Source organism: Adhaeribacter swui, from assembly GCF_014217805.1.
In the GTDB taxonomy this organism is placed as follows: Bacteria; Bacteroidota; Bacteroidia; order Cytophagales; family Hymenobacteraceae; genus Adhaeribacter; species Adhaeribacter swui.
The window spans coordinates 2,133,841-2,191,511 of sequence record NZ_CP055156.1 but is presented as its reverse complement, the minus strand read 5'-3'; the positions used below and the strand labels follow the sequence as shown (position 1 = coordinate 2,191,511).

At 43.8% G+C, this 57,671-nt stretch carries 45 protein-coding genes and 1 riboswitch (1 of these 46 running past the window's edge); of the genes, 28 read left to right on the top strand and 17 right to left on the bottom strand.

The genetic code is table 11. The features are described from left to right. The 7 genes from metF to HUW51_RS09645 form a co-directional block, all read left to right on the top strand. Positions 1–629, top strand: the 3' portion of a protein-coding gene (gene metF, locus HUW51_RS09675; RefSeq protein ID WP_185273777.1) for a methylenetetrahydrofolate reductase [NAD(P)H]. 325 nt of this gene lie to the left of the window's left edge; only the last 629 of its 954 coding nucleotides appear in the window; its start codon lies off the left edge, out of view; it ends in the stop codon at positions 627–629. Positions 630–1,082: 453 nt separating this feature from the next. Continuing rightward, positions 1,083–1,811 carry a diacylglycerol/polyprenol kinase family protein gene (locus HUW51_RS09670; protein WP_185273776.1) on the top strand — a complete coding sequence of 243 codons (729 nt, stop codon included), beginning with the start codon at positions 1,083–1,085 and terminating at the stop codon, positions 1,809–1,811. Between the two features lie 207 nt (positions 1,812–2,018). Then, a complete protein-coding gene (locus HUW51_RS09665; protein WP_185273774.1) occupies positions 2,019–2,828 on the top strand; it encodes an NIPSNAP family protein in 810 nt (269 codons plus the stop codon). Positions 2,829–3,485: 657 nt separating this feature from the next. Further along, positions 3,486–4,373 carry an EboA domain-containing protein gene (locus HUW51_RS09660; protein WP_185273773.1) on the top strand — a complete coding sequence of 296 codons (888 nt, stop codon included), beginning with the start codon at positions 3,486–3,488 and terminating at the stop codon, positions 4,371–4,373. 175 nt (positions 4,374–4,548) lie between these two features. After that, positions 4,549–5,484 (top strand): TatD family hydrolase, encoded by a 936-nt coding sequence (locus HUW51_RS09655; protein WP_185273772.1) that lies wholly within the window; start codon positions 4,549–4,551, stop codon positions 5,482–5,484. A 171-nt stretch (positions 5,485–5,655) separates the two neighbouring features. Next, entirely contained in the window at positions 5,656–6,576 is a 921-nt protein-coding gene (gene eboC / locus HUW51_RS09650; RefSeq protein WP_185273770.1) for a UbiA-like protein EboC, read from the top strand. A gap of 145 nt (positions 6,577–6,721) precedes the next feature. Beyond that, positions 6,722–7,891 (top strand): 3-dehydroquinate synthase, encoded by a 1,170-nt coding sequence (locus HUW51_RS09645; protein ID WP_228467041.1) that lies wholly within the window; start codon positions 6,722–6,724, stop codon positions 7,889–7,891. Between the two features lie 224 nt (positions 7,892–8,115). On the opposite strand, the gene HUW51_RS09640 is transcribed toward HUW51_RS09645, so the two are convergent. From HUW51_RS09640 to HUW51_RS09615, 6 genes are all read right to left on the bottom strand, one after another. Further along, complete coding sequence (locus HUW51_RS09640; protein WP_185273767.1) at positions 8,116–8,415, bottom strand: type II toxin-antitoxin system RelE/ParE family toxin; 300 nt, start codon at positions 8,413–8,415, stop codon at positions 8,116–8,118. Next, positions 8,400–8,636 (bottom strand): hypothetical protein, encoded by a 237-nt coding sequence (locus HUW51_RS09635; protein ID WP_185273765.1) that lies wholly within the window; start codon positions 8,634–8,636, stop codon positions 8,400–8,402. Before HUW51_RS09635 ends, HUW51_RS09640 begins: the two co-directional genes overlap by 16 nt. 104 nt (positions 8,637–8,740) lie before the next feature. Further along, entirely contained in the window at positions 8,741–9,094 is a 354-nt protein-coding gene (locus HUW51_RS09630; RefSeq protein WP_185273763.1) for an L-rhamnose mutarotase, read from the bottom strand. 26 nt (positions 9,095–9,120) lie between these two features. Next, positions 9,121–9,939 carry a sugar phosphate isomerase/epimerase family protein gene (locus HUW51_RS09625; RefSeq protein WP_185273762.1) on the bottom strand — a complete coding sequence of 273 codons (819 nt, stop codon included), beginning with the start codon at positions 9,937–9,939 and terminating at the stop codon, positions 9,121–9,123. Between the two features lie 146 nt (positions 9,940–10,085). Then, positions 10,086–11,105: a zinc-binding alcohol dehydrogenase family protein gene (locus HUW51_RS09620; RefSeq protein ID WP_185273761.1), complete on the bottom strand. Its 1,020-nt coding sequence runs from the start codon at positions 11,103–11,105 to the stop codon at positions 10,086–10,088. A gap of 100 nt (positions 11,106–11,205) precedes the next feature. Next, on the bottom strand, positions 11,206–12,159 hold the full coding sequence (locus tag HUW51_RS09615) for an aldo/keto reductase (protein WP_185273760.1): 954 nt from the start codon (positions 12,157–12,159) through the stop codon (positions 11,206–11,208). Positions 12,160–12,449: 290 nt separating this feature from the next. Here HUW51_RS09615 and HUW51_RS09610 point away from each other — a divergent pair, with 290 nt between their 5' ends. The 3 genes from HUW51_RS09610 to HUW51_RS09600 all read left to right on the top strand — a co-directional run bounded on the left by HUW51_RS09610 (position 12,450) and on the right by HUW51_RS09600 (position 16,365). Beyond that, positions 12,450–13,466 carry a zinc-binding alcohol dehydrogenase family protein gene (locus HUW51_RS09610; protein WP_185273759.1) on the top strand — a complete coding sequence of 339 codons (1,017 nt, stop codon included), beginning with the start codon at positions 12,450–12,452 and terminating at the stop codon, positions 13,464–13,466. 50 nt (positions 13,467–13,516) lie between these two features. Next, positions 13,517–15,940, top strand: coding sequence for a glycoside hydrolase family 95 protein (locus HUW51_RS09605; RefSeq protein WP_185273758.1), 2,424 nt, complete (start codon positions 13,517–13,519; stop codon positions 15,938–15,940). Positions 15,941–16,029: 89 nt separating this feature from the next. After that, positions 16,030–16,365, top strand: coding sequence for an L-rhamnose mutarotase (locus HUW51_RS09600; protein WP_185273756.1), 336 nt, complete (start codon positions 16,030–16,032; stop codon positions 16,363–16,365). Between the two features lie 666 nt (positions 16,366–17,031). Here HUW51_RS09600 and HUW51_RS09595 read toward each other — a convergent pair. From HUW51_RS09595 to HUW51_RS09570, 6 genes are all read right to left on the bottom strand, one after another. Further along, the gene (locus tag HUW51_RS09595) at positions 17,032–17,886 is read right to left on the bottom strand and encodes a sugar phosphate isomerase/epimerase family protein (protein ID WP_185273755.1); all 855 of its coding nucleotides are present in this window, start codon (positions 17,884–17,886) and stop codon (positions 17,032–17,034) included. Between the two features lie 70 nt (positions 17,887–17,956). Beyond that, positions 17,957–18,847, bottom strand: coding sequence for a ThuA domain-containing protein (locus HUW51_RS09590; RefSeq protein ID WP_185273753.1), 891 nt, complete (start codon positions 18,845–18,847; stop codon positions 17,957–17,959). A 337-nt stretch (positions 18,848–19,184) separates the two neighbouring features. Next, entirely contained in the window at positions 19,185–22,367 is a 3,183-nt protein-coding gene (locus HUW51_RS09585; protein ID WP_185273751.1) for a PVC-type heme-binding CxxCH protein, read from the bottom strand. A gap of 374 nt (positions 22,368–22,741) precedes the next feature. Beyond that, entirely contained in the window at positions 22,742–24,253 is a 1,512-nt protein-coding gene (locus HUW51_RS09580) for a RagB/SusD family nutrient uptake outer membrane protein (RefSeq protein ID WP_185273749.1), read from the bottom strand. 24 nt (positions 24,254–24,277) lie between these two features. Next, complete coding sequence (locus tag HUW51_RS09575; RefSeq protein ID WP_185273747.1) at positions 24,278–27,367, bottom strand: SusC/RagA family TonB-linked outer membrane protein; 3,090 nt, start codon at positions 27,365–27,367, stop codon at positions 24,278–24,280. 529 nt (positions 27,368–27,896) lie between these two features. Beyond that, complete coding sequence (locus HUW51_RS09570; RefSeq protein ID WP_185273745.1) at positions 27,897–30,536, bottom strand: DUF7133 domain-containing protein; 2,640 nt, start codon at positions 30,534–30,536, stop codon at positions 27,897–27,899. A gap of 229 nt (positions 30,537–30,765) precedes the next feature. Between HUW51_RS09570 and HUW51_RS09565 the strand changes: the two genes are divergently transcribed. From HUW51_RS09565 to HUW51_RS09545, 5 genes are all read left to right on the top strand, one after another. Next, complete coding sequence (locus HUW51_RS09565) at positions 30,766–31,296, top strand: GbsR/MarR family transcriptional regulator (RefSeq protein ID WP_317175622.1); 531 nt, start codon at positions 30,766–30,768, stop codon at positions 31,294–31,296. Between the two features lie 71 nt (positions 31,297–31,367). Next, positions 31,368–31,733, top strand: a complete 366-nt coding sequence (locus tag HUW51_RS09560; RefSeq protein WP_185273743.1) for a hypothetical protein — start codon at positions 31,368–31,370, stop codon at positions 31,731–31,733. A 193-nt stretch (positions 31,734–31,926) separates the two neighbouring features. Continuing rightward, on the top strand, positions 31,927–32,835 hold the full coding sequence (locus HUW51_RS09555; RefSeq protein ID WP_185273742.1) for a TIGR01777 family oxidoreductase: 909 nt from the start codon (positions 31,927–31,929) through the stop codon (positions 32,833–32,835). An 11-nt stretch (positions 32,836–32,846) separates the two neighbouring features. Further along, positions 32,847–33,152, top strand: coding sequence for a hypothetical protein (locus HUW51_RS09550; RefSeq protein ID WP_185273741.1), 306 nt, complete (start codon positions 32,847–32,849; stop codon positions 33,150–33,152). 1,038 nt (positions 33,153–34,190) lie between these two features. Then, positions 34,191–34,655 carry an Lrp/AsnC ligand binding domain-containing protein gene (locus HUW51_RS09545; RefSeq protein WP_106932747.1) on the top strand — a complete coding sequence of 155 codons (465 nt, stop codon included), beginning with the start codon at positions 34,191–34,193 and terminating at the stop codon, positions 34,653–34,655. A gap of 114 nt (positions 34,656–34,769) precedes the next feature. Here HUW51_RS09545 and aspS read toward each other — a convergent pair whose 3' ends face one another. After that, positions 34,770–36,515: an aspartate--tRNA ligase gene (gene aspS / locus HUW51_RS09540; protein ID WP_185273740.1), complete on the bottom strand. Its 1,746-nt coding sequence runs from the start codon at positions 36,513–36,515 to the stop codon at positions 34,770–34,772. A gap of 360 nt (positions 36,516–36,875) precedes the next feature. After that, a complete protein-coding gene (locus HUW51_RS09535) occupies positions 36,876–37,082 on the bottom strand; it encodes a hypothetical protein (RefSeq protein WP_185273739.1) in 207 nt (68 codons plus the stop codon). Between the two features lie 486 nt (positions 37,083–37,568). Here HUW51_RS09535 and HUW51_RS09530 point away from each other — a divergent pair, with 486 nt between their 5' ends. The 8 genes from HUW51_RS09530 to HUW51_RS09495 all read left to right on the top strand — a co-directional run bounded on the left by HUW51_RS09530 (position 37,569) and on the right by HUW51_RS09495 (position 46,364). Continuing rightward, positions 37,569–38,120 carry a hypothetical protein gene (locus HUW51_RS09530; protein WP_185273738.1) on the top strand — a complete coding sequence of 184 codons (552 nt, stop codon included), beginning with the start codon at positions 37,569–37,571 and terminating at the stop codon, positions 38,118–38,120. A gap of 74 nt (positions 38,121–38,194) precedes the next feature. Beyond that, complete coding sequence (locus HUW51_RS09525) at positions 38,195–38,641, top strand: nucleoside deaminase (protein WP_262891327.1); 447 nt, start codon at positions 38,195–38,197, stop codon at positions 38,639–38,641. Between the two features lie 78 nt (positions 38,642–38,719). Then, positions 38,720–39,331 (top strand): superoxide dismutase, encoded by a 612-nt coding sequence (locus tag HUW51_RS09520; RefSeq protein ID WP_185273737.1) that lies wholly within the window; start codon positions 38,720–38,722, stop codon positions 39,329–39,331. A gap of 230 nt (positions 39,332–39,561) precedes the next feature. Then, a complete protein-coding gene (locus HUW51_RS09515; RefSeq protein ID WP_185273736.1) occupies positions 39,562–40,800 on the top strand; it encodes a NupC/NupG family nucleoside CNT transporter in 1,239 nt (412 codons plus the stop codon). Positions 40,801–40,956: 156 nt separating this feature from the next. Beyond that, positions 40,957–41,058, top strand: a riboswitch (SAM riboswitch). A 234-nt stretch (positions 41,059–41,292) separates the two neighbouring features. After that, complete coding sequence (locus HUW51_RS09510) at positions 41,293–42,681, top strand: O-acetylhomoserine aminocarboxypropyltransferase/cysteine synthase family protein (protein ID WP_185273735.1); 1,389 nt, start codon at positions 41,293–41,295, stop codon at positions 42,679–42,681. A gap of 211 nt (positions 42,682–42,892) precedes the next feature. Next, on the top strand, positions 42,893–43,921 hold the full coding sequence (gene metX / locus HUW51_RS09505) for a homoserine O-acetyltransferase MetX (protein WP_185273734.1): 1,029 nt from the start codon (positions 42,893–42,895) through the stop codon (positions 43,919–43,921). Positions 43,922–44,116: 195 nt separating this feature from the next. After that, complete coding sequence (locus HUW51_RS09500; protein WP_185273733.1) at positions 44,117–45,370, top strand: homoserine dehydrogenase; 1,254 nt, start codon at positions 44,117–44,119, stop codon at positions 45,368–45,370. Between the two features lie 88 nt (positions 45,371–45,458). Further along, positions 45,459–46,364: a S66 peptidase family protein gene (locus HUW51_RS09495; RefSeq protein ID WP_185273732.1), complete on the top strand. Its 906-nt coding sequence runs from the start codon at positions 45,459–45,461 to the stop codon at positions 46,362–46,364. Between the two features lie 344 nt (positions 46,365–46,708). On the opposite strand, the gene cysS is transcribed toward HUW51_RS09495, so the two are convergent. Continuing rightward, positions 46,709–48,190: a cysteine--tRNA ligase gene (cysS, locus tag HUW51_RS09490; RefSeq protein ID WP_185273731.1), complete on the bottom strand. Its 1,482-nt coding sequence runs from the start codon at positions 48,188–48,190 to the stop codon at positions 46,709–46,711. Positions 48,191–48,385: 195 nt separating this feature from the next. Next, a complete protein-coding gene (locus HUW51_RS09485; RefSeq protein WP_185273730.1) occupies positions 48,386–49,420 on the bottom strand; it encodes an endonuclease/exonuclease/phosphatase family protein in 1,035 nt (344 codons plus the stop codon). A 405-nt stretch (positions 49,421–49,825) separates the two neighbouring features. Between HUW51_RS09485 and HUW51_RS09480 the strand changes: the two genes are divergently transcribed. From HUW51_RS09480 to HUW51_RS09460, 5 genes are all read left to right on the top strand, one after another. Next, entirely contained in the window at positions 49,826–50,269 is a 444-nt protein-coding gene (locus HUW51_RS09480; protein WP_185273729.1) for a ribosome maturation factor RimP, read from the top strand. 8 nt (positions 50,270–50,277) lie between these two features. Further along, positions 50,278–51,528, top strand: a complete 1,251-nt coding sequence (gene nusA, locus HUW51_RS09475) for a transcription termination factor NusA (protein WP_185273728.1) — start codon at positions 50,278–50,280, stop codon at positions 51,526–51,528. Between the two features lie 192 nt (positions 51,529–51,720). Continuing rightward, positions 51,721–54,861: a translation initiation factor IF-2 gene (infB, locus tag HUW51_RS09470; RefSeq protein ID WP_185273727.1), complete on the top strand. Its 3,141-nt coding sequence runs from the start codon at positions 51,721–51,723 to the stop codon at positions 54,859–54,861. Between the two features lie 202 nt (positions 54,862–55,063). After that, positions 55,064–55,831 carry a segregation and condensation protein A gene (locus HUW51_RS09465; RefSeq protein WP_185273726.1) on the top strand — a complete coding sequence of 256 codons (768 nt, stop codon included), beginning with the start codon at positions 55,064–55,066 and terminating at the stop codon, positions 55,829–55,831. After that, positions 55,818–56,894: a lysylphosphatidylglycerol synthase transmembrane domain-containing protein gene (locus tag HUW51_RS09460; RefSeq protein WP_185273725.1), complete on the top strand. Its 1,077-nt coding sequence runs from the start codon at positions 55,818–55,820 to the stop codon at positions 56,892–56,894. Before HUW51_RS09465 ends, HUW51_RS09460 begins: the two co-directional genes overlap by 14 nt. A gap of 252 nt (positions 56,895–57,146) precedes the next feature. Here the strand turns inward: HUW51_RS09460 and HUW51_RS09455 are convergent, their stop codons facing one another. Further along, positions 57,147–57,566, bottom strand: a complete 420-nt coding sequence (locus HUW51_RS09455) for a nucleoside-diphosphate kinase (RefSeq protein ID WP_185273724.1) — start codon at positions 57,564–57,566, stop codon at positions 57,147–57,149. Positions 57,567–57,671: the final 105 nt, after the last annotated feature.

Genomic DNA, 57,671 nt, shown 5'->3' with positions numbered 1-57,671 from the left:
TTATGGACCTTAACTTTTTGGGCATTGATAACGTGCTGGTACTTCGGGGCGACTCTATTAAAACAGAAGCCCAGTTCCGGCCGCACCCCGATGGTCATGCGTACGCTTCTGAATTACTAAAACAAGTATGCAACTTAAACCAGGGCATTTACCTCGACGAGGATATCGCCAATCCGGTGCCTACTAATTTTTGTGCCGGAGTAGCCGGTTACCCCGAAAAACACAGCGAAGCACCCAACCTGGAAATTGACTTGAAGTATTTGAAGATGAAAGTAGACATGGGCGCGCAGTACATTATTACGCAAATGTTTTTCGATAACCAGAAGTATTTCAACTTTGTAAAAGCTTGTCGTGAGTACGGCATCAACGTACCCATTATTCCGGGCATAAAACCGCTTACGGTGAAAAACCAGCTACGCATGCTGCCCAACTTATTCCATATCGATATTCCCAACGATTTAGTACAGGCTATTGATAGCGCTCAAACACCGCAAGCAGTACGCCAAGTTGGGATTGAGTGGGCTACGCAGCAGTGTAAAGAATTAGTACAGTTTGGCGTACCCTGCCTGCATTTTTATACCATGAGTAAATCGGAAGCTACCGCTGCCATCGCCAAAGAGATTTTTTAACAATTTTCTTGGGAGCACAGTAGGTTGGTGAAGACACCAACCAAGGCGTTGGCTTTTTTAAATTTATTTCGAAATAACACTACAAAAGGCAGGTATCCATCAGAATACCTGCCTTTTCGTTTTAAAGGCAAACTCTATTACTTCCAATTTGGCCAAATACAGTAGCTACGAGCAATTGACACCAGTTTGGCTGTTGAGGGCCTTCTAAGGTTTCGGTTCTGCGCAGCAGAATTCCGACGTCAGGAGGAAAGGAAGCTTAGACCAGCCCGAAAGAGCCAAACGAGGCCCGCCGGGCAGGAGGCAAACTCAGCCGTATCAAGTTAGATAGCACCCGAGCATGGAGACTTGAAAAGGCTCCAAAGACAAGCAGCGCCAAATAGATATTTCTTCTTATAACTTCTCACTTAAATAATAAGTACTCGATAAATACACCCTTACGCGAGCAAATTAATCATGCTGCAAAACTTTATCAACCGCGCAATACCATCTGTAGAATTAATCAGGCAACTGGGGCCATTTATATTGGGCTACGTATTGGTAGTTGCGCTTTTGGTTTCTTATTTAAAAAAACAGCACCAGGTTCGTACGGCTTACACCCGCAAAATATTCCATTTTTTAATTTTTTCTACCGCCAGTATTTTTCAGGTAAAGTATGGTTTACCGGCCGTTATTTTGTTTGGCAGCATTGTAAGTTTGTTTGTACTGTTTGCGGTTGTGCAAGGCGAGGACTTCTCTTTTTACGAAGTAATGGCCCGGGAATCGGACCGGCCGCATCGCACTTTATTTATTCTTATTCCTTTACTAACTACTGCTTTAGGGGGCGTGCTAGCTAACCTCTTTTTTTTAAAATTTGCTTTTGTTGGGTATTTAGTAGGGGGCTGGGGCGATGCCGTAGGGGAGCCCGTAGGCTCGCGGTGGGGCAAACACCGCTACCAGGTACCCTCGTTGCTCGGCGTAAAAGCTACCCGCAGTGTAGAAGGTTCGGCAGCCGTGGCCGGTGTGAGCATTGTAGTGGCTTTTCTGGGCCTTTATTTTATTGGCTATCCGTGGCCGGATTCTTTAAAAACTGCGCTCGTTTGCGGATTAGGCGGAGCCGCCGTTGAATCGGTCAGCAACCACGGACTCGATAATTTAACCATGCAGCTCACAGCGGCTGGTCTGGCTTACTGGCTCCTGGCCTAGAATTACCTGTTTACAAAAGACGCAGGTTGCTTCTATTCAAAAATTTTAAAAAATCAGTATAAACCGCAGTTACGCGCTTAAGCTTTCTAACAGAATAATTACTATACTTGTACCCGTTCATTGTTTTTTGACCAAATCTTAGTAAGCAATTGATTTGCTCACACTTAAAAACTTGCTCATTTTTTAAATTTCTACACTTTTAATCGTATGCGTACATTGCACTCTTTTTTACTACTGGCTTTTGCTGGTATTTTAATTGTTTCTGGTTGTAAATCTGGTTCTGGGGCTCAATCCTCTGCGGGTAATTCGGCTACTCCGGCGGCTCGCGATACCCGGATTTTTGAAATGCGGGTTTATTACGCGCACCCCGGTAAATTAGCCGACCTCGAAAACCGCTTCCGGACCAATACTACCCGGATTTTTGAAAAACACGGCATGACCAATATTGGCTATTGGTTACCGCTGGAGAATCCGGATAACAAATTAATTTATATTTTGGCTTACCCCAACCGCGAAGCGCGCGATGCTTCCTGGCAAGCTTTCGGCTCTGATCCGGAGTGGAAAGCAGTAGCTTCTAAATCCGAAGAAAACGGTAAACTGGTAGCCAAAGTAGACCAGTTATTTATGGAAACGACCGATTATTCGCCGGCTATTACATTAAAGCAAGCTAGCCCGGAGCGTACTTTTGAGCTGCGTACCTATACCACTACTCCTAATAACTTAGTGAATCTAGATGCTCGCTTCCGGGATCACACTATGGGTTTATTTAGTAAATACGGCATGGAAAACATTGTTTACTTTCATCCGGTAGCCGGTCAGCCGGGCGCTGATAACACCTTGGTTTACATTTTAGCGCATAAAAGCCAGGAAGCTGGTTTGGCTTCATTTGAAGCCTTCCGGAACGATCCGGAATGGATAAAAGTAAAAGCAGCTTCCGAAGTAAAAGGCGGCGGCTCTTTAACCACCAAAGTAGAATCGGTTTACATGAAACCTACCGATTACTCTCCTATCAAATAATTAAAAAATTACCATCTGGTATAGACATTTCTCTAGTCAGATTTAAATTTTCAGCACTTACTCTCCTCGGGTAAGTGCTTTTTATTTTATCCACCCAACATTTATTTAAATTTTGAATTTTTAAAATTTTGTCAATTTACTATGCAACAAATAGCTTCAGCCAGGTGCAAGTATTGACGCTAAACTGTTTGAGCGTTCAGCGAGTTTTTAGCGTCTTGACTTTTTTGGTTCTGGGGGTAGGGGCCCTCTTACTTTGTGTCAAGACAAAAAGAACAGAACCTCAACAATGAAACAACTTCAATTGGCAATCAAAGCTAGGACAGTGGCTATGCGAACGAGAATTTGAAAGTCACGGAAGTAACTTCCGCGCCATAGTAGGCGCCATAGTAGGTAACCATAAAACTAATTCCGCTGCTTACTAGCCAGAAGCCTCCAAAAATAAAAAAAATTAAAAATTAAATGGTTTAGCAATCCAGTTCCAAAGACAATGATAAAAATCATTTCTAATATAAAAGAAACCTAATATTTTACCATTCAGAAGTAAATATTATTACATTTGAAGTGCTATAGTAAATAAGCAGTACCTTTTAGGTAGCAAAATGCGTATGCCATTACCATTGAAAAGCTGCTTTCACTTATAAACTGTTCTTTTCTGATATGCCAATAGCTGACCAAGAATCTGTAAAAAACTTTTTAACGGAACTTCTTACCCGCGCCACTACGCCTCAAGGAATAACCTGGCTCGAAAAACAATTAGCCGAAGCGCAAACCGAAAGCAAATTTTTTCAGGCTTTTAGTATGGCACCCCGTTTTGTCGGGAAAAAGAAATTAGAAATTACCGAGGCCGATCTGGCCGCTGCCGAGGCTTTACGTCCGGGTTTTAACCCCCAAGGTTGGACCGCCGACCAAGCCGCTCGTACTTTATTAGCGTTGTCGTTGCCGCACCAATCGCCGGAAGAATACGTAAGAACGCTGGATAAACTGTTTGCCACTGCCGACGTAAACGAATTGGTAGCTCTATACGCCGCTTTGCCCATTTTACCGTACCCGGAAAAACATATTCCAAGAATAGCGGAAGGCGTGCGCACCAACATGACTTTGGTTTTTGAAGCCGTAGCGCTGCAGAACCCGTATCCGCACGATTATTTGCCCGAAGAAGCCTGGAACCAGTTGGTATTAAAATCGATATTTACCAGCCGGCCTTTGTACCGCATTTATGGTTTAGAAAATCGTCGGAATTTAAAATTAGCGCAAACGCTGTCGGATTTTGCTCATGAACGCTGGGCGGCTGGTCGTACGCTAAGCCCGGAAGTTTGGCGCAACGTAGGACCGTTTGTAGATGAATCTATTTGGCCCGATATTCAGAAATTGTTCACCCAACCCAACGAACTGGAACAACAAGCCGCTGCCCTGGTATGCGCCGAAAGCAATTACCCGGAAGCGAAAACCATGCTCGACACGGTGCCCGATTTAAAAGCCAAAATTGCCAGCGATGAACTTACCTGGGATACCATTGGCGAAGCCGTAGCTGCGCAAACTGTATAAGTTTTGTTCGTTGCTCGTTATTGGTTGTTCGTTTTTAGGTTTATAAATCCAAACATTCATTGAAAATAAACGACTAATTTATCTTCGTCTAAGTACTTAATTTTAAATTTTGAGATAAAATACTGGTTATTTTATCCTATATGTATCTATAAATCATCTTTATAATCTAAATAAAATGAATACTACTAGTCCTTTCCCGCTGATTGACCCCCACGTACACATGACCTCACGGACTACCGATGATTACGAAGCCATGCGCCGGGCCGGAATTGTAGCGATTATTGAACCGGCTTTCTGGATGGGGCAACCACGTACCGAAGCAGGAACTTTTAAAGATTATTACAGCCACCTGATTGGATTTGAGCGTTTCCGGTCGAGCCAGTTTGGCATTAAACATTACTGCACCATTGGTTTAAATTCCAAAGAAGCCAATAACGAGCCTTTGGCCGAACAGGTAATGGAATTGCTGCCCCTTTACGTAGCGAAAGAAGGAGTAGTAGGCGTGGGCGAAATTGGTTACGACGACCAAACTGCCGCCGAAGATAAATACTACCGCCTGCAGCTCGAAATTGCCAAAGAAGTAAACCTGCCGGTACAAATTCATACGCCGCACCGCGACAAGAAAAAAGGCACCCTGCGCAGCATGGAAGTAGCCCTGGAGCACGGCATTGATCCCGGCATGGTAATCGTGGATCACAACAACGAAGAAACCGTGAAAGATGTGCTGGACCGGGGTTTCTGGGCGGCCTTTACTATTTACCCGCACACCAAAATGGGTAACGAGCGCATGGTAGAAATTGTAAAACAATACGGCCCCGAAAGAATCATGATTAACTCGGCAGCCGACTGGGGTATTAGTGATCCGTTGGCGGTACCTAAAACGGTAGCCTTAATGTTAGAGCGCGGCATACCCGAAGACCAGGTACGTTTGGTAAGTTACGGCAATGCCTTAGCGGCATTCGGCCAAAGCGGACAAATGCCGGAAAGTGACTGGCTCGAAGCCCAACCCATTGACCAAAGCCAGAAGTTTTCGGGAAGCTCAATTTTACGCGGAGGCCAAACGCCGCGTATTGATGAAGCTAACACCCCTACTTCTAACATCATCCGCTAAGCCAGGTAATAAGTTTTATGTTGTAAGTATTCAATTTTTTTAAATAAACTTCATACTTACATAAAGCTTATTATGAATTTACGCTAGCCGGAATAGGGTAAACGTAAAACTTATTACTTAGAACTTAGAACCTATTACTTAGAACGTACTACCTTCTTACTCTTTTCGCTTATGAACCGCATTTTTGCGCATTTGGTGCTTATGCGCCCGGCTAATATTGTTACCGCTGTGGCAGATATTCTGGCGGGTTTTGCCGCGGCCGGCGCCGTACGCCTGATTCAGCAAGAAGTTGGTTCGGCTTACGGTTCTTTGTACCACCCGCTGGCTTCGGATTTAGGCTGGTTGGTTTTATCTACCATTGGTTTATACGGCGGCGGGGTAGTTTTTAACGATGTTTTTGATGCAGATTTAGATAAAGTAGAGCGCCCGGAGCGACCCATTCCCAGTGGGGCAGCCTCAAAAGCCAGCGCTACTACGCTGGGTGCTTTATTACTTATTCTTGGCATTGGGGCAGCTTTTATCGTGTCTGCTACCAGCGGTATTATTGCGGTAGTGGTGGCGGCTCTGGCTTTATTGTACGATGCCTGGGGCAAACACCAGGGTTTTCTTGGGCCGATTAACATGGGCGCTTGCCGGGGCGGCAATTTACTGTTGGGCATGAGCGCTATTACGGCCAGCCTGGAGCATTATTGGTACCTGGCCTTTATTCCGATTGTGTACATTGCCAACATTACCGTCATTAGTCGGGGCGAAGTGCACGGCGGTAGCCGGCCTATTTTGCAGGCTGCGGTGGCTTTATACGTGCTGGTGTTTTTAAGTATTGGCGCCCTTACGTTTTTACCCCACTTTTCTATAGTAACGGCCTTGCCTTTTGCCTTGCTTTTTGCTTACTTGATCATGCTGCCCTTGTTAAAAGCGGTAAAAACCTTGCAGCCCAAAGAAATACGTTTAGCGGTAAAAGCGGGCGTATTATCTTTAATTATCCTGGATGCTACGTTAGCGGCAGGTTTTGCGGGTTGGTTATACGGACTGGCAGTATTATTGCTTTTTCCGGTATCGCGGTTTATGGCTAAACAATTTGCGGTTACTTAACTGTAAACCTGTAGCGGTTGTTAGCAGATTAAAATTTAATTAAAAAACGTTTCCTATAAAACCACTTTTTTATTTTTAAATTTGTTATCTGTACAATAACAAGCCGTTAAGCAAACGGCATTTTTTAGAATTTTTATTCATGCAGATATACCCCATTCAGCAAACATTTCAGGTAACGTATAATTATACCGTCCATTTTACCGAAAACCTATTTTCACTCCGGAACCCCTTATTGCGCGATGTAATTGCCGCCGGTGGGGGCGATGGCCGGAAGGTTTTATTTGTCCTGGATCACCACGTAGCCGAAGCACTGCCTACGCTAATTTCCGATATTAAAAATTATACGTCGCAATACGCCGACGTTTTACAGCTTGCTGCCGAGCCCATGGTTATTCCGGGAGGTGAGCAATGTAAAAACGATCCGATTTACACCGAACAGGTAATTGATGCCATTAACGAAAAAGGCATTGACCGGCATTCGTACGTACTGGCCATTGGTGGTGGCGCTTTGTTAGATATGGTGGGTTATGCTTGCGGAATTGCGCACCGGGGTATCCGTCACATTCGCATTCCTACTACGGTATTATCGCAAAACGACTCGGGAGTGGGGGTAAAAAATAGCATTAATGCCTACGGTAAAAAGAACTTCCTAGGCACCTTTACCCCGCCTTTCGCCGTAATCAACGACTTTCATTTTCTACGGACTTTAACGCACCGCGAGTGGCGGGCCGGTATTGCCGAAGCTATAAAAGTATCGCTCATTAAAGACGCGGAATTTTTTAAATTTATTCAGGAAAATACGCACAAACTGGCCGAGCGCGACATGCCCGCCATGCAGTATCTGATTCATCGGTGCGCCGAAATGCACGTGCAGCACATTGCCAGCGGCGACCCCTTCGAGAAAGGTTCTTCCCGCCCCTTGGATTTTGGTCATTGGTCGGCGCATAAAATGGAGCAGTTAAGTAATTACCGCATTCGCCACGGCGAAGCCGTAGCCATGGGCATTGCCCTGGACTCGACGTATTCGTATTTAAAAGGCATGCTTACGGAGGAGGAATTAAAGCAAATTCTGGAAGTAATTACCGGTGTTGGCTTTGAGTTATTTGCGCCCGAAATGCTTTCGCACCTCGAAGACGATACCCATCCTAAAAGTTTACTACGGGGTTTACAGGAGTTCCGCGAACACTTAGGCGGTCAGTTAACGATTATGCTGCTGGCTAAAATCGGTAAAGGCGTGGAAGTACACGAGATCGATAACGAATTAATGATTGCGGCCATCGAGCAACTACGCCACCACGCCGAGGCTACTGTTTAGATAAATTTTTTAACTTTTATAAAGCTGGTTAAGCATTGTCCGAAGCTTGGAGATGTTTAACCAGCTTTTTTATTTGTTTTCTTTGTGATTACAGATATTTAAACAAGCAAATAAAACCAAGCAATTTACTTAAAGGAAGATTGACTTTATAGTTGCTAATGATTTTTGATATCTGCAAAACCCATAATACTGTAAGGATTTTGCAGATACAGTATTAGGCACATTTATTTTATTATTTTTAGTTCTTCCGGATTCCTTCTGCTATCAAAGACAGTAATCACTTCAACCAATTCGTCTGATAATTTGTAAAATATGAGGTAATTTCCGGATACTGTAACCCGTACATTTTCAGTATCTGTAGCACGACCTAAGTAGTTATGAGTAGCAATATATTTTACAGTTTCTCTAAATTGATACGCAAGTTTTTGGCTATACTTTTTATTGCCGGTTCTTTCAAACCAATAGGTTAAAATTTCTCTGCGATCATCTTTGGCTTGAATGGTCCAAACTATTTTCTTAACCATTCATCTTCTTCTTTCTCTAAATCTTCATTACTAATTATTTGTCCGTTATCGAGCTGAGTTAAGCCAATTTTTACTTTTTGTTTTTGTTCTTCTGTTAGCTTATAAATGCCAGCAGTTGCTTTATTAGTATCAAGAATAGTTTTTATCGCCTGAAGAAAGTTTTCATCTTCAATTTCCGATATTTTGTCAATAACTAAATTTTTAAGTTGTTCCGTACTCATAACATCTTTCTTTTTACTAAAATAACGATTTCGTCTTAATCTTGTTATTGTATTCTTAAACTTGTGGTTAACGACTGCTAAAACGAAAAAACAAAATTTTAAAATTACTTAGCCTTTTTTGCGCCGGACTGAAATATTTGATCCATTAAAACCCATTTTTCGCCTTCTTTGGCCCAAGGCAAAGGCACCTGGTATTTCCACATGAGTTTTTCCCATTCCTGAACTTTCGGGATCATAGCATCCAAAGCAGCTTTTTTCTCAAAGGTAAAATCATCGTCCGTGTCCATGATCATGAACATGCGGTTACCGGTGCGGTAAATCTGCAGATTGATAATGCCGGCATCTATATCGTTTTTCGTTACTTCGGGCCAGTCGTTACTGGGGCTGTGGTGATTTTCGTATTCCCGAATTAATTCCGGATCATCTACTAAGTCGAGGGCAAAGCAAAATCGCTGCATATTCTTGAAGGGGGGTTAAATTCTGATTAATTTTTAAAAAATTGGTTAAACGCCTTAATGGTTTGTTGGGCGGCTTCGTCCGGATTAGGCCAGGGAAAAGCTTCGGCGGATAAATAACCTTCGTAGTTGATATCTTTTAAAGCTGCTGCAATTTCCAGTACGGCGGTATGGCCAAAACCCATTGGGTGCCGGTTACTATCGGCCAAGTGAATGTGCCCAATAGCGACTCCGTTCTTCCGGATGCTTTCGGGCAAAGAGCTTTCCTCAATGTTCATGTGAAACAAATCGGCTAATAATTTTACGTTCCGAGTTTTTAAAGAATTTAAAAATTCGGTGCCATCGTTTAAATTATTAATCAAATTGGTTTCGTACCGGTTGAGCGGTTCGTAAATTAAGTTTACTTCATTGCTTTCGGCTATTTTTCCTAAAGAAGTCAAGCCTTCTGCCAGCCATTCCAACGTTTGGGACCGATCTCCGCCTGGCGCTACATTGCCCTGCATGGAACCAATAATAGCAGGCGCTTTAAACTTTGCCCCAAACAAAATCATATCCGAGATAAAAGCAACGGCTTGTTTTCGGATTTCCGGATTGGGATCGGTTAAGGTAAGCCCCTGAATAACCTTGCCGGCACCGGTTCCTACCGCCGCTAAATTTAAGTTAGAACGTTCCAGTAATTGAGTTAAAGCTGTTGAATCTACAGCATCGGCCGAAGCGGTGAAAAACTCTATCGCATCAAACCCTAACTGAGCTGCTTTTGTAACGCTAGCCTCTAAATTTTCCCAATATATCCAGGGTCCGGTTTTTATTTGCGGAACAAGGGCAATGGTAACGGCAGATTTTATCATGAAGTAGTAAGTTCTATGTTATAAGGGATAGATTTATGAAATACAAAGTATCAGGACAAAATAAAAGTAGGCTATTTATTATAACATTCTATTAACAGTTAATGATAGAATAACTTATTACTTATGGCCTAAAACTTACCACTTAATTACCGGTCAAAGTCTACCATTATTTTAGTAATAGGTCCCGGATTTTCCGACCAAGCTGCTAAGGCCGCGCCAGCTTCATCAATGGAAACTGTTTTTGAAATAACGGCATCTACCGGGAATTTACCGGATTCCAGGTAACTGATTACTTCCGGGAACTCGCCCAGGCAATTACGGGAACCCAGAATTTCGATTTCTTTTCGTACGAAAACGCCCGTATTAAATTCGGCTGGCTTTTTGGCGTAACCAATGCAAACTACCCGGCCCGTATAGGCTACCTCTTCCACCGCTGCCCGATACGTTTGCGGACTTCCCACCGCTTCTATAATAACATCGGGGCCGTCGCCATCGGTAATCTCATTTAAAGCTTCGTGTAAATCTACCTTGGTGGTGTTGATGGTATGCGCTACGCCAATCATTTTGGCAATTTCCATTTTAGAGTCGTCGATATCGATGGCAATTACTTTGGCACCCCGGTTAACGGAAGCGGCAAGAGCGCCCATGCCCACAATGCCGCAGCCAATAACGGCTACGGTATCTTTTTCGGAAACCCTTCCGCGAACCGCTGCGTGAAACCCAACGGTAAGCGGTTCCACTAAAGCCAGTTCCCGAAGCGATAATTTATCGGAAGTAAACAGGTTTTTCCAGTGAATAGCGATGTAGTCCGTCATGGCACCCGGTCGGCGAACACCCATGGTTTTATTATCCTGGCAGGCATTAGGACGGCCTTTCCGGCACGACACGCAGGTACCGCAATTTAGGTAAGGATAAACCGTAACGCGCATGCCAGGCTTAAACTCTGTCGGCACCTGGCTGCCTACCTGCTCAATCGTGGCTCCTACTTCGTGCCCCAGAATATTCGGGTACTCCTGCAATTCAAATAAGCCCCGAAAACCATTCAAATCGCCGCCGCAGAAACCAACCATACCAATCCGCAACAAAACTTCTTCGGGTGCCGGGGTTACGGGTTCAGTGGTTCTAACTTCGGTTTTACCGGGTTCTACTAAATATAAAGCCTTCATGTAAGCAAGTAGTAAGTTGTAAGTATAAGGTTATAAGTTTGTTAAAGCGTATTTCCGCGCAAAGCAGAGTAGCTATTACTTAACCTGATTTTTAAATTTTTTAAATTCCCGAAGATGGTTTTGGAATATTATTTTCCGGTTTACCTTCAAACCACATCTGATTTTTAAGGGGAGTTACTATTTTTAAAATTTCCGTCATTAAGTCAGCCGGAATCTCTAAATCCAAAGCCTTTATGTTCTGTTCTACGTGCTTCGCCTCCCACATGCCCACAATGGTCGTGGCGATATCCGGATGATCTACGGCGTATTTAATCGCCACATCGCTTAATCTCACGCCATAACTTTCGCACAATTGTAGTAACTGGGGCTGTACGTCTTTCACAGCTTGCGGCGAGCGGTGCCAATCGGGCAAAGGCGCATCCGATAAAATTCGTTGCATAAGCGGGGCGGCATTCATTAAGCCAAAGTTTTTTTCTTTGGAAAGCGGCACTAACTCGTCGTTAATTTCATCTTCTAGCAAATTATAGTGTGCCCACGAAAGCACCGTATCCAGTTCCACTTGCCGGGCAATTTCGGCGAGGTAGCGCACCGGTAAACCGGTTATGCCAATAAAACGGGCTTTGCCCGATTCTTTAATTTTCTGAATGGCCGGGAAAGCTTCGTTTAATATCTGACTTTTATCCACAAACTCAATATCGTGGAGTTGCAAAATATCCACGTAATCGGTTTTAAGCCTTGTCAATGATTCGTCGATGCTTTTAATAATTCGGTTGTAGGAAAAATCGAAATCCTGTAAACCATAACGCCCGCATTTGGTAGCTAAAATTATCTCCTGGCGTTTCCCTTCCAATGCTTTGCCTAATCGTTCTTCGGCCAGGGTTAAACCATAAAAAGGAGAAACATCAAAAAAATTAATACCCTGATCAATGGCGTAATGCACGGCTCTTGCGCCTTCTTTTTCGTCGGCTACATCAAACACGTTACCTAAAGGCGAGGCGCCAAAGCCCAGAACCGATACATTTAAGTTTGTTTTACCAAGTTTGCGATAATTCATAGTTTTCTGGTACAGCGTTGCTGGTTTTCCTAGTATCAATTTTGCCGGCCACTAAGATTTTAAAAAATTTCTTTTTCCGGAGGCCAGTAAAGGCTTCCGAACAGCCGGTAGTGTAGCAAAGAATAATTTTAAAGATAGTTAACTTTTTCCCGACCGAACAAAATTATTTAGCTCTTCTTTTTAGCGAACATATTTCCGGGCTGGTAAAAATATTAGTAGCACACCGACCAATCTTGCTGAGTTTTCTTTAATATTAAGATTTCTTAAAAATAGCTCGTAAATAAACACGAATGAAGACTCTGGTTTGTACCGCTCCCGGCTTTTTAGAATATACAACCGGCCAAAAGCCCGTTTTAACTCCCGGCAACGCCATTATCAAAATTAAACGGATTGGTGTTTGTGGTACCGATTTGCATGCTTTTGAAGGCACTCAACCGTACTTTGAATACCCGCGCATTTTGGGCCACGAGCTGGCGGGCGAGCTGGTAGAGATTGAGGAAGAAACTGATTTTAGAATCGGCGAAGCGGTTACCTTTATTCCGTACTTTAACTGCGGTACCTGCATTGCTTGCCGCCAAGGCAAACCCAATTGCTGCACCACGCTTAAAGTTTGCGGCGTACACGCCCACGGCGGCATGGTAGAGTACTTATCAGTGCCAAAGTCGCATTTGGTACACGGCGAAGGCTTAAGCTTTGACGAGTTAGCTTTAATAGAACCTTTGGCCATTGGTGCGCATGGCATCCGGAGGGCCGCGGTGCAATCCGGCGAATTTGTGTTAATAATAGGCGCTGGCCCCATTGGCCTAGGCACCATGGAATTTGCCCGCATTGCCGGGGCCCAGGTAATTGCCATGGACGTGAACGAAAACCGCCTGCAATTTTGTAAAAACCAGCTGCAAATATCTTACACGATAAATGCCCAAAACCAGGATGTTACGGCGCAATTGTCAGAAATTACCAACGGCGATATGCCCACAGTAGTAATAGATGCCACCGGCAACTTAAAAGCAATAAACAATGCCTTTCAATACCTGGCGCACGGCGGCCGGTACGTACTTATTGGTTTGCAAAAAGGCGACATTAGCTTTAGCCACCCGGAGTTTCATAAACGCGAAACTACCTTAATGAGCAGCCGCAACGCTACCCGGCAAGATTTTGAACACGTTATCTCCAGCTTAAAACAAGGCTTGGTAAACCCGGCGACGTACATTACCCACCGGGTATTATTTAGCGAGGTAAAGACTGAATTTCAAAACTGGCTGAATCCGGCCAATGGCGTTATAAAAGCAATTATTGAGTTGGATTAACCTGCCTTAAAACGCAAAAAATTTAAAAAAATTAACCTTAAACATGCCCGATGCAATTCGTTAAAATTACTTTGTTTGCTTTTCTGGTGGCGCTACTCCCGCTTACGTCCATTTACGCCCAGCAGGATTTAAAACTATGGTACCAGCAACCCGCCACAATCTGGACCGATGCTTTGCCGGTGGGTAATGGCCGGTTAGGCGCCATGGTATACGGCCGGGCGCAGGAAGAACTGATTCATTTAAACGAAGAAACGTTGTGGTCGGGTGGTCCGGCGAATCTCAACCCTAATCCGGAAGCGCCGAAATACTTGCCCCAGATCCGGGAAGCGCTTTTTAAAGAAGATTACAAAACGGCCGCCGAGCTTTGCAAAAAAATGCAGGGCTTGTACACCGAATCGTACCTGCCGCTGGGTGATTTAATTATCAAACATAATTTTACCGCCGAACCCACCGATTATTACCGCGATTTAGATATTGCCAATGCCACGGCTCTAACCCGCTTTAAAATAAATGGTACGCAATACACCCGCGAAATTCTGGCCTCAGCCTCCGATCAGGTAATTCTAATCCGCTTGCGCGCCGATAAAAAGGGCCAGTTGAATTTTGATGCCACTACCAAAAGCTTAATAAATTTTAAAAATGCAGCCGGAGGCCCGAACGAGTTGGTGATGAAAGGCAAAGCGCCCAGCCACGTAGACCCCAATTACGTGAACTACAACCCCGAACCGGTTATCTACAACGCCCAAGACAACTGCCGCGGCATGCGTTACGAACTGCGGCTAAAAGCCAAAAACAAAGATGGTAAAGTTACCGCCGATGCCACCGGCCTGCACGTAACCAACGCCACCGAAGTAGTCCTGTATATCTCGGCCGCCACCAGTTTTAACGGTTTCGATAAATGCCCTGATAAAGACGGCAAAGATGAATCGGCGCTGGCGCAAGGTTACCTCAACAAGGCTTACACCAAAGATTTTGATAGTATCCGCAAAGCGCACGTGAAAGACTACCAAGGTTATTTTAACCGGGTAAGTTTATCGCTCAACAACAACCCGCCGGTAAATACGCCTACCCTGGAGCAGCTCATGCGCTACACCGACGGTGCCTCGGACCCAGCCCTGGAAGCTTTGTATTTTCAATACGGCCGCTATTTACTCATTTCCAGTTCCCGGCCGGGCGGTATTCCGGCTAACTTACAGGGCATCTGGAACCCGATCTTGCGGGCGCCCTGGAGCAGTAATTTTACCACCAACATTAACGTGCAAATGAATTACTGGCCCGCCGAAATGGTAAACCTTTCGGAGCTGCACACGCCGCTGGTCGATTTTATTAAAAACGCAGCGGTTACGGGGAAGCAAACTGCGCAAAACTTTTACCAGGCCAAAGGCTGGGCCGTGCATCACAACTCCGATATCTGGGCCACTTCTAATCCGGTGGGCGATTTAGGAAAAGGCGATCCGTCGTGGGCCAACTGGGCTTTGGGCAGTCCCTGGCTGAGCCAGCATTTGTGGGAGCACTACAGCTACACCAACGACCAGAATTATTTAAAAAATACCGCTTACCCGCTCATGAAAGAGGCCGCGCTTTTTTGCCTGGATTGGCTCGTGGAAGATAAAAATGGCCGCCTGGTAACCGCCCCCGCTTCTTCGCCAGAAAATATTTTCATCGACGATAAAGGCCAGAAAGGCAGCATTTCAATAGCCACCACCATGGACATGGAAATTATCTGGGATTTGTTTACCAACGTAATCGAAGCTTCGGAAAAACTGGGTACCGATGCCGACTTCCGGAAATTAATTATTGATAAACGGGCTAAACTGTTCCCGTTGCAGATTGGCAAAAAAGGCAACTTGCAGGAATGGTACCGCGACTGGGAAGACGAAGATCCGCATCACCGCCACGTGTCGCATTTATTTGGTTTGCACCCCGGTCGCCAGATTTCGCCGATCAACACCCCGGAGTTTGCCAATGCCGCGCGTAAAACTTTAGAAATGCGCGGCGACGAAGGTACCGGCTGGAGCATTGCCTGGAAAATAAACTTCTGGGCCCGCCTGCACGACGGCAATCACGCTTACAAACTCATCCGGAATTTGCTGCGCCTCACCGGGGTAGAAGGCACCAATTACGCCAAAGGCGGCGGTTCTTATTCCAACTTATTCTGCGCCCACCCGCCTTTCCAAATTGATGGTAATTTTGGCGGCGTTTCCGGTATGGGCGAAATGTTGGTACAGAGCCAAGCTGGTTTTATTCATTTATTACCCGCCATTCCAGACGTTTGGAAAGAGGGTAAAGTAACCGGCATGCGCGCCCGCGGTGGTTTTGAAGTAGACATGGAATGGAAAAACAACAAACTGGTAGCTACCACCATCCGCAGCATTAACGGCACCAGCACCCAAGTTCGTTACGGCGATAAAGTAATTGACTTAAACTTAAAACCCGGCCAATCGAAAAAGTTAAACGGCAACCTGGAAGGTTAATAGCAACTTGAAGTAATAAGAATTTGCCTAAAATTTTAAAATTTGAAACTTGTTTTGCTTTTAGAACTACCAAAAACTAAAACTATATTTTGAAAAGATATTGCTTAGCCCTCGACCTGCATGATAACCCGGAGCTGATTGCGCAATACGAGCATTGGCACAAACCCGAAAACTTCCGTCCGGAAATAAAACAAAGCATCCTGGAGGCCGGTATTACCAACATGGAGCTTTACCGCTTCGGCACCCGCTTGTTCATGATTATGGAAACCGACGACACCTTCACCTTCGAACGCAAAGCCGCCTTGGACGCCGCTAACTCCCAGGTTCAGGATTGGGAAAACTTTGTCTGGCAATTTCAAAAACCCGTACCCGGCGCTAAACCTGGCGAGAAATGGGTTTTGATGGACAATATTTTTAAGTTATGATGCTTTGGGAAGCCGCTGGGAAAGTAAATTTTTAAAAACTTATTTTTAGAAATCCACTTTCAAGCAAAGTGGATTCTTTTTTTGTGAATTCTTCGTGCAAAATCTTACGCCCATTCCCCCTTTCCAAATGGAAACTTTTATCTTCTAATTCTATCGCGAGCGTCTACGCTCGTGATGACCATCGTTCGGCCTCTGGCCAGTAGAAATTTAACTGAATTGCTTTTAGGAAATGTCAAATAGTATGCCCGGCCAGAGGCCTACCAAATAGTTAGACACGAGCGGGACGCTCGCGCCAGCGCAAGATATGATAGCAGGCTATTACTTGATAAAGCATCCCTACTGTGTAGCAAAATAGTTTCCTGCTGAATGACACCGTGGGTAGAATTTTAAAAAATTTAAATTTTCCCAACTCACTATGCAACAGATAGCTTTAGCCAGGTGCAAAGTACGACGCTAAACTGTTCGAGCGTTCAGCGAGTTTTTAGCGTCTTGATTTTTTTGGTTCTTTTTGTATCAAGACAAAAAGAACAGAACTTGAGCAATGAAACAACTTCACTTTGAAATCACAGCTATAAAGTGGCTATGCGAACGAGAATCTTTTTGGAATAGCAAGGCACGGAAGTAACTTCCGCGCCATAGTAGAGCCGCTGTTATGCAAACAAGAATCTACTGCAACCCGTGCTTCTGACACATTTGCTGAATAAACGTTAAGCCTTTTTCGGCAATATCCCAAGGTGGGGAAAACTCGCGCCAGACACCGATGGAATTGGCAAAATCCGGATCGTTGCGGGAAAAAGCTTCGATGGTGAGCATGCCCTGGTAATTGATTCCGGCTAAAGCCGAAAAAGCATCATCGAAGTGGATATGGCCATCGCCGGGCGTGCCGCGGTCGTTCTCGCTGATATGCACGTGCACCAGGTAAGGCGCAATGGTTTGAATAGCCTGGGCAAACTTTTTTTCTTCGATGTTGGCGTGGTGGGTATCAAACATAGCCCGTACGTTGGGGTGATCGATTTGCTGCAACAACCGGGAAAGCTGCTCCATAGTATTGCACAAATAACTCTCGAACCGGTTTAGCGCTTCTAAGCCAAAAGTTATTCCGGCTTGCCCGGCGTGTTCCCCGGCGGCGTGCAGTACTTCGGCGGCCCAGCCGTATTCCTGATCTTCGGGCGCATGCAGGGCAAATACCGAGTGCGCCGAGTGTAAAGGGCCACACAAAATTTTGGCACCTAAATCGTGGCTCCGGTCAATCACCCATTTCAAGCGGTCTACTGCTTTTGCCCGCACTTCGGCCGAGTCGCTAATGGGGTTTTCGGCTTTGCCTACCGTAGATACCGTACTTACTGCTAACCCTAAACTCCGGCAATGTTCGCCTACGCGTTGGTAAGCAGCGGCATCCGGGGAGCCTACGTAAAATTCTACGCTATCGTATCCAACTTCTTTTAACCGGTCTACGGTAGGCAAAATCTCATCCGATACTACCGCCGACCAGGCCAACACATTAAATCCAATTTTATTCATAGTTTAAGCTATATAACTGCTAGTAATAACCGGAATAAAGCTTCCGGAAAATGTAAAATTTAAAAAATTATTACTTACTGGCTTGTATACCGTGGTAAGGCGCGTTAATCGCGATTTTACCCGCCCACTTTTTAGGCACTGGCTTACCGGCAGCCCAATGAATGCTATTAATCACTAATCGTTGAACCGGTTCTAAATCAAAATCTTCGGGGTGGCCTAAGGTAGTCATGAAAAATTTACTACCGAACGAATTGGTGCCGGTCCAGGCCACGGGATTCTCAACCGCCTCCTTATCCGGGTTAACGGCGTGGCCCATTAACAGCCAGGTAGAGCCTTTTTTGGGGTAATCGGGCAACACCCGGTACAGCCAGGAACGGGCATGAAAATTAGCCTGCACACCGGTAAGGATGGGGTTCTTCGCTTCCTTGGGAATAATATTGACATCGGTACTGGATTCGTGGCCGTAATGGGTATGTTTGGCAGCCCCGCCCCAACCCGGAGGTGCGTTAAACACCATTTCGCCGAAAGCATTCCATTTTTCCAGTTCGTGCCCTTTGGGGTAGTTAAAGGCGTGGGTAGTAGTCCGGAAGCCAATTACCGGTTTACCGGTTTTTAAATAATTTTCGATATGCTGAAGTTGATCAGCGGGCAAGCGCCGCCAGCGTAAAAAAAACACAGCCACATCGGCGTCTTTTAAAGCTTCTAAGCCCGGAATATTTTCTTCGGAGTTATGGTCCGGTGATGCTTTTAAAACTTTGGTCCGGAAACCGTAATTTTTCTCCAGTTCGGCGGCAATGGCCGGCATGGTTAATTCGCCGCTATACTCGTGGTCTCCGGTTACAAATACAATTAAAGGCTTTTTAGCGCTGCTTTTGGTTTGAGCACAAGCGTAAAAAGTACTTTGAAGCACTACTAACCCAAGAAATAAAACCAGAAATTTTAAAATTTTAAAATTTTTCATAAACCGCTATTAAGTGGTAAATATATTTTGAACTGAGTTATTTAACGCAAGTTGTTTGCAGTATACTTCAAATAACTTGCGTTTTCACTTATTTTTAAACTAAGTTTCCTGAGCTAGCCGGGGCCATTCAGTAAAGCATAATGCGTACTATCCCTTAAGATAGAGTTTGTAACTTCTGGAAGTCAGAGACTTTCGTTTGTCTTTAAAGCACCAGTGACACTTCGCTGCACACTGGTGCTAGTGAAAGTGCTGTTCTTTACTTATCTCCAACTCAGTTAATTTATTACCCGAGTCCTTTCTATCGAACAACGAACAACAAATAACCAACAACGAACACCTACTGCACCCCATTCTCCAGCGGATGTTGCTTGAGTAGCTCGTCCGGCGAATAAAAGCCGGTTTTATCTTTAATGCTGGCTCGTACCATTTTTACTTTGTCGGGGGTTACGGCGGGCGCTTTGTTACCAAAAGAGTTACGTACGTAAGTAATAACCGCGGCTACTTCGTCGTCTTTCAGCATACCGCCAAAAGGTGTCATAGGAACCTGACCGGGGTATTTTTTGCCTTGTACCTCAATAGGGCCGTGCAATCCTTTTAAAACAATTTTAATGATGCGGTCTTCATTACCCAAAACCCAGTTGGTACCGGTTAGCGGCGGAAAGCCAGATGAGGCTAAACCTTTGCCATCGGGTTGGTGGCAGGTGCCGCAAAACCCTTCGCGGGCGTAAATTTCTTTGCCTTTAATTAACAAATCCCGCTCGGCGCCTTTTAAATCCGTTTTAACTACTTCTTCTTTTTTCTGTTCCACTTCGCGGCCATTCAGGTGCGCTACGGCGGTTTCGTGGGCATGGATCATCCAGTTATCCAGGGGCTTTTTAGCGGCTTCGGCCAGAATAGGTAAACCTTTTTCTTTCGTTAACCACGAGGCAGCCACAATGGCTTCTAAACGTACCCGGCCGTGTTCGTCGCGGGCAGCTTGCATTAATAAGTCGGCCTGGTTGGGTACCTGGTGGCCGGTGTAACGCACTACGCGAACCGCCGCGGCCCGGGCGTGGTAATCTTTGGCTTGCAACATTTGCCGTAATAAACCCTGATCTACTTTGTTCATGCCCCAACTTACCCATAAGGCTTCGAGTAAGTGGTGTTCGTATTTCGGATCGTTTTTATCTAGTTTGGCCGTCCAGGTTTTTAAATGCGAAAGCACTTCTTCTACAGGTCGGCCGCGCAACTCCCGGCGGGTACGATAGCGGGTGCGGTATTCAGGTAATTTTAAATTTTCGAGTAATTCGTCGATGCTGGCACCCGCTACTTTAGCCGGTTTCACCAATGGCCGACCCGGATACGTAATGCGGTAAATACGGCCGTGTACGTGGTCGCGCAATGGGTCGCGGGCGTTATGCTGCATGTGCCCAATTAATACATTGTGCCAATCAGCTATGTACAAAGAACCATCCGGGGCAATTTCCATATCTACGGGCCGGAAGTTACGATCTTCGGAAATTAACAAGTCTTGCTTGTGCTTGCTAATATAACCGGTGCCATCGTCTTTTAACGTATGTTGTTTGGTACCTAAAAAGCCAATGGTATTGTTAATAATTAAATCGCCTTGCACATCGTCCGGGAAATGGCGGCTCGAAATAAATTCTAAACCGGAAGTAGGCCGTACGCGGTGCTTGTCTTCAATTAACTGTTCGGATTTGTGGGTAGCTACGCCGTAACGCGATTTTACGCTGCCGGGCATCATCCAGCGTACATCGGGGCTGGAGGTTTCGGCGAAGAAGTTCTGTCCCCAATCATCAAAGGCAATGCCCCAGGGGTTTGGGATAGAAAGCTGGGCGGTACGCTCTAATTGGCGGCGCTGCGGATTATAGCGGTAAAAACCGCCATTGGTCGCCCGCACCGGACCATACGAGGTTTCCACGTTGGTATGCAGGAAAACGCCTTCGCCCATGTAAATAGCACCCGATGGATCTAAAGTGTAAGCATGATGCGCGTGGTGGGTATCGTGGTCGTCGAAACCACTCAGAAGGATTTCCCGAACATCGGCTTTATCGTCGCCGTTAGTATCACGGAATAGCATCAGATTAGTGCCCTGCGAAATATACACGCCTTCCGGTGCTAACTCAAAACCTACCGGTAAATGCAAGCCATCGGCAAAAGTAGTTTGTTTATCGGCTTTGCCATCGTTATTGGTATCTTCCAGGATAATGATTTTATCGTTTGGTTTTTTATCGCCAGGCTTGTAATGGGGGTAAGTAGGCATGGTGGCTACCCACAGACGGCCTTTATTATCGAAAGTGATCTGACAGGGGTTAGCTAAATCGGTGAATTCTTTTTCGGAAGCGAACATTTCGATTTTATAACCGGGCGCTACTTTTAACTTATTTACCGCATCTTGCCCGTACAAATATTCTGTGCTGCCGTTTTTCTCTGGGTTATAGTTGGTAGGTACCGGTGGCAACTCCGAAGTTTTCTGGTCGGCAGCGGCTACATCCATTTTTTGTCCTTTTACCGCTTGCCAAACTGCCTGATCGCGGATATCGGTCATTTCCCGGATTTTCTTTAATTCGGCCGGATAGTTCTGCGGCCCAAAAGGATCGTAGCGTCGGCCATACACGTGCACGCCATTCGGAATTTTTAAATCATTGTGCCACATCCAGTTTTTCTCCATTACAGCGGCGTGTACCAAAGCCCGGTTTTTCTCGTTTTTCACGGCTGTTTTGCCAAAAACCTGATCGGCCAATAGTTTACCGAAGCGGGCGTATCCTTTATCGCTTAACTGCGAACCATCAATGGTTAAAAATTCTTCGGTAGAATCGTACCAACCTTTGGTGGGCGTAAACGCATTTACAAAAAGTACCTTGTTTTTAGCAGCTACTTCTTTCATGGCTTCGGTGTACAAAGCCAGGTTTACGTTTTCTTGTTTGCCGTTGGGCAGATCGTACTTAGCGGAAAGATCTTCGAAAGCAATCGGCGACACTAAAGCTAGTTGCGGCGCGGTTTTACCGTTGTACTTTTGTTTTAAAGTATGTTTCACAAAGGCATCCAGTTCGGCTTTGTAATTTTCCAGTCCTGCTTTGCCTTCAAACGATTCGTTGTAGCCAAAAAAAGCAATGATAATGTCGGCTTTGTGGCGGGTAATCCACTCGTCGGGAGTTTCGTAAAAACCCTGGCTGTCGGAGTTATGCGCCAGTTCGGTTTGAAATTTTTCGGCGCCCGGAAATGCCCACGGCGATACCCGACCGGAATGTGGCCGGAAGCCAGGCGTGTTGCCCCCATCGCACATGTTGCGGATGTACAATTGGTTATCAGGGTAGCGCAACTGCATTTCGGTTTCAAAATGCCCGAAGTCCATCATGCGGGAACCCAGGTTATTGCCCACCAAAATAATATGCGATCCTTTGCTGAGTTTTAAAGGCGTAGAGGTTGACTGGGTAAATTGCAGGGTAAGTAGCGCTATGGCCACCAGCCCCAAACTCGTAAGCACGACCTTAAAACTTCTTTTTTTAATTATTTCCATTTACCAACTTGTTTATCTAAAAATATAAATTCTGATCTGTAGTTGCGCAGAAAACCACTTTTAATTGTAGTAAAATAGCCCAATTAACCCATCCTGCACTGTCCTGTTTTTATTTCGATTAGCTTATAAATCAGGCAGAATAAAAAACCAGGTTGTTGTAAACCGTCCTTATAAATAAATCCGACTGGAAACTGCGAACTACAATTCCCGGCCGGATTATTTAAAAATTTAAGCAAACAGACACCCGTATTTAAATAGTAAACGCTAAGACTTCATTTTTAAGATTTTGATTATTAGCATTTTTTAAAAATATTGATAGCGGCTCTATTTAAATTTATTTTGCCTGGTTACTTAGCAGCTAATAATCTAAATTTTTAATAGCCGGTATTTTGAGTTAGATTTTTATTATTCCGGATTTCGGCGGTTGGTACCGGAAATAAAAGCTCGCGCTCTTTTAACACAGGTCCGTAGGAGAACTGGTGCCCCACGTAGTCGTCGAACTGTTTAGTTTTCACGTTAAAGGCTTTGCGCAGGCGTACCATATCAAACCAGGTTTTGTTCTCGTAACTCAGCTCATGCCATTTTTCGCGCCAGGTAGCTTCCCGGAACTCTTGCTGGCTTAAACCTTGCAGCTCCGGCAATTCGGCCCTTCTTCTAATTTTATTAACAGCTTCGTAGGCTTCGGGGCTAGGCCCGCCAAAGGCTTCGTTAGCGGCTTCGGCATAATTTAACAAAACCTCGGCATACCGCATCAGCATCCAGTTTAAGCCGCTGCTGGTGGTTTCCAATTGGGCTTTCGGGTCAAAAAACTTATAAATAAAGTAACCGCCTAAATTAACACTAGTGTTCCGGTCGCTGCTCAGAGTATACTCGTTAAAGTAAAATTCTTTTTCTTTGGCCCGTTTATCGCCGGGTTCGTAGGTCTGCACAAAATCGGTATTGGCGTAAATAGCCCCGGTTTCGTCGGAGTAAGCAGAAATGCCTTTATTGTACGGGATAATAGAAGTTTGCCAGCCCGACGCCATGATAAACGGCGCAAACTGCACCATTAAAATGTGCTCGCCGGAATTTTCGGTAGCTTCGTTGTGCAAATCGTTGTAATCAGTAAATAAGCTGTAGGCATTCGACGAAATAACTTCCTGGGCTTTATCGGCCGCTTTTTTAAAATATTCGTTGCCTTTCTGTAAGGGGTATCCAGCCATGGTCAGGTACACGCTGGATAATAAAGATTTAATAGCGCCCGTAGTTACTCTACCCGTTTTATCGGTCATCGGCAACCCAGCGGCTTCGGCGGCAACTAGGTCATCTACAATTAATTTATAAATTTCTTCTTCGGTGGCTTTGGGCGGGTACAAGTCTTTAGAAGCTAAATCTACCGGCTCGGTAATTAAAGGCACCGGTCCGAAAATCCGCACCAGGTTATAATAGTAATACGCCCGTAAAAACCGGGCTTCGCCCAATAACTTGGCTTTCTGGCTTTCATCCATGGTAATACCGGGAATTTTGGCAACCGCCAGGTTGGCATTAGCTATGCCCTTGTAGCTGCTGGTCCAGTACGTACCGCCGTACGAATTATCGGAGTTGTTTACCAGATTCCGGACGTTGATGCTGTTCTGCGCCTGACCTAAATCGGTGTTGGCTAAGCCGGTAGCAAATTCCAGCATCATCCAGGGCGCGCCGTTAAAGCCGCCGCCAGTTGTGGATCTTAAATCGGCGTAAATGGCGTTTACAATGCTTTCGGCGTGTTTGGGCTGGGTAAAATACGTATTCTGGGTAAAGTTAGACTTATCGGTTTCTTCCAGGAAATCATTACAGCTCGTGCTTAAGAACAATAACCCAATTCCTAAAAACGACTGATGAATATATTTTTTAACTGTGTTGTTCATAATGAATGTTTTTAGACTAAAATTTTAAAAACCAAGATTAAGACCTACCATAAACACACGGGCTTTCGGGTAATCGTATAAGGCTAAACCTTGGTCGAAGGTACCGCCCGAGGTAGCTACTTCCGGATCATAGCCTTTGTACTTGGTAATCAGGAAGAAATTTTGCATGGAAGCATATACCCGTAAGCGGCTGATGCGCAGTTTCTCGGTAACGCCCGGATTAAAATTATACCCGAGCAGCAAGTTGCGACCCCGGATAAAATCGGCATCCTGCACCCGGTGGCTATCATCGAAAGTATCGTAACCGGCCGGAATCGGACGCCACTGGGCAATGTCGGTATTTTGGTTTTCGGGCGTCCAGGCATTTAATACGGTGGCAAAGCTGTTGGCAATACCCTGGCGGTCTTCGGCGGAGTGCTGCGTGGCCAAAGAAACATCGTTGCCGTACATAAACTGTAAGTCGAAGGTTAAATCAAAGTTTTTATACTTGAAGGTGTTAATCAAGGAGCCAAATCCATCCGGAATACCTTTACCGATAATCACCCGGTCGCGGTCGTTAATCTGGCCGTCGTTGTTTACATCCTGGTATTTTACGTCGCCGGGCAAGCGCAAATATTTAGCCGCTTGGTCGGCTTCGGCGGTGCTCCAGGTGCCCTGGCGTACGTAGCCAAAGAACGAGCCTACCGGTTCTCCTTCGCGGATAATGCCGCGGCCAGAGAAAATATCGTCGCCGCCAGTTAAGGCCAATACTTTGTTTTTGTTGATGGAAATATTAAAAGTGGTGCTCCAGGTAAAATTAGGCCGCGAAATATTTACGGTGTTCAGGCCAATTTCTACGCCCCGGTTCTCCATGCTGCCCACGTTGCGGGTAACGGTAGTATAGCCGCTGCTAGAGGGTACCGGTGCGCTCAACAACATATCGGTGGTTTTTTTGCGGTACACATCCACTTCCAGAGCAATACGGTTGCTAAACAAACCTAACTCCAGACCGACATCTACCTGGTGCGTTTTTTCCCACTGTAAATTTTGGTTGGCTAAACGGCTTACCCCTACCCCAATGGTGCGGGTACCGTTAAAAATTACTTCGTAGTTACCCATCCCGGCTTCGGCCTGGTAGGCATTAATTTCGGAGTTACCCGTTACCCCGTAGCTGGTACGTAATTTTAAATCCGACAACACCGGAACGCCTTTTAGGAAATCTTCTTCGGTTAAGCGCCAGGCTAAAGCAGCCGACGGGAAGAAGGCATACCGGTTTTCGGAACCAAACTTAGAAGAGCCATCGGCCCGACCAGTTAACGTTAGTAAATACTTTTCTTTGATGTTATAATTAATGCGGCCGAAGTAAGAATTTAAACCGTAGGCACTGGTACCGGAAGTGGGCGCCACGGCGGTAGCGCCGGCTCCTAAGTTATTGTAGCCAAAATAATCATCCTGGAAATTCTGCGATTGTGCCCGGGCAGTAAACACATCTACGTGCTGCCACGACAAACCCAATAAGCCGGTAAGTGAATGATTTTCGGATATTTTTTTATTGTAAGTCAGGTAATTTTCGAACTGCCACGAATTGTGCCGCTGGTTTTGCACGTAGGCCACCCCACCCTGATCTTTAGAGATATAATTTAGTTCGCGGCCTCCGTAGTAGTTAATTCCCTGATTGATAATGTTGGTACCCAATACGGTTCTTAGCTCCAGATCCTTGGTTATTTGAATACTGGTATACAAGTTACCCAGGGTATTTTGGGTTTTTAAAATATAGCGACGTTCTGCGCCCACTTGTAAAGGATTATCGCCGCCTTCCATGCCCGGATAATCGGCGTTACCGGCCCAGGTGCCATCGGGGTATCTAATGGGAATAATAGGCAAAGCTTCCACTACCTGGCGCATGAACGTAATACCGCCTTCGCCTTGCAAATCCAGTTGTTTTTCCTGCTGATCGTTGTAACTGAGGGAACCACCCACTTTGAGCCAATTTTTGATCTGGCTATCGAAAACAAACCGGCCGGAATACCGTTTTAGCCACGATTCGCGCATTAAACCATCTTCGTCGCGGTAGCCTAGGTAAGCGCCGAAGCTGGATTTATCGCTGCCGCCGGTAAAAGATAATTGATGGTTTTGGGTAACAGCTTTTTGGGAGGCTTCTTTTTGCCAGTCGGTATCGTACAAAGGCCGGCCGTTGGCATCAAACAATAAAGGATTCGTTCTTTTGGTTTTCGGGTCTACGTATTTGCCGGCTGCCCAACCTTCGGGGTCATATTTTTCAGCGTTCTGGTAAGCGCCTTCTTCTACGCGCAAAAACTCTTCCGAATTTAATAGATCTAATTTCCGGGCCAAAGTACCCACGCTAAAGTACGTGTCGTAGTTTACGCGGCCGCCATCTTTGCTACCCCGCTTGGTGGTTACCAGAATAACGCCGTTTGCCCCCCGGGCACCGTAAATAGCCGTAGCCGAAGCATCTTTGAGTACTTCAATAGAAGCAATATCGTTGGGGTTCATGTAATCGATAGGTGAAGTGCCGTTGCCCAGGTTGGTCACGTTTAAGATAACGCCATCTACTACGTACAGCGGGTTGTTGGTAACACTCACGGAGGTATTTCCCCGGATACGGATATTGGCTGCTCCGCCGGGCCGGCCGGAGTTTACCGATACGTTGGCCCCGGTTACCCGACCGGCTAAAGCCTGGGTTAAGTTAGCCGATGGCCGTTCTTCTAAAGTTTCTGCTTTTACCGACGAAACCGCTCCGGTTACATCTGATTTTCTTTGCGTACCATAACCCACTACAATTACTTCTTCCAGCGCTTTGGTATCTGAAGCTAAGGTAATGTTAATGGTAGTTTTGTTACCAATAGGCACCTCCTGCGATAAGTAGCCCACAAAAGAGGCAATTAAGGTTCCGTTGCCATTGGGCACACTTAAAGAAAAATTACCGCTAGCATCGGTGGTAGTACCATTACTGGTTCCTTTTAATAGAATGGTTACTCCCGGCAAGGGTTCTCCTTTTTCATCGGCTACTTTACCGGTAACCGTAATGGCCTGCGCTAACAAGTCAGAAAGCGAGAGAAAAAGCAGCGGAAGCACCAGAATAAATTTCAACTTCCTAAGTATTGGGTGTTGCATAGACGTGGATTTTATAGGTAAAACGCTTTAATTAAAATTCAGCTAAAGGGCACCGCTCTGCTGCTGATTTACCAGCAGCCCTTATTGGGCGATAACAAGTAATTTTTGAATATTTTAAAATTAGGGGGAAACAAAGGCCTTACTATCCTGCTGTGTCCGGTGTAAAGCGGCAATTTTTTAAATTTTTTAAATTTTCCCGAAACCATTGCTTGGTTTCCAAAGGAATAACTCTTGCAGGCTGAATTCGGCCAAAAGAACTGCGTAAAATTTTTAGAATTATGAATAGCATTTAACCTTTTACCGGCTAGTTTGTGCGTCATTTAGTTAAGAACCTGCCCCACTAACCTGCCTGAGAACAGGAAAGTTAGCAGGAGACCGATACTCCGGACAGGTTTAAGTACCACCCACTTGCAAAACCGCTGCGGTGCTAAAATAAAAAAGGCGGAGCTTTAGCCCCGCCTTTGTATGAAGAATAGAAATAGAATAATTTTTAAAAATTTAGTGCAACTCTGGCACTTGCTTATTTTGTTTACTTTTTCTGTTGTTCCAGGAACGTAAGTAAAGATGCAAACTCTTCGTACGACAAGGCATTGGCTAAGCCCGACGGCATCATGGAAGTTTCGAGTTCTTTGCGCGAAACAATGTCGCTGGCTTTAATGGTAAATACCTCGCCGGCAATATTACGGATTACTACTTTACCAGCCGTTTCTTCCGACACAAAACCGATGTACGTTTTTCCGCCTTTGGTATTAATATTCACGGTAGCAAAACCCTGCGAAATCGATGCATTCGGTTTCAGGATTGATTCGGCAATTTGTTCCCGGTTCATAATAGAGCCAATCTGGCCCATAAAAGGTCCTTTTAAGGTTTCGCCGCGTTTAATGCTGTGGCAGGCAATACAACCTTGCCGGGTAAACAAACCTTTACCCACGTTGGCATCGCCTTTAATCTTAGCCATGGCCAGCATCACATCTTCAATGGACGATTTACCGATCTGGCCTTTCTGGTTCCGGATTTTATCCAGGTCTACTTTTACGGTTTCTTCAGTAACCACCGAATCTTCGCCGCCAAACTCCGTTATGCCTAAACGCATCCGGCCATTTAAATCGGCAAAAGCTTGTTTGCCGGTTTCGTCGGCTTTGTTCCACTCATTTTTTAAAAATTCGGCAATTTTCGGCGAAGCTTCCCAGGTAATACCTTTGTAATACGGGCCGTGGGTATCGGGGCGGGTGCTCCACCACCACGAACCATCGTAAGGCGCTTCTTTTTGGTACAAACGGGCTACGGTAGTCAAAATCTCTTTTTTCCGGTTCGCATCCTGGGTTTGCTGGTACGCCGAAATTAAACCATCTACGGCTTTCGGATCGTGCATATAACGCAAAGTCCAAAGCGCTAAAGTGGCATTATCAGAATTAAGAGCTTTTACACTAGCATCTACAGCATTTAAATTTACGAGAGCCCGTACGGCCAGGTGCGCCGGAATAATAGCGGCATTAGGCGTAGCATGCGGACCTTCGGTGTTTTTAGCCGGAGCTACAAACGAAGCCGGAACTTTGGTTTGCAATAAAGCTTCGGCAACTTCTGGCCGGCCCAAACGGCCCAGACCAATAATAGCAGCTACCTGTACTCTTTCGGATGGATCTTTTAAAGCTTGCAGGAAAGGCGCTGTAGGTACTTTGGCTATAAACTCCTTGCGATCGGCGAGTACTTTTAAAGCCAATTCTTTTACCTGGTTATCCTGGGTTAATTTAACTAAGTCAGGAATCGCTTTTTCACCGGCAAGCTGCGCGTAAGTATACATACCGGCTACACGCGCCTCTAAAGTTTGATTTTTATCTTGGGCAACTTTCCAGGCAGCTTTAGTCGCTTTTTTGGCCGGGCGGGTTAATAGTTCTTGCTGGGCGTACAAACGGGCTACTGCGCTGTTGGACTTCAATAAATTAGCTAGATCGGAGATAGAAGCTTTTTTTAAATCCGGGAAGGCTTTGTAGGTCCAGTTTTGGGGTACTACCCGCACCACGTAGCCTTTGCTGGGGTTACCGGAGTAACCGGCGCCATCCCAGGCGGCTAAATACATCCGGCCAGAGCCATCCACGTCCACATCGGTAATTTGCGGCAGTTTAATAAACTCTTCTTCTTTTTGGGTAAAGCTCGGGCCATCCGGGGTAACCCGGTGAATGTACAACTGGCTCCGGCCCCAATCGGCCATCATGGGCACTTTGTTGTATTTTTCGGGCCAGGTAGGTTCATCCATAAACAAAGAACCGGTACCGGAACCGCCGCCCACATCTACTAAAGCCGGAATAATTTCGTCGGTAAAATGCTTAAATAACACTGGGTAACCGTACTCCCCGGATTGCAGTTGGTGGCTAAAACGGATGTTCCAGCCGCCGCCATCGTTGGTATTATCACGCGTAAAAATGTTCATGTACGGGTCAATGGCGACGTCATAAATATTACGCATACCATGCGAGTACACTTCCATACCGGTACCATCGGGCCGCACCCGCACAATACCGCCGCCCAGCATGGTTAATTTTTTACCAGATTGGTCGGTAGCATTATGGAAACCGAAATCGCCCACGGCAATGTAAATCCAGCCATCAATCCCCATCCGGATGCCGTTGGTAGCGTGGTCGGTGCCACGGCTTTGCAAAAAGTTCGGGTTGCTAATACCTGTAATTAAAGGTTTAGAAGGTCCATCGGCTACCCCATCGCGGTTAGCATCCGTGAAAACGACTAAATCCATACCAGTAGCTTTGCCGCTTTCTTTCGAAAAAGTAGTATGCAGCACATAAACCCGGTCATCGACCACAATAATACCCCGCGGGTTATCTGCCGTTGCAAACGTAGTGTGCTGATCTACCTGGCCGTCGTTGTTACTATCTACCAAACGTACAATGCTGCCTTTGCCCGGCTCTTTTCCCAAAGAACCCATCATATCAACGCCCACGTATACTTCGCCGGTTGGCACTACTGCCAAACAAGCCGGGCTTGGGGTTAAATCGGGACCGGTAAAATTGGTAATTTTTAAATCTTGGGGACCTTCCTGAGCGAAGGCCGCTTTTTGCATTTTTGTACTTTCGGGCTTTTTAGGGAGATCTAGTTCCTGAGAAAGCCCCAACAGGAACAGAAAAGCATAAAACAGATTTAAAGAAATTTTTAACATTTTTAAATTTAATAATTATACCTAATATTCTTACACACACAAAACATCCCACTAATTAACAGCATAAAAATTAACTGACCTAATACCGGAACGATAAACCACAGCTTATAATTTAATTTTCAAATTTTGGAGAGGTTTCTGGTTAATGTGGATGCTTTTAAATTCCAGATTGTAAGAGCAATTACAGGACATAAAATTTTTGAAATTATTTTCATAAATTATTGAAATTTTGAAAAGTTTCATATATTTGAATATGGAATTAGCCGAGGCAAAACAAAAGTTTATTGAAGCATGGGGAAAGTTGGGTTCCGAATGGGGCATTAACCGGACCATGGCCCAGGTACACGCTTTGCTTTTAATTTCACCGGAAGCACTAACCACCGAAGAAGTAATGGAAGCCTTGCACATTTCCCGGGGCAACGCCAACATGACCTTACGGGATTTAATTGATTGGGGCTTAGTAGAAAAACAGCACCGGACTGGCGAACGCAAAGAATACTTTTTTGCGGAAAAGGATACCTGGGTAATTGCCCGGCAAGTAGCCAAAGAAAGAAAAAGAAGAGAACTTGATCCGGTATTAAAAATTCTGGATCAAATAAAAGAAGTACAAGGCGAAGCAACCGATCCGGAATACACCACTTTTAAAAAATCCATTACCGACATCAGCCGTTTGGCACATAATGTTGATAATACCTTACAAACCATGTTGAAAGCCGAAGAAAGCTGGTTCTGGGGCTCTATTTTTAAAATTTTTAAGTAGCCTATATTTTTTAACCTAAACTTTCATTTATTTCTGAAAATTCAATATATACTAATTTAAACTCCAATTTTATGTCTTACTTTATCTTAACCTACGCCGTTTATTTATCCATTAGTATTGCCCTTACTGTTTGGGTTGCTCGGGTTTTATTTAACAATGGCCGCATTTTTCTGGTCGATATATTTCACGGCAACACCGAACTGGCCGACTCCGTGAACAAATTGCTGGTAGTTGGTTTTTACCTGATTAATATTGGGTATATGAGTCTGGCGTTAAAAGAAGCTGGTAATATCCCGAATGTACAAGTAGTAGTGGAGGTTTTAAGCTATAAACTGGGCTGGATTATTTTGATTTTGGGCGGTATGCATTTTTTGAATCTCGCCATCTTTTTTAAACTCCGGAACCGCGCCCAGCAGCAAATAGCACATAAATCTTAACTCATCCGCAACAGCAAGCAATCTTAAATACGACAAATAAACTATCTCTTCTCCTTCTGCTAGCTTAAAAAGCATACTCCAAAAATCTAAAAATTTAAAATTAGGGTTGGCTGGCCTTAAATGCTTGGCTCAGATCCATCCTGAGGAACGCAGTTCTAAATTTTTATTACCACCCACTTAATATTATCTTATTATGGCTAAAATTGTACTGGCCGGAGGTTCTGGTTTCCTCGGGCAAATTCTCAGTGCCCATTTCTTAAGTAAAAATAACGAAGTAATTATTCTCACCCGCCACATTAAAAAGTTTCCATTCAATGTAAAGCAAATTCTCTGGGATGGTAAAAACCTGGGTCCGTGGGTGAACCAACTTGAGAATAGTACCGTGCTAATAAACCTAACGGGTAAAAGTGTGAATTGCCGGTACAACCAAAAGAATAAAAAAGAAATTTTGCTATCGCGCCTGCAATCTACCCAAGTATTAGGCGATGCCATACGGCTCCTGCAACAGCCCCCTCCGTTGTGGATTAACGCGGCCTCTGCTACCATTTACCGCCACGCCGAAGATCGCCCTCAGGATGAATACACCGGCGAACTGGGAATTGGTTTTTCGGTGAACGTTTGCCAGCAATGGGAACAATTATTTTTTACCCAGAACACACCCAACACGCGCAAAATAGGCTTAAGATTAGCCATTGTACTGGGCAAAAATGGGGGAGTAATGCCTTATTTTAAAAATTTAGCCCGACTTGGCTTAGGCGGTAAACAAGGTAACGGGCAGCAATACTTTAGCTGGGTACACGAACAGGATATAATAAGCATTGTAGATTTCTTCATTAACCAAACCAGTCTAGAAGGTGTTTTTAACGTGGCGGCGCCTCAGCCAATAACTAACTCGGCCTTTATGCGCGCGGTACGCCAAGCTTTTGCCGCTCCTTTCGGTTTAAACACTCCCGCCTGGCTGCTGAAAATAGGTGCTTGGTTTATCGGCACCGAAACCGAACTTATCCTGAAAAGCCGATGGGTACTGCCCCGCCGCTTAACCGAAGCTGGTTATCAATTTAAAATAAAGACCATAGAAGCTGCTCTCGCCGCTAGTCGTTAATATTTAATTTAGTGAAGTTTACTTATGACAACTACAAAGGTCAGCCCGAAGTAATGTTCAGTAACATTCAATTAGGAAATGAAAGTAACTATGAGTTGCGTTTTGACAAAAACCTGAAACGTTTTAAAGAATTATTAAAAGGAAAATGGGTTTTTAAAAATTGGACAACAGAAGAATCCGTAGAGGAAGGGCTATCGGCATTTTATTTTATAGAAAATTTTAAACAACAATCCTTATCAACGGAGTACGCCCGCATGGTGCAATATTCTGATTGCATGGTGGATACTACTAGCCAAATATTTTACGAAAGTGGCTAAAAGACCAATGGGAAAGTAATACTCCTGAAGAAAATAGAACTTTAATATAGTTTAAAATATAATATAATACACGTACCAAGGATAGCATTATTCCTAAGCTACTAAACTTTAAATACTTTAAGATTTAATGATATTCTTGAAGAAAGCTTAATTTTGTATTTTAATTATAGTTCTCCAATAAGTAATTATAAGGCAGCATTTAAAAGAATAATTGATTACTTAAATCTTCTCTTCTTCTGTTGTTTTAGTTAGGCCTTCCTTCTCCTTTGCTTTTCTGATAAAATAACGTCTACTGATAGCTAAAATCAGAGCTACTACAATAAGAACAATTAAATTAATATTTTTATCTACTATTAAGTTACTTGTAAAGAACCATATGGTAGCAATATAACATACAAAGTAAATCAAGTTAATTATAATACTTTTAGGCATTGCTAAAGCTTTTTGATACTTAAACCACAATAAAACGAAAGTAAAGTAATAAAAAACATCTCTAGTTATAGAATAAGTCACTTTTATCCCTTCTCATTCTTAAGGAAAGAGTTTTAAAAAATAGATGGTTTATTAAAGTTGCCAACAATAAAATCCATTATCTGCCTTTAGCTATTTTAAAAATTTTAAATTTAGCAACAACACTCCCCAAAACTAGTTCCTAACATCGCCTCTTTTCGTTTTAAAAGAAAGAATTGCTAATTAAAAGAATGGTGCCGTAGTAAGTAATTTACGCACCAAATAAAAAAAGCCTCTTAGCGTTTAAACTAAGAGGCTTTTTAGCTGTAGGGGAAGGAATCGAACCTCCACGGAGTAGTTAGGCGAAAATCAACTTAGAGGTCGATAAAGCTTTATCCTATATATCTCCACCCCCGAGAGAGGAGGGCATGTCTGCCAGTTTCAACACCCTACATTGTGTTATTGTTTATTCAAATATACGAGATAAAATTAATTGCTTCAAAATATTTTAAATATTTTAGTTAAAAATTATGTTATTTTAAATTTATAGTTACTTTTGTTAAAACAAATCAAAAATCGGCGAATTATATGCTCAAAAATTTAGAAATTGACAATACGGATTTAAAAATCCTCTCTCTGCTGATGGAAGACGCGAAAATGGCGTATGCAGATGTAGGAAAAGAAGTGTTTGTTTCGGGCGGTACGGTACACGTACGCATGAAGAAGATGGAACAAATGGGCATTGTAACGGGTACCCAGTTAAAGTTAAATTACGGCAATTTGGGGTACGATGTAAATGCTTTCCTGGGTATTTACCTGCGCAAAAGCTCCATGTATAACGAGGTGTTAGAGCAGCTTCGCCGGATACCCGAAGTAATTAGTGTAAATTACACTACTGGTATTTATAGCATGTTTGCCAAGCTGATCTGCAAAGATACTATGCACCTGAAAAACGTATTAACCGATAAAATTCAGAAAATACCGGGCATTCAGCGTACCGAAACCTTTATTTCTCTGGAAGAAAGTATTAGCCGACCAGTACAATTACTCTAATAAAGGTAGAGCCATATGGTAAAGACTCTGCCATTGCTACACCAAAAAGCGGCATCGGTTACCAGGTAAATTTCCTGCTACGCCGATGCCGCTTTTTATAAAAATTTAAAGTTTTTACTTTAACCGGATATTCAACTCGTTTAATTGCGCTTCCGCAATTGGCGAAGGCGAATCAATCATCATATCTCGGCCGGAATTATTTTTCGGGAAGGCAATAAAATCGCGGATAGAATCAGCTCCACCGAATAAAGAACACAGCCGGTCGAAACCGAAAGCAATGCCGCCGTGTGGCGGTGCGCCGTATTCAAAAGCATTGAGTAAAAACCCAAACTGCTCGCGGGCTTCTTCGTCGGTAAAGCCTAAAAGCTTAAACATTTGCTCCTGCAACGGCCGCTCATGAATCCGGATAGACCCCCCGCCTACTTCTACGCCGTTAATTACCATATCGTAGGCATTAGCGCGTACCGCACCCGGGTTAGTTTCTAATAAACCAAAATCTTCCTGTTTGGGCGAGGTAAACGGATGGTGCATGGCAAAAAACCGCTTCTCGTCTTCGTTGTATTCCAATAACGGAAAATCGAGTACCCACAACGGCGAAAAGGTATTCTTATCGCGTAAGCCCAAGCGTTCGCCCATTTCCAGGCGCAGCTCCGATAATGCTTTGCGGGCTTTATCAGCAGCACCCGCAATAACCAAAATTAAATCACCGGGCTTAGCTGAGAAAGCTTCGGTCCATTGTTGCAAATCCTCTGGAGTAAAGAATTTATCTACCGATGATTTTACCGCGCCATTGGCTTCTACGCGGGCGTAAATTAAACCGGTAGCCCCTAACTGCGGCCGTTTCACGAATTCGGTTAATTCATCGAGCTGCTTGCGGGTGTAAGTAGCGGCCCCAGTTACATTTATTCCAATAATTAATTCTGCTTCGTCGAATACCTTGAATCCTTTGTTCTGTACAAACGAGTTCATTTCCACAAAACGCATATCGAAACGAGTATCGGGCTTGTCGTTGCCGTAATACTTCATAGCATCGGCGTAGGTCATGCGGGGCAGTTCGGTAATTTCTATGCCGCGCACGGTTTTAAACAAATGCTTTACTAAGCCTTCAAACGTATTTAAAATATCTTCCTGGTTTACAAAAGAAAGCTCGCAGTCTATTTGCGTAAATTCGGGTTGGCGGTCGGCGCGTAAATCTTCGTCGCGGAAGCATTTTACAATTTGAAAATACTTATCGAAACCCGACACCATTAACAATTGCTTAAACGTTTGCGGCGACTGCGGCAAAGCGTAAAACTCGCCGGGGTTCATGCGGCTGGGCACCACAAAGTCGCGGGCGCCTTCGGGCGTAGATTTAATTAAAACGGGGGTTTCTACTTCAATAAACTGCAAGCCATCCAGGTACGCGCGGGTTTGCTGCATCATGCGGTGGCGCAGTTCCAGGTTTTTACGCACACTAGCGCGGCGTAAATCCAGGTAACGGTATTTCATGCGCAGGTCGTCGCCGCCGTCGGTATCGTCTTCAATTAAAAAAGGCGGTAGTTTAGCCGGGTTCAGAATAGTTAATTCCTGCAGTTGAATTTCTATGTCGCCGGTGGGTAATTTATCGTTTTTCGAAATACGCTCCAGTACTTTACCGGTGGCTTTTATCACGAACTCGCGCCCTAATTGCCGCGCCTGGGTAATAACCTCGGTAGCGGTAACGCCTTCTTCGAGTTTTAACTGGGTAATGCCGTACCGGTCCCGGAGGTCAATCCAGAGCATACCGCCTTTATCGCGGGTTCGTTGCACCCAGCCCGTGAGCGTTACTTCCTGCCCTACGTTCCCTAATCTTAATTCACCACATGTATGTGTTCTAAGCATATAAAATTCTGATTAATATTTACAATAAGCGGCCCTCTGGTAGCCAGTTAAGGGTTTTACCCCAGCTACTAAATTACCCGTTTTAGCTTGTAAAAATGTTGAGGGGCAAACTTAAAAAAAATAAGCAATCCCGCCAAAGTAAGTATTATAATCTGGGGCAAACTACACTTACCAAAAGGCTATTTTGTTTTAAATACTAATTTAATTTCAGCGGCTTAAAATAAGAGCGCCCGAAGGTATCGGGCGCAGCGATGAATTTACCGGAAACAGCATGGCATTAAAGAAATAATCCGCAACAACCTGTACCGGGCAATCTAATTAAAAATAAGCAAGAGAGGAAATACGAATTTTTAAAAAAAATTATTTTAAGGTAGCAATTCTGCTGGAAGCGGCTTTGTATTGTTCGTACTCTGGAGACGAAGCGTAGATATTGGCCTTCTTGGCTACTTTTTCTTCTTCGGCGTTATGATTTAGTATTAAGAGTAAACAAACAAAAGCAATAATATGAAACAATAAAGAGGTTAAGCTGTAAAGTTCTTTTTTTTGTCTGGCATTCAATCTTTTCATAGTTAGCAACGGCAAATAAAAAATTTAGATATCAACGTCAAGACCCTACCCATGCATCCTTAGTTGCACGCCCGAATAAATTTATTTACTTTTTTTTGCAGTAATAATAGTTGATGATTTAAATCAAGTTTTAGTACTACTTAAAAACAAAAAGGTTTAATTTATTTTAACCAGTGCCCAAAGGTAGTATTTCTAAGAGTACAGAACCAGCTATTTTTCATTTTTCTTAAAAATCAAGCCTTATTACCAAAAAATATTAAAAATTTCATGTATATATTTTTTAAAATTTCAATGAGGCTACAGCAGCTTTTTTAGTACGTAAAGAACTCAACCATTAGCCAAGTTTTAAGTCTGCAGAGCTGCTAACAGAATACATGATAAAGCAACTAACCCTTAAGCCACTTTGTTTATAGGAACACCCCAAAGTAACTACCGCTGTTTTAATAAAAGAAGCTGCTTACCTTTGGGTTAATTATTACATCGCTTATGAAATACATTTTGCTTATTGGAATTTTATTTATTGGCTTAAGCAGCTTTAAACCGGGCAAATTAAAACCCGTTAAAATCGCTAAAAACATAACCACGTCGTTGCCTACGGATTTTGGCGTAATGCCCGACGAACTGATTGCCAGCCGGTACCCGGCGCCCCGCAAACCCATTGCGGCTTATACCGGTTACAACGGGCAGGTAGATTTAGTGGTAACCGAAAAACCATCTACTTTTTCAAAAAAAGATTTACCGCTGTTACAAAAGTTTTACAAACCTGCCATTTTAAGCATGTACTCCGAGGTACAGTTTATCCGGGAAGAGGTAAACACCATTAATGGCCGCGAATTTTTAATTTTTGAGTTTGTTTCGGCGGTGAAAGATGATGACAAGAAAAAAAACAAGCTGGCCCCGATCCGGAAATACACCATTGTGCAGTACACCATCGAGAACGATAAACTCCTGATTTTTACTTTTAACTGCCCGGTTAATTTAAAAGCAGAGTGGCAAGGTACGGCCAATAAAATAATGCGGTCTATTAAAATAACTTAAAAAAGTAAAACAAAATACTACTCAATCAGTTAAAATTACCACGTTCCAGGTTTTAACTATTTAAATTATTTAGCGTGCTTTCGGTATTTAGCGACGAACATTTTATGAAAGAAGCGTACAAACAAGCCCAGTACGCTTTAGAAGAAGGTGAAATTCCGATTGGCGCGGTGGTAGTTAGCCAGAACAAAATAATAGCCCGCGCCTACAACCAAACCGAAAAATTAAACGATGTAACGGCCCACGCCGAAATACTGGCAATTACGGCCGCTGCAAATTATTTAGGTAATAAATATTTACACGAGTGCACTTTGTACGTAACCGTAGAACCGTGTGTGATGTGTGCCGGAGCCAGTTACTGGGCCCAGGTAAAACGGGTAGTATTTGGCACCACCGATCCCAAAAGAGGTTTCCGGCGGTTTGGCAGTAATTTATTACATCCTAAAACCGAAATGGAAAGTGGCATAATGGCCCACGAGTGCGCTAACCTGATGACGGAGTTTTTTTTGAATAAACGAAATTAGCGGCTATATTTGGCCGCCCACATACGTAAAACAAAATACGTTTTTTTAAATTATCTAACCTTAAAATCCGATAAAACTATGGCTTTCGAATTACCGCAATTACCGTATGCCTACGATGCCCTGGAACCCCATATTGATAAGCAGACTATGGAAATCCACCATACGAAGCACCACCAGGCTTATACTACTAACCTGAACAATGCCATTCAGGGAACTGATTTGGAAGGTAAATCCATTGAAGAAATTTTACAGAATGTAAGCAAAGCTCCAGCCGCAGTACGCAACAACGGCGGGGGTTTCTACAACCACAACCTGTTCTGGACCATTCTGGCACCTAATGCCGGCGGCGAGCCAACCGGCGCCATTGCCGAGGCCATTACCAGTTCTTTTGGTTCTTACGAAAAATTTAAAGACGAATTTACGAAAGCGGCTACTACCCGTTTTGGATCTGGCTGGGCCTGGCTTTGCAAAATGGATGGCGGCAATTTACAAATTTGCTCTACCGCTAACCAAGACAGCCCTTTAATGGACGTAGAAAGCAACTGTGGGGGTTTTCCGCTGTTGGGCTTAGACGTTTGGGAACATGCTTATTATTTAAAATACCAAAACCGCCGGCCCGAGTACATTACGGCTTTCTTTAACCTGATTAACTGGGACGAAGTAAACCGCCGGTTCGCGCAGGCTAGTTAATTTTGCCTAACTATTTACAAAAGGCTTCGGTTATACAACCGAAGCCTTTTCTTTTTACCTGGTATTTAGCTATTCCGGCTTGTTCTTGCATTACGTCATCAAAAAGTCCCCTTTTATCGTTAAAAAATAGATTATCTTTACTTGTTCAAATCACCCGAAAATCTTTTCCGTATAGGATTACCTGCCAGGTGAATACAAAACAGACAAATTTTTAAATTTTCTTATTTTTTATGGAGCGATTTACGGGAATAATTGGAATTGTAGTGCTGCTGGGATTAGCTTTTTTACTTTCCAATAACCGCAAAGCCATTAATTACCGCCTGGTGGGCGTAGGTTTATTATTACAATTTGGGCTCGCCGTATTTATATTAAAAACCGATGTGGGCAAAGCCATATTTGGTTACTTGGGCCATAGCATCGAAAAGTTACTGAGCCTGTCGCAAAAAGGCTCGGAGTTTGTTTTTGGCTCGCTAGTAAATAAAGAAGTTTTAACTAAAGCCTTTGGCGTTGGTAACGGGTATATCTTCTTTTTTAACGTTATTCCTACTATTATTTTTGTGGCGGTATTGGTAAATATTGCCTACCACATTGGTTTAATGCAAATTATCGTATCGGCTATGGCCCGGGCGGTGCATTGGGCCATGGGCGTGAGCGGCGCCGAAGCCGTATCGAACGTAGCCAGCGCTTTTGTGGGCCAGGTAGAAGCCCAGATTATGATTAAACCTTACCTGAAAGGCATGACGAACTCTGAGCTAATGGCTTCTATGGCGGGTTCGTTTGCTTGTATTGCGGGAGGCGTAATGGCCACTTATATTTCGTTTGGCGTACCTGCCCCGTACTTGCTGGCAGCCAGTTTAATGGCGGCACCAGGCGCCCTAGTAATCGCCAAAATTGTTTACCCCGAAACCGAACAATCGCAAACTAAAGGCATTGTAAAACTGGAAGTAAAAAAATCGCATGCCAACATTATTGATGCCATTGCCGCCGGCGCTTCAGATGGTTTAAAGGTTGGCTTAAATGTAGTTGCCATGCTCATCGGGTTTATTGCCTTAATTGCCCTGGTAGATGTTTTGCTGGGTAAGCTGGGCGGGGTAATTCAGGTACCTACTTTAAGCTTAAATTTTTTACTGGGTAAGCTATTTGCCATTTTTGCCTGGGTAATGGGCGTACCAGCCCAAGACGTAGAAACCGCCGGCGCTTTAATGGGTACTAAAATGGTAGTAAATGAGTTTGTTGCTTACCTGGATTTAGTTAAAATAAAAGAAACCATTCATCCGAAAACCTTACTGATTACCAGCTTTGCGCTCTGTGGTTTTGCTAATTTTTCGTCGATAGCTATACAAGTGGGTGGTATTGGAGAGTTGGCCCCATCGCGGCGTGCCGACTTAGCGAAATTGGGTTTTCGGGCCTTAATTTGCGGTACTATAGCCTCTTACCTTTCGGCTACTTTGGCCGGTTTATTAATGTAGCCAGCTTCTGCCCACTGCCCGAAAGTAAAAATTTTAAAAATAAGCACCGGCGGTTTTTTAGTACTTTTACCAATTATAAAAATACAGGTGCAAATTTGGAATATCCTAAATCCTATACTTAATTTGTAGCATCAAACCCTGTTCCTGAACAGAATTGATTTATAAAGAAGAGGCGAGAGAATAGGCTCCCAGACCCTCTGGCAACCATCAGAAAAGTTGAAAGGTGCCAATTCCTATCCCACAGGGGAAATATAAATTAATTTTACATGAAAAACTCTCTTTACCTTTTCGGGCTTACCAACAAGCCTTTTACTACCGCTAAATCTGCATTCCCGCTTGTATACCGGGCTACTACCCCTAACTGGTGTATGTGTTGTTGTTGCTGTTAAGTTTTTTTTAATTTTTTCTTTTTTAGCCGTTTCCGGCCACTTTAAACTTTTACAAACAACAGTTGTATTCTCTAATTATTTCTTAATTCTAACCATCCACCATATGTCTGAGCAAAATTTAAAATTTGAAACTTTGCAATTGCATGCCGGTCAAGAACCGGATCCTGTTACTGGTTCCCGGGCGGTGCCGTTGTATCAAACTACTTCTTACGTATTTAATAACGCCGAACACGGTGCTAATTTATTTGCCTTAAAAGAATTCGGGAACATTTATACCCGCATCATGAACCCCACTACCGATGTGTTTGAAAAACGCATGGCGGCTTTAGAGGGTGGCGTAGCGGCTTTGGCGGTCGGTTCCGGCCAGGCGGCTCAATTTATTGCCCTAAACAATATTCTACAGGCCGGCGATAATTTTGTGAGCACTTCGTTTTTGTACGGCGGTACTTACAACCAATTTAAAGTAGCTTTTAAACGCTTGGGCGTTGAAGTGCGCTTTGCCGATGGCGACAACCCGGAGAGTTTCGAAAAATTAATCGATGATAAAACTAAGGCCCTGTACCTGGAAACTATTGGCAACCCCGGCTTTAACATCCCGGATTTTGAAGCCATTGCGGCCATTGCCGAAAAGCATGACTTACCATTAATTGTAGATAATACTTTTGCGGCAGGCGGTTATTTATTCCGGCCACTGGAGCACGGTGCCCACATTGTAGTGGAATCGGCTACTAAATGGATAGGCGGCCACGGCACCAGCATTGGCGGCGTTATTATCGATGGTGGTAAATACGATTTTAATAACGGTAAATTCCCGCAATTCTCGGAACCCGCCGAAGGTTATCATGGCTTAGTATTTGGCGATGTATTTGGGCCTAAAGGGCCGTTCGGGAACATCCAGTTTATTATCCGGGCACGGGTAGAAGGCTTACGCGATTTTGGACCAGCCATTAGTCCGTTTAACTCGTTCTTATTATTGCAAGGCCTGGAAACTTTATCGCTGCGCGTAGAGCGCCACGTACAAAATGCTTTAGAATTAGCACAATGGTTGGAGCAGCACCCGCAGGTAGAAAGCGTAAACTATCCGGGCTTAGCGAGCAGCCCTTATCACCAGCTGGCTACTAAATATTTAAAAAAGGGCTTCGGTGGCGTGCTGTCGTTTAACATTAAAGGCGATAAAGAAAGCGCTACTAAATTTATAGATAGCTTAAAATTAACCAGCCATTTAGCTAACGTGGGCGATGCCAAAACGCTGATTATTCAACCAGCGGCTACTACGCACCAGCAATTATCGGAAGCAGAGCAAAAAGCAGCCGGCGTATCGCCTACTTTCCTGCGGGTATCTGTGGGTATTGAGCACATTGATGATATTAAAGCTGATTTTGAACAAGCTTTTGCCCAGTTAAATAATGGCAGCGGCTCTGGTAGTTCCGATCTAACGGATGCTGATGGCCCTGCTTCGGAAGTTACCGACAAAATAATCGAATCTGTTTAAATAAAACCTTACAGCCTGATTACCACTGCGTTTAAGTAGTAATCAGGCTTTTTTAATTATCCGTGGAAGAAAGAAAAAACCATAATAATTTCGGGCAAGGCGGTGAGCAAAACCGGTGTTGTTGTATTACCAACAGGTTTACACTGGCAGGTAGCGCGAATTATCCGGCTATAAATTTGGTTTTTATATCTTTGCGGAAATAATGCAGCGCATGAGTCAGGAAATTTTACATTACCCGCAGCCTTTTTTACTTGAATGCGGGAAAACATTACCCCAACTTCAGATTACTTACCATACTTACGGCACTTATAATCCGGATAAAAACAATGTTATTTGGGTGTGCCATGCGCTTACCGCCAACGCCGATGTATTTGACTGGTGGAAAGGTTTATTTGGGCCCGGCTACTTATTTAACCCCGACGAACATTTTATTGTATGCGCTAATATTTTAGGTTCCTGCTACGGTACTACGGGTCCGCTTTCTGAAAACCCGGTTTCCGGAGCGGCATATTTTCAAAATTTCCCGGATATTTCTATTCGCGATATGGTAGCCGCGCACGAAATTTTGCGGCAGCATTTAGGTATTTCCCGGATAAACGTTTTGATTGGTGGTTCGTTGGGCGGCCAACAAGCCATGGAATGGGCAATTCAATTTCCGGACTTAATTGAAAATTTACTGATAATAGCCACTAACGCCAGCCATTCGCCCTGGGGTATTGCTTTTAACGAAGCGCAGCGCCTGGCTATCCGGGCCGACGAAACTTATTATTTAAATGTACCCGATGGGGGTCGCAAAGGCTTAAAGGCCGCACGGGCCGTAGCTTTGCTTAGTTACCGCACTTATCACACCTACGGTAAAACCCAATACGAAACCGATCTAAACAAAACCGACAATTTTAAAGCTATTTCTTACCAGAATTACCAGGGCGAAAAATTGGTAAACCGCTTTAATGCGTATTCGTACGTGTCGCTCAGCAAAACCATGGATTCGCATAATGTAGGGCGTAGCCGGGGCAGCATAGAAAAAGCTTTACAACAAATAAAAGCCAAAACCCTGGTTGTAGGCATTAGCTCCGATCTGCTGTTTCCGCCGCAAGAGCAACAATATTTAACCGAACACATACCGGGCGCTATCTATCACGAAATTGATTCTTTTTACGGGCACGATGGTTTTTTAATTGAAACCGTAAAACTAACCCAGCTAATCGAAACGTTTCTGGCTATACCGGTAGCAAAGTAAGTTGTAAGTTATAAATTGTAAAATTTTAAAAATTTTCGTTTTTGCTTATTTGTATCTAGTAAAACAAACGTTTACCAATTTTACTCTAGTACTTATAAACAACTGATTTATATTAGCTTTACATTAACATAGCGTTCCATTATACTGGGTTGTACAGTTATTATTTACAACCTAGTACATATTACATATTTGATAATGACTAAAATTCAAAAAGTAGGCTTGTTTGGGTTTGGCTGCGTGGGCCAGGGTTTATATGATGTGTTAGCCAACAGCCGGGGCATTAAAGCCAGCATCGAAAAAATTTGCGTGAAAGATCGTAACAAAAAACGCAAGCTGCCGGCTTCTTACTTTACTTTTGAGAAAGACGAAGTACTCAATAACCCGGAAATTGATTTAATTGTTGAACTGATTGATAATGCCGATGAAGCTTTTGAAATAGTTTCTACGGCCTTAAAACAAGGTAAAAACGTAGTAACGGCCAATAAAAAAATGGTGGCCCAACACCTGGAAGAGTTAGTAGAGTTACAACACCAACACCAGGTATCTTTGCTGTACGAGGCCTCCTGCTGCGGCTCTATTCCTATTATCCGGACACTGGAAGAATATTACGACAATGAATTACTGTACGCCGTAAGCGGTATTTTTAACGGTTCTTCTAACTATATTTTATCTAAAATTTTTAACGAAAACCTGGATTACGATCTGGCTCTGAAACAAGCCCAGGATTTAGGTTTCGCCGAAACCGACCCAACTCTGGATGTAGGCGGCTTCGATGCGAAGTATAAACTCACCATTATTGCGGCGCACGCTTTTGGTTTATTTTTAAACCCAGATACGGTTCTAAATTTAGGTATTCAAAATTTATCGAAATACGATATTCAATACGCCCGCGAAAAAGATTATAAAATAAAACTGGTACCGCACGTAAGTAAAGTAGACGAGGCTACCGTTACCTTGTTTGTGATGCCGCAGTTTATCACCCGCACCCACCCGCTGTACAACGTAGAAAACGAGTACAACGGCGTAATTGTAGAAGCGGCTTTCTCCGAAAAACAATTCTTTTCGGGTAAAGGCGCGGGCGGCTATCCAACCGGTTCCGCGGTTTTATCGGATATTTCAGCGCTGACGTACGGGTATAAATATGAGTACAAAAAACACCTGCAACATATCGAAGTAAATTCTACCAACAACATTGAAGTAGAAGTTTACCTGCGTTACTCGAATAAAGAATTATTAAAAACACTGCAGTTCGAAAGCATTTCTGAGAAATTTATCGCGAAAGATTTTAAATACGTAATCGGCTACGTACGCCTCGAAAACCTGTTAGAGCACATTCAGGCCATTCGCGAATCCGATGCTTTTCTGGTAAGTACCGGCAATTTTCAAGCAAGCACTACTAGCCCCGAAAACGTGCGCGAAACAGCTACCGAAGAATTTGAATTGATTTAAATTTTAAAATTACGGCTAAAAGGTTGCGCCCTCATCTGGCGCAACCTTTTCTTTTATTCATCTACTACAATCCAGTTAATCTTTCCGCATGATTTTTCCTCCGCGCCTGCAACCTGGCGATAAAATTGCCATTTGTGCCTTAGCCCGCAAAATCACCTTAGTCGAAATTCAATCAGCCGTTGATATTCTTACGTCTTGGGGTTTAGAAGTAGTTATTGGCGAGAGCATGGCCGGCGACTTTCACCAGTTTGCCGGCAACGACGAACTGCGTTTGCGCGATCTGCAAACCATGCTGGATAACCCGGATATAAAAGCCATTATCTCGGCCCGGGGCGGTTACGGCACTACCCGTTTGCTGGACCAGCTAAATTTTGAAAATTTTAAAAAATCGCCGAAATGGATTATCGGCTTTAGCGACATTACCGCTTTGCTCTGCCACGTATTAGGCTTAGGTTACGCCAGCATTCACAGCATTATGCCATCGCTATTTAGTCGGGCCGGCAGCGAAGCCGCTATCGAAAGTTTAAGAAAAGTTTTATTCGGCGAACCAATCAATTACCAAGTTCCGGCGCATGTTTTTAACCGCCCTGGCGAAGCGCAAGGGCCATTGTTTGGCGGTAATATCAGTTTATTGAATACTATTATCGGCACAGCCTCAGATGTAGATTATACCGGTAAAATTTTGTTCATAGAAGAAATTGACGAATACCTGTACAACCTCGACCGCATGCTGGTGCAACTCAAACGCAGTGGCAAATTAGCTCGTTTAGCCGGTTTAATCGTGGGCCACATGACCGATATGCGCGACAATCCGGTTCCGTTTGGCAAAACCGCTTACGAGATCATTCAGGAACATACCGCTGCTTACTCCTACCCTGTTTGTTTTGATTTCCCGACGGGGCACGAACCGCATAATTTAGCTTTAGTTTGCGGCGCGCAAGCGCAACTACAGGTAACGCCAGCAGGTAGCTTTCTGGAATACTTACCGGAGTAATTTTTTAAATTTTTCCTTTTTAGCAAGTAAAAACTACTCTGGTGCCATTGTTTGGGTGCCGTTGTTTGTGTCTTCACAAACAACCGAAGCTGTTTAGCATTCTAAAATGTAATAATTAAAGCTACTAACTAGAAGCTAGTAGTATTTTGTGAAGTTATCCCGTTTTGGTGGTGCCCCCCACAGGCAAATGTTACTTCTATTTTATATAGGCTATACAGCTTCTACTTCAAAAACCTTTTGCAAAAGCCCTAGAATAAAAAATAACCCCAACCAGTTTGATAACTAGCTGGGGTTAATTTTCATGGTATATTATAATTGCGTTTACTCAATTATAGAGAACACTACTATTCTTCGTAGGCCCAATCAATGCCGGTTTTCATGTCTTTCACTACAATGCCTAATTTTTTAAATTCGGCCCGGATCTCATCTACTTTCGCGTAATCTTTCGCATCTTTCGCGTCTTTGTAGAACTTAAGCAGCAAAGCTAACATCTGGTCTAAATTATCTGGGCGTTCTTCGGTTAAGCCTAATACCTCAGTTACCAGGGCACGGTAGGTATTTTTTAAATTTTGGAACATGGCGCTGCTTAAACTGGTTACCGGCACTTGCCCCATGTACATGCTGTTGATTTTCTTTAAAACGTTGAACAAAGAAGCAATGGCTTTAGCGGTATTCAGGTCGTCGTTTAAACTGCGGTAGCAATCGTCGAGTAATTTTTGCACGTCGTTGTCCTGGGCGCCGCTTTCTTCGGCATCGGCAGGGTAGTTAATTTTATCCAGCACTTTTAAGCCGTTCATTAACTTTAAATAGCCTTTACGCGCGGCCAATAAAGCTTCGTTCGAAAAATCTAAAGTACTGCGGTAATGTGCCTGCAACACAAAAAACCGGATGGTCATGGGAGTATAGGCAGTTTGCAGTAAATCGTGCTGACCCGTAAATAACTCGCGCAGCGTAATAAAATTGCCCAGCGATTTTCCCATTTTCTGACCGTTAATGGTAATCAGATTGTTATGCACCCAGTATTTAGCAGCATCGGTGTGGTTGCTGGCCTGGCTTTGGGCAATTTCGCACTCGTGGTGCGGGAACATTAAATCCAATCCACCCCCGTGAATATCAAACTGCGGCCCTAAATACTTACGGCTCATAGCCGAACACTCTAAATGCCAACCCGGAAAACCCTCGCTCCATGGCGAAGGCCAACGCATAATATGGCTCTCCGAAGCTTTTTTCCAAAGGGCAAAATCCAAAGGCGAGCGTTTTTCCTGCTGCCCATCCAGTTCGCGGGTATTAGCCAGTAAATCTTCCACAATCCGGCCCGACAATTTGCCGTAATGGTGATTTTGGTTGTAAGCCGGCACATCAAAATACACCGATCCGTTTACCTCGTAAGCTAAGCCGTTCGCCAAAATTTCCTCAATCATGGCAATCTGCTCGATCATGTGGCCGGAAGCGCGCGGTTCAATGCTAGGCGATAATACATTGAGTTGTTGCATATCTTGGTGGTAGCGCGTGGTGTAATGCTGCACTACTTCCATGGGTTCTATTTGTGCCAGCCGGGCTTGTTTCGCAATTTTATCTTCTCCTTCATCGGCATCGTTTACTAAATGGCCTACATCGGTAATGTTGCGCACGTAGCGCACTTTGTAACCGATATGGGTTAAGTACCGGAATAAAATATCAAAGGTAATGGCCGCCCTGCTATGACCTAAATGCGCCTCGCCATATACGGTTGGTCCGCACACATACATGCCCACGAAAGGAGCGTGCAAAGGTTCAAATATTTCTTTTTTGCGGGTAAGGGTATTATAAAGAGCTAACGGTTGCATGGGCGCAAAGGTAGTATTTTTAAGAATTATGAATTAGAAATTAAAAATTAGAAATGAACTGGAAGTTTAAAAATTACTTCTATTCATGCAGTACTTAATCAAAACAGCTTTTCATTATCCATTATGCTATTAATAATTTGAGCAAAGATGTTTTATCGTTGTATTTGAAATAATGTAATTTCTAATTCATAATTTCTAATTTTTAATTTTATAAGTAGCTGTTAGCGGAAAATGATCGGAGAAGGTTACATCGCGGTGCACGGTAAAATTACTTACTTCTAAATCGGGACTAAAAAATTGATTATCGATGCGCAGGAGCGGTAAAATGCCATTGTAGGTGCTCCCAATGCCCCAACCGGCTGCCGTATGGGCATTGTTTAATTTGCGGTTAAGCTTTTGATAGGTATAACTGTAAGGCACATCGTTTAAATCGCCGCACACAATTACCGGGTACGGCGATTCTTTTAAGTGGTCGTACAACGTATTTACCTGGTAACTGCGTTTGATAAAACCGTTTTTTAACCGCCGCACTATATTGCGTAAGTCTTTCCCGAAAAGGTCTTGTTCCTGGTAGGTTTTAATAATATCCTGCTCCTCAATGCTCATAGATTGCAGATGAAAATTATAAACCCGCACCGTATCATTTTTAATTTTTAAATCGGCGAACATGGCGTGGTTCTGCGTGAGCTTTTCGAACTTAATGGTGCCCTTATTCAGAATAGGATATTTGGAAATAATAGCCATACCAAACTGGCCGTTGGCCCGGTTGATTAAGGTGTTGGATATAAAATAATGTTTGCCGTATTTTTTAACTATTTTCTGAACGGAGTTGTAAACAGAAGAATGCGGCTCGTTGTAAAATTCCTGCAAACAAAACACATCGGCTGGGTTTTCGGCTACCCATTTAATCATGTTGCGGGAGTTGGTGTACTCTTTATCGCGCAGGTGGGCATAGGTATTAAATATCCGGACGTTGTAGCTTAATACATCCAGTTTTACTTCTGTGGGCAAATTACCGGCTGTTGCCTCCGAAGAGTTTCCACCAAAACCCAGGCTTAATCCGCGTTCGTAGTACGTCCAGGTAAATACCAACACCAGCACTGGTATTATAACCAGCCACGATCGGTTCCAGGCCCAGCCAAGCAAGAAAAAAAAATTAAGCACCAACGGAATGGGCATGGTAAACAGAAAAAAACCACTCGGCCAGAAATAGTAAGATGGAATGCGCATTGTTACAATTGCCAGCAGTAACCATATTACAACAAGATAATAAACTGTAACCGAAAATTTTTTACGCACGCTCTCCTGAATATACAAGAACAAACTTACAAATTAAGCCTTAATGTCGGTAATACCCGTATTAATAAAATCAGCTTCTAAATATGCCGATAATCGCTGTTAAAAGATAACTAATAAATAACTTAAGTATTATTTTGCAGTAAGTTTATTGCTCAAAGGCTTATTATTAAAGCAATTATCAGCAAAATATCAAATGAAAAAACCAGTCTGGTTGTTTTAAACGTAAATTTTTCGTACATTTGTACAATTAATTGGTTGAAGAGGGGGACAGGCGTCCCCTATTTTGTTTGTTAGGACTCAGAATTGATGACGCTAAATGCCGAAAATATAAAAACAATGATACCGAGTTGTTTGCCTTCGGATGACTTATTCGTGGTAAAAGTACAGGTATCTGATAATCCGGCCAAGCCTAAAGTTACGGTAATACTGGATGGCGATAACGGAGTTGGAATTGATGAATGCGCTTTGGTTAGCCGGCGGCTGGCAAACCGCATCGAAACCGCTTACGGCGACGAAATAAGCTACATTCTGGAAGTAACTTCGCCGGGAGCCGACCAGCCGTTAACTTCTGACCGGCAGTATAAGCGCCACATTGGCCGTAAACTGAAACTGGTGTTAAAAGACGGTTCCGAGAAAACCGGCACCCTGGAAGAAGTTACGGCCGATGGCATAAAAATTACCGAAGAAATAAAAGAAAAAAGTAAAAAAGTTACGCTGGCCCCGGCCGAAGTAAACTTTACCGATATAGCAAAGACGAATATTGTAATATCTTTTAAATAAAAAGAAAAATGAACAGTTCAGTCCTGATAGAATCATTTGCGGAGTTCGCTAAATTTAAAAATATCGATCGTCCTACCATGATGCGGATTCTGGAAGATGTATTCCGGACCATGATTCGTAAAAGATGGGGAACGGATGAAAATTTCGACATTATCCTGAACGTAGAGAAAGGCGATTTGGAAATCTGGCGTAACCGCGAAATTGTGGACGATAATTCCGAAGATATCTGGGACCACGATAAAATTGCTTTATCGGATGCCCAAAAAATTGAACCGGATTTTGAAGTAGGAGAAGAAGTTTCGGAAGAAATAAAGCTGGAAGACTTTGGCCGGCGTGCGGTATTAACTGCCCGGCAAACTTTAATTCAGCGGGTAAAAGACCTGGAAAAAGATTTGATGTACCAGAAATACAAAGATTTGGTAGGTGAAATTATTTCGGGGGAAGTATACCAGGTATGGAACCGCGAAGTAATGCTCGTGGACCAGGACGATAACGAATTAATTATTCCAAAATCCGAACAAATACCCAAAGACCGTTACCGCAAAGGCGATGTGGTACGGGCGGTGGTGCACCGGGTAGAAATACACAACGGCACGCCTAAAATTATTTTATCGCGTACCGCACCGGCTTTCCTGGAGCGCTTGTTCGAAAACGAAGTGCCGGAAATTTACGATGGTTTAATTTCCATCAAAAACATTGTCCGCGAACCTGGCGAGCGAGCTAAAGTAGCCGTAGAATCTTACGACGACCGCATTGACCCGGTAGGCGCTTGCGTGGGCATGAAGGGCTCCCGTATTCACTCCATCGTGCGGGAATTAGAAAACGAAAACATCGATGTAATTAACTACACCGATAATATTGAATTATACATCCAACGTTCGCTGAGCCCGGCTAAAATAAGCAGTATCCGGATTAACGAAGAAGAAGGAAGGGCCTCCGTGTTCCTCAAGCCCGACCAGGTTTCGTTAGCTATTGGCAAAGGCGGCCAGAACATAAAATTGGCAAGCCGCTTAGTGGGTTTAGAAATTGATGTGTTCCGGGAGCAGGAAGAATACGAAGAAGATATTTCGCTCGACGAATTCTCTGATGAAATTGAAGGCTGGGTTATTGATGAATTAAAACGGATTGGTTTAGATACGGCTAAAAGTGTATTAGCTGTTTCGCGCGAAGACCTGGTGCGCCGTACCGAGTTGGAAGAAGAAACCGTTGATGATTTATTAGCTATTATCCGTCAGGAGTTCGATACGGATAGTAATTAAGCCTGACTTACTGGAAGAGGAACGAACAATAGCTGTTTCATTGTTACTAAATTTAATGACAGTTACATTTTATTTTATTGATTCCGCAAAATTTGACTTTATAAACGCTTAATTTAACCTAATTTAGCGCGCAAATTTCGGCGATTCAACCGATTACCAATAACTATTAAAAAAAGACAGCATATTCCAAGCATGGCAGAAGAAAAAACGATGCGGCTAAAACAGGTAGCAACAACCTTAAACATCAGTACGTCTACGGTGGTAGACTTTCTGGCGGCTAAAGGTTTTGATATCGAAAACAAACCTACTTCCAAAATAACCTCAAAGCAATTTGAGGTGTTAATGAGCGCATTTGAATCATCGGTTCAGGCCAAAATTGAGGCTGAAAAACTGAATATTGGCAAAAAGCCAGTTAGTGCTCCTGCCTTGCCCGAAGTACCTGAACAGCCGAAAAAAATAGAAAATACCAATACTCCTAAACCGGCTCCGGCACCTCCGGTGGCTGCCCCAACGAATACTGTTGAGGAGCAACCTTCGGTAGATACCGGTGTTAAATTACCAGGTATTAAAGTAGTGGGCAAGATAGATTTAAATGCTCCTAGAGTACCTGTTTCTAAACCCGTAGAATCATCGCAACCTCCCGTAGCTCCTGCGCCGGAACCTGTACAGGCTCCGCAAGAAGAAAAACCGGAAGTTGCTCCCGAAATACCAGTTCCGGTGGCAGAAGAGCGCCAGCCCGAGCCTATTATTGTTCCGGAACCAGAGGTAGTACCGGCACCAGCCCCGGCTGAACCGGAGCCAGTTACAGCGGTTACTGAAAATGTGCCGCCCGTAGCGCCACCTCAGGAACCACAAGAAACTGTAGAAGTTCCGGCAGCAGTTACTCCTGCGGCGGAGCCAACTCCAGCCCCGGCTCCTATAGCGGCTGAAGTACCCGAAACGCCTACGGCAACAACACCTCCTGCTTCTGAGCCAGAGGATGCCCCGGTAACCACGGATTCAAACGAGGAAGAGCCGGAAGTAATTATTCCGGGCCGGGCTGATCCGTTAAAAGGATTAACCGTTCTGGGCAAAATTGAATTACCCAAAGACTTTCCCCGGAAAAAAGGAGGCAAACCAGTACCGGATACCAGAAACAGACCGGCTAACGCTCCGGCTAATAATAACCAAAATCAATCGGCTAATGCCGGTGGTGGCGGCAATGCCAATAATGCGAACAATAAGAAAAAACGGAAACGGATTATTGTTCAGAATAACGCGGCGCCAGACACTTCAGATCGTCCGGTAGTAACCCGCGGCGAACGGAAAGACTTTAGTCAGCCCCGTCCGAACCAAAACCAGCCAGGTAATAACCGGCCTAATAACCGTCCCGGAGCTGGCCAGAACAATCGGCCACCAGTAGCGGCTGGTGGGCCAAAACCGGAAGTTTCGGATAAGCAAATCCAGGATCAGATTAAAGCTACCTTAGCGCGATTAAGCGGCAATAAAAATACGCAGACGAACCGGGCCAAATACCGCCGGGAAAAACGGTCGGCTATTGCCGATGCTACCGAAGAAAGAAGACAGCAAGAACAGTCAGAGGCCAAAATTTTAAAATTAACCGAATTTATTTCGGCCAATGACCTGGCTTCGCTGATGAACGTTTCGGTGAACGAGGTTATTAAAGTCTGCATGAATCTAGGCATGTTTGTTTCTATTAACCAGCGCTTAGATGCCGAAGCCATTACCATTATTTCGGATGAATTTGGCTACGATGTAGAATTCTTATCGGCCGAAGACGAAGAAGTAGTAGCGGAGGAAGAAGAAGATGCGGATGCATTAGTAGACCGGGCCCCGATTGTTACCATTATGGGTCACGTAGACCACGGTAAAACTTCCTTGCTCGATTACATTCGTAACTCAAAGGTAACTGCCGGTGAGGCCGGGGGTATTACCCAGCACATTGGGGCCTACGATGTATTAACCGATACTGGCAAACGCATTACGTTTTTAGATACACCTGGTCACGAAGCGTTTACCGCGATGCGGGCTCGGGGTGCTAAAATCACGGACGTAGTTATTATTGTGGTAGCTGCCGACGATGATGTGATGCCGCAAACGAAGGAAGCCCTGAATCACGCGCAAGCGGCAGGAGTACCTATTGTAATTGCCATTAACAAAATTGATAAACCATCAGCTAACCCAGACCGGATCCGGGAACAATTAGCTGCCATCAACGTGCTCGTGGAGGATTGGGGTGGTAAATACCAGTGCCAGGAAATTTCGGCTAAATCAGGAATTGGTATTCCGGATTTACTGGAAAAAGTTTTACTGGAAGCTGAATTACTGGAATTAAAAGCCAACCCAGACCGGAACGCCGTAGGTACTGTTATTGAAGCTTCTTTGGATAAAGGTCGCGGATATGTTACTACCGTTCTGGTACAAACCGGTTCTTTACACATTGGAGATGTAATGCTGGCTGGTTCGCACTTTGGCCGTGTACGCGCCATGACAGATCACCGGGGCAAGAAAATGAAAGTAGCGGGTCCTTCTACCCCAGTACAGGTACTAGGTTTGGATGGCGCACCGCAGGCAGGCGATAAGTTTGTGGTATACGATACCGAACGCGAAGCCCGCGAAATTGCCTCTAGCCGTCAGCAGTTGCAACGTGAGCAAAGCTTACGTACCAAGAAACACATTACCCTGGATGAAATTGGCCGTCGTTTAGCCATTGGTTCGTTTAAAGAACTGAACGTAATTGTAAAAGGCGACGTGGATGGTTCGGTAGAAGCGCTTTCCGACTCTTTACTGAAACTATCTACCAACGAAGTTCAGGTAAATATCTTAAATAAAGGCGTTGGTCAAATTTCTGAATCCGATGTGTTGCTGGCTTCGGCTTCCGATGCGATTATTATTGGATTCCAGGTGCGGCCATCGGCTAATGCCCGTAAGTTGGCCGAGCAAGAGCAAATTGATATCCGCCTGTACTCGATTATCTACAACGCCATTAACGAGTTGAAAGATGCGATGGAAGGTATGTTAGCGCCAACCATGCAAGAGGTAGTAGTAGCCAACGTGGAGGTACGCGAAGTATTCCGGATTACCAAAGTGGGTACTATTGCGGGCTGTATGGTTACCGATGGCACCATCCACCGGAACAGCCGGGTACGGTTAGTACGCGATGGTATTGTGGTTTACTCCGGCGAAATTTTAGCCCTGAAACGGTTTAAAGACGATGTAGCGGAAGTAAGACAAGGTTACGAGTGCGGTATCAGCATCAAAAACTTTAATGACATTGAACAAGGCGATGTAATTGAAGCCTACGAAGAGCGCGAAGTAAAACGTACTTTGTAAAATTTAAAAATTTTAAATTTTGATAAGAAGCCTGCTGAGTAAGCAGGCTTTTTTTTAAATATCCTTTTTATCTAAACAAGAAATCCGTGGTTTTTAGGGGCATAACTATTCCTTCACAAATCAATAACGGCATCATTACTTATTGCGCCATATTTTAGCTAATTTTGCAACTTATTTAAAAACAGCTAATTCGTAAAAAGGAGTGAGTTTCGAGATAAAATTATCGCTTTTTGAGGGGCCTTTTGATCTGCTGCTTTTCTTTATTGAGCGCGACGAACTGGATATCCACGATATTCCGATCTATAAAATCACGAACGATTTTATGGCTTACATTACGCGTTTGGAACAGTTAAACATGGATGTAGCTAGTGAATTTATTTTAACGGCGGCTACGCTCATGCGCATTAAAGCCAAAATGTTGCTGCCCCGCACCGAAAAAGATGAACATGGGAACGAAATTGACCCACGAAAAGAATTGGTGCAGCACCTGCTCGAATACAAAAGATACAAGGCCGTACTTACCGATTTATCAGACCTGGAAGACCGGCGTTTACTCCAGGAAAACCGGGGTAATATTGATGACGAACTGCAGGTAATTGCGAAAAAAAGTAAACTCGATTACGAATTGCAGGATTTAAGCTTATATAAGCTGATGCGGGTTTTCGAAAAAGTAATTAATCGATACGAAGAAGAACAAAACCGACCGAAACATACCGTTTATACGTACCCCTATACGATTGAGCAGCAGCGGCATTTTATTCAAACTAAAATACAAACCGTTGGTTCTATTACTTTCACGGAACTCATGACCGCCTTTCCGGACAAAATTGGCATAATTTTTAACTTTTTAGCCATACTGGATATGCTGCAACTGCAAGTAATCAGCGTTATTATCGACGAAGGCTTTAACAATTTCCGTATTAAAGAATTCGATGAATCTTTACGGGTAGCAATTGATGGATTTGAATAGAAAAAAATTACTGGAAAATTTTTCGACAAAACGAATATTGATTCCGGTATTTATTGGTTTGGCGGTAATCGGTTACATGTTTTACCGAAACAACAACCTGGCCGATTTAGAAAATTTAAAAAATGCCAAACCATTCTGGTTAGTGATGACCATTGTGGTGTTAATCGTACGCGACGCTGGTTATATTTACCGCATCCGGCACATCACCGAAAAAGTTTTATCCTGGCGCAAGAGTTTAGATGTAATTATGCTCTGGGAGTTTGCCTCCTGCGTGTTGCCCTCGGTAGCGGGTGGCTCTACGGTAGCGGCTTTTATTATTAACAAAGAAGGCATTCCGTTAGGTAAATCGCTGGCCTACGTCATGGTAACGGCCATGCTCGATAACATGTTCTTTTTAGTGGCGGTGCCCGTAGTTTTATTAGCTACCCAAGGCGAAGTATTTCCGGATGTTGCCGCTTTACCCGAATCATTTAAAGCAGGCTTAGAAGTAGCGTTTACCATTAGCTATATTCTCATTGCTTTCTACGCCACTTTAATGTGGTACGCCCTGTTCCGGAACCCCAAAGCCGTTAAACGTTTATTTTTACGGATTACCTCGGTTGGTTTTTTAAAAAAATGGCGCGCAGCGGCTTACAAACATGGCACCGAATTGGTCTGGGCATCCCGGCAATTAAAAGGCTACTCTTTTGGTTATTGGTTCCGGGCTTGTTTATCTACTGTCTTCGTCTGGACGGCTCGTTATTACGTCATTAACTGCCTGATTGCTGCTTTTACCAATATTGGCTTCCAGGACCATATGCTAATCTTTTCGCGTAATCTTATTTACAAAGTAGTGTTATTGGTAGCTATTACGCCGGGCGGCGCTGGTTTTGCCGAGATTGCCTTTCCTACTTTCTTTGGCAAATGGCTTGGTAGCTTTACTACGGTAATCGTATTGTTGTACCGCATTGTAACCTACTATTTGTATTTAATTTTAGGCTCTATTTTCTTACCCCGTTGGGTAGCCCGCGTGTTTGGCACCAACGTAAAACCAGAACCGGAACCAGAATTATCCGCTAAATAGATCACGGATTTTTACGGATTAATAGGATTACCCGGATTTAAAATTAGCTTTAATGGCTAGAAAGTTTTGTAAACTATCAAAATTTAAAATTATAACCCTGCTAACTTTTTCTTACCAATTAGCTAAGCAATAAATTTTAAATCTGCTTCATAACGATAACACTAATAAAAAAGCCGCTCTTATTTAAAAGAACGGCTTTTTTATCTTAAAATTAAATCCGTGTAATCCGTTTAATCTGCGAAAATTCGCGCTCTAGAAGCGTTCGCCGGCACCGAAGAAAAAGTCACCTTCGATCTGAGCGTTTTCATCAGAATCAGAGCCATGCACCGCATTTGCTTCCATCGATTTGGCAAACTTTTTCCGGATGGTACCTTCTTCGGCGTTAGCGGGGTTGGTTGCACCAATCAATTTACGGAAATCAGCTACGGCATTTTCTTTTTCCAGAATCATGGCCACAATCGGGCCGGAACTCATGTATTTTACTAAATCGTTATAAAACGGACGTTCTTTATGTACGGCGTAAAATTCGCCGGCCCGCTCCGGGGTTAAGCGTGTTTTTTTTAAAGATACAATCCGGAAACCATCGGCTTCCATCATTTGGGTAATAGCGCCAATGTGGTTGTCTTGTACCGCATCCGGCTTAATCATGGTAAAAGTTTGGTTAGTAGCCATGTATATTATTTTAGTTCACAGCCCATGGTCAATCGACCATAGATAAAATTTTTAAATTTATTTTAAAACTCACAATTTTGTTTCTTATTGGCTTACTTGCTGCAT

Bases quoted from the DNA above. Each gene is read 5' to 3' on its own strand.
- HUW51_RS09670 (WP_185273776.1), top strand. From the start codon at position 1,083: ATGCTGCAAAACTTTATCAACCGCGCAATACCATCTGTAGAATTAATC.
- HUW51_RS09665 (WP_185273774.1), top strand. From the start codon at position 2,019: ATGCGTACATTGCACTCTTTTTTACTACTGGCTTTTGCTGGTATTTTA.
- HUW51_RS09660 (WP_185273773.1), top strand. From the start codon at position 3,486: ATGCCAATAGCTGACCAAGAATCTGTAAAAAACTTTTTAACGGAACTT.
- HUW51_RS09655 (WP_185273772.1), top strand. From the start codon at position 4,549: ATGAATACTACTAGTCCTTTCCCGCTGATTGACCCCCACGTACACATG.
- eboC (WP_185273770.1), top strand. From the start codon at position 5,656: ATGAACCGCATTTTTGCGCATTTGGTGCTTATGCGCCCGGCTAATATT.
- HUW51_RS09640 (WP_185273767.1), bottom strand. From the start codon at position 8,415: ATGGTTAAGAAAATAGTTTGGACCATTCAAGCCAAAGATGATCGCAGA.
- HUW51_RS09635 (WP_185273765.1), bottom strand. From the start codon at position 8,636: ATGAGTACGGAACAACTTAAAAATTTAGTTATTGACAAAATATCGGAA.
- HUW51_RS09630 (WP_185273763.1), bottom strand. From the start codon at position 9,094: ATGCAGCGATTTTGCTTTGCCCTCGACTTAGTAGATGATCCGGAATTA.
- HUW51_RS09625 (WP_185273762.1), bottom strand. From the start codon at position 9,939: ATGATAAAATCTGCCGTTACCATTGCCCTTGTTCCGCAAATAAAAACC.
- HUW51_RS09620 (WP_185273761.1), bottom strand. From the start codon at position 11,105: ATGAAGGCTTTATATTTAGTAGAACCCGGTAAAACCGAAGTTAGAACC.
- HUW51_RS09615 (WP_185273760.1), bottom strand. From the start codon at position 12,159: ATGAATTATCGCAAACTTGGTAAAACAAACTTAAATGTATCGGTTCTG.
- HUW51_RS09610 (WP_185273759.1), top strand. From the start codon at position 12,450: ATGAAGACTCTGGTTTGTACCGCTCCCGGCTTTTTAGAATATACAACC.
- HUW51_RS09605 (WP_185273758.1), top strand. From the start codon at position 13,517: ATGCAATTCGTTAAAATTACTTTGTTTGCTTTTCTGGTGGCGCTACTC.
- HUW51_RS09595 (WP_185273755.1), bottom strand. From the start codon at position 17,886: ATGAATAAAATTGGATTTAATGTGTTGGCCTGGTCGGCGGTAGTATCG.
- HUW51_RS09590 (WP_185273753.1), bottom strand. From the start codon at position 18,847: ATGAAAAATTTTAAAATTTTAAAATTTCTGGTTTTATTTCTTGGGTTA.
- HUW51_RS09585 (WP_185273751.1), bottom strand. From the start codon at position 22,367: ATGGAAATAATTAAAAAAAGAAGTTTTAAGGTCGTGCTTACGAGTTTG.
- HUW51_RS09580 (WP_185273749.1), bottom strand. From the start codon at position 24,253: ATGAACAACACAGTTAAAAAATATATTCATCAGTCGTTTTTAGGAATT.
- HUW51_RS09575 (WP_185273747.1), bottom strand. From the start codon at position 27,367: ATGCAACACCCAATACTTAGGAAGTTGAAATTTATTCTGGTGCTTCCG.
- HUW51_RS09570 (WP_185273745.1), bottom strand. From the start codon at position 30,536: ATGTTAAAAATTTCTTTAAATCTGTTTTATGCTTTTCTGTTCCTGTTG.
- HUW51_RS09560 (WP_185273743.1), top strand. From the start codon at position 31,368: ATGTCTTACTTTATCTTAACCTACGCCGTTTATTTATCCATTAGTATT.
- HUW51_RS09555 (WP_185273742.1), top strand. From the start codon at position 31,927: ATGGCTAAAATTGTACTGGCCGGAGGTTCTGGTTTCCTCGGGCAAATT.
- HUW51_RS09545 (WP_106932747.1), top strand. From the start codon at position 34,191: ATGCTCAAAAATTTAGAAATTGACAATACGGATTTAAAAATCCTCTCT.
- aspS (WP_185273740.1), bottom strand. From the start codon at position 36,515: ATGCTTAGAACACATACATGTGGTGAATTAAGATTAGGGAACGTAGGG.
- HUW51_RS09535 (WP_185273739.1), bottom strand. From the start codon at position 37,082: ATGAAAAGATTGAATGCCAGACAAAAAAAAGAACTTTACAGCTTAACC.
- HUW51_RS09530 (WP_185273738.1), top strand. From the start codon at position 37,569: ATGAAATACATTTTGCTTATTGGAATTTTATTTATTGGCTTAAGCAGC.
- HUW51_RS09520 (WP_185273737.1), top strand. From the start codon at position 38,720: ATGGCTTTCGAATTACCGCAATTACCGTATGCCTACGATGCCCTGGAA.
- HUW51_RS09515 (WP_185273736.1), top strand. From the start codon at position 39,562: ATGGAGCGATTTACGGGAATAATTGGAATTGTAGTGCTGCTGGGATTA.
- HUW51_RS09510 (WP_185273735.1), top strand. From the start codon at position 41,293: ATGTCTGAGCAAAATTTAAAATTTGAAACTTTGCAATTGCATGCCGGT.
- metX (WP_185273734.1), top strand. From the start codon at position 42,893: ATGAGTCAGGAAATTTTACATTACCCGCAGCCTTTTTTACTTGAATGC.
- HUW51_RS09500 (WP_185273733.1), top strand. From the start codon at position 44,117: ATGACTAAAATTCAAAAAGTAGGCTTGTTTGGGTTTGGCTGCGTGGGC.
- HUW51_RS09495 (WP_185273732.1), top strand. From the start codon at position 45,459: ATGATTTTTCCTCCGCGCCTGCAACCTGGCGATAAAATTGCCATTTGT.
- cysS (WP_185273731.1), bottom strand. From the start codon at position 48,190: ATGCAACCGTTAGCTCTTTATAATACCCTTACCCGCAAAAAAGAAATA.
- HUW51_RS09485 (WP_185273730.1), bottom strand. From the start codon at position 49,420: ATGCGCATTCCATCTTACTATTTCTGGCCGAGTGGTTTTTTTCTGTTT.
- HUW51_RS09480 (WP_185273729.1), top strand. From the start codon at position 49,826: ATGATACCGAGTTGTTTGCCTTCGGATGACTTATTCGTGGTAAAAGTA.
- nusA (WP_185273728.1), top strand. From the start codon at position 50,278: ATGAACAGTTCAGTCCTGATAGAATCATTTGCGGAGTTCGCTAAATTT.
- infB (WP_185273727.1), top strand. From the start codon at position 51,721: ATGGCAGAAGAAAAAACGATGCGGCTAAAACAGGTAGCAACAACCTTA.
- HUW51_RS09460 (WP_185273725.1), top strand. From the start codon at position 55,818: ATGGATTTGAATAGAAAAAAATTACTGGAAAATTTTTCGACAAAACGA.
- HUW51_RS09455 (WP_185273724.1), bottom strand. From the start codon at position 57,566: ATGGCTACTAACCAAACTTTTACCATGATTAAGCCGGATGCGGTACAA.